General features: G+C 71.3%; 52 protein-coding genes and 2 tRNA genes (2 of these 54 running past the window's edge). 35 read left to right on the forward strand and 19 right to left on the reverse strand.

Going from position 1 to position 56,631, the window contains the following annotated elements; genetic code table 11:
* Positions 1-34, reverse strand: the 5' portion of a protein-coding gene (locus DEJ49_RS24280; RefSeq protein WP_411757193.1) for a lysylphosphatidylglycerol synthase domain-containing protein. Its footprint begins 2,735 nt before the window's first position; only the first 34 of its 2,769 coding nucleotides appear in the window; its start codon is at positions 32-34; the stop codon falls past the left edge of the window.
* Positions 35-237: 203 nt separating this feature from the next.
* On the opposite strand from DEJ49_RS24280, the gene DEJ49_RS24285 reads away from it, so the two are divergent.
* From DEJ49_RS24285 to nudC, 6 genes are all read left to right on the forward strand, one after another.
* Positions 238-648, forward strand: a complete 411-nt coding sequence (locus DEJ49_RS24285; protein ID WP_150186094.1) for an MGMT family protein — start codon at positions 238-240, stop codon at positions 646-648.
* Between the two features lie 167 nt (positions 649-815).
* Positions 816-4,250, forward strand: coding sequence for an ATP-dependent helicase (locus tag DEJ49_RS24290; protein ID WP_150186095.1), 3,435 nt, complete (start codon positions 816-818; stop codon positions 4,248-4,250).
* A gap of 160 nt (positions 4,251-4,410) precedes the next feature.
* On the forward strand, positions 4,411-5,103 hold the full coding sequence (locus DEJ49_RS24295; RefSeq protein WP_150186096.1) for a hypothetical protein: 693 nt from the start codon (positions 4,411-4,413) through the stop codon (positions 5,101-5,103).
* Positions 5,104-5,186: 83 nt separating this feature from the next.
* A complete protein-coding gene (locus tag DEJ49_RS24300) occupies positions 5,187-8,744 on the forward strand; it encodes an ATP-dependent DNA helicase (RefSeq protein ID WP_190329434.1) in 3,558 nt (1,185 codons plus the stop codon).
* Positions 8,745-8,754: 10 nt separating this feature from the next.
* Positions 8,755-10,158, forward strand: coding sequence for a dipeptidase (locus tag DEJ49_RS24305; RefSeq protein ID WP_150186098.1), 1,404 nt, complete (start codon positions 8,755-8,757; stop codon positions 10,156-10,158).
* Positions 10,159-10,236: 78 nt separating this feature from the next.
* Positions 10,237-11,184, forward strand: a complete 948-nt coding sequence (nudC, locus tag DEJ49_RS24310) for an NAD(+) diphosphatase (protein WP_190329435.1) — start codon at positions 10,237-10,239, stop codon at positions 11,182-11,184.
* A gap of 42 nt (positions 11,185-11,226) precedes the next feature.
* On the opposite strand, the gene DEJ49_RS24315 is transcribed toward nudC, so the two are convergent.
* A complete protein-coding gene (locus DEJ49_RS24315) occupies positions 11,227-11,466 on the reverse strand; it encodes a mycoredoxin (protein ID WP_150172002.1) in 240 nt (79 codons plus the stop codon).
* 69 nt (positions 11,467-11,535) lie between these two features.
* On the opposite strand from DEJ49_RS24315, the gene DEJ49_RS24320 reads away from it, so the two are divergent.
* The 5 genes from DEJ49_RS24320 (at position 11,536) to DEJ49_RS24340 (ending at position 15,529) form a co-directional block, all read left to right on the forward strand.
* The gene (locus tag DEJ49_RS24320) at positions 11,536-13,824 is read left to right on the forward strand and encodes an ATP-dependent DNA helicase UvrD2 (protein WP_150188436.1); all 2,289 of its coding nucleotides are present in this window, start codon (positions 11,536-11,538) and stop codon (positions 13,822-13,824) included.
* A gap of 163 nt (positions 13,825-13,987) precedes the next feature.
* Complete coding sequence (locus DEJ49_RS24325) at positions 13,988-14,329, forward strand: hypothetical protein (RefSeq protein ID WP_150172004.1); 342 nt, start codon at positions 13,988-13,990, stop codon at positions 14,327-14,329.
* A gap of 170 nt (positions 14,330-14,499) precedes the next feature.
* Positions 14,500-14,868 (forward strand): WhiB family transcriptional regulator, encoded by a 369-nt coding sequence (locus DEJ49_RS24330; RefSeq protein ID WP_055565619.1) that lies wholly within the window; start codon positions 14,500-14,502, stop codon positions 14,866-14,868.
* Positions 14,865-15,188: a hypothetical protein gene (locus DEJ49_RS24335; protein ID WP_150186099.1), complete on the forward strand. Its 324-nt coding sequence runs from the start codon at positions 14,865-14,867 to the stop codon at positions 15,186-15,188. Before DEJ49_RS24330 ends, DEJ49_RS24335 begins: the two co-directional genes overlap by 4 nt.
* Positions 15,189-15,304: 116 nt before the next feature.
* Positions 15,305-15,529 carry a hypothetical protein gene (locus tag DEJ49_RS24340; RefSeq protein ID WP_150186100.1) on the forward strand — a complete coding sequence of 75 codons (225 nt, stop codon included), beginning with the start codon at positions 15,305-15,307 and terminating at the stop codon, positions 15,527-15,529.
* A gap of 27 nt (positions 15,530-15,556) precedes the next feature.
* Here the strand turns inward: DEJ49_RS24340 and DEJ49_RS24345 are convergent, their stop codons facing one another.
* Positions 15,557-16,966 carry an ABC1 kinase family protein gene (locus tag DEJ49_RS24345; RefSeq protein ID WP_150186101.1) on the reverse strand — a complete coding sequence of 470 codons (1,410 nt, stop codon included), beginning with the start codon at positions 16,964-16,966 and terminating at the stop codon, positions 15,557-15,559.
* Positions 16,967-17,007: 41 nt separating this feature from the next.
* A complete protein-coding gene (locus DEJ49_RS24350; RefSeq protein WP_150186102.1) occupies positions 17,008-18,156 on the reverse strand; it encodes a TOMM precursor leader peptide-binding protein in 1,149 nt (382 codons plus the stop codon).
* 203 nt (positions 18,157-18,359) lie between these two features.
* Between DEJ49_RS24350 and DEJ49_RS24355 the strand changes: the two genes are divergently transcribed.
* From DEJ49_RS24355 to DEJ49_RS24370, 4 genes are all read left to right on the forward strand, one after another.
* Complete coding sequence (locus DEJ49_RS24355) at positions 18,360-18,983, forward strand: M48 family metallopeptidase (RefSeq protein WP_150186103.1); 624 nt, start codon at positions 18,360-18,362, stop codon at positions 18,981-18,983.
* Between the two features lie 117 nt (positions 18,984-19,100).
* Entirely contained in the window at positions 19,101-20,774 is a 1,674-nt protein-coding gene (locus DEJ49_RS24360) for a TerD family protein (protein WP_150186104.1), read from the forward strand.
* 11 nt (positions 20,775-20,785) lie between these two features.
* Positions 20,786-21,466 carry an AIM24 family protein gene (locus DEJ49_RS24365; RefSeq protein WP_150172018.1) on the forward strand — a complete coding sequence of 227 codons (681 nt, stop codon included), beginning with the start codon at positions 20,786-20,788 and terminating at the stop codon, positions 21,464-21,466.
* Positions 21,467-21,482: 16 nt separating this feature from the next.
* Complete coding sequence (locus DEJ49_RS24370) at positions 21,483-22,238, forward strand: AIM24 family protein (protein ID WP_150186105.1); 756 nt, start codon at positions 21,483-21,485, stop codon at positions 22,236-22,238.
* Between the two features lie 96 nt (positions 22,239-22,334).
* On the opposite strand, the gene DEJ49_RS24375 is transcribed toward DEJ49_RS24370, so the two are convergent.
* Both DEJ49_RS24375 and DEJ49_RS24380 read right to left on the reverse strand, forming a co-directional pair.
* Positions 22,335-22,859 carry an NUDIX hydrolase gene (locus DEJ49_RS24375; protein ID WP_150186106.1) on the reverse strand — a complete coding sequence of 175 codons (525 nt, stop codon included), beginning with the start codon at positions 22,857-22,859 and terminating at the stop codon, positions 22,335-22,337.
* Positions 22,856-24,325: a zinc-dependent metalloprotease gene (locus DEJ49_RS24380; protein ID WP_150186107.1), complete on the reverse strand. Its 1,470-nt coding sequence runs from the start codon at positions 24,323-24,325 to the stop codon at positions 22,856-22,858. Before DEJ49_RS24380 ends, DEJ49_RS24375 begins: the two co-directional genes overlap by 4 nt.
* Before the next feature lie 191 nt (positions 24,326-24,516).
* Here DEJ49_RS24380 and DEJ49_RS24385 point away from each other — a divergent pair, with 191 nt between their 5' ends.
* The 4 genes from DEJ49_RS24385 (at position 24,517) to DEJ49_RS24395 (ending at position 27,697) form a co-directional block, all read left to right on the forward strand.
* The gene (locus DEJ49_RS24385) at positions 24,517-25,629 is read left to right on the forward strand and encodes an SDR family oxidoreductase (protein ID WP_150186108.1); all 1,113 of its coding nucleotides are present in this window, start codon (positions 24,517-24,519) and stop codon (positions 25,627-25,629) included.
* 117 nt (positions 25,630-25,746) lie between these two features.
* Positions 25,747-26,211 (forward strand): molybdenum cofactor biosynthesis protein MoaE, encoded by a 465-nt coding sequence (locus DEJ49_RS24390; protein ID WP_150186109.1) that lies wholly within the window; start codon positions 25,747-25,749, stop codon positions 26,209-26,211.
* Between the two features lie 140 nt (positions 26,212-26,351).
* Positions 26,352-26,522, forward strand: a complete 171-nt coding sequence (locus DEJ49_RS36030) for a hypothetical protein (RefSeq protein WP_190329437.1) — start codon at positions 26,352-26,354, stop codon at positions 26,520-26,522.
* A gap of 83 nt (positions 26,523-26,605) precedes the next feature.
* A complete protein-coding gene (locus DEJ49_RS24395) occupies positions 26,606-27,697 on the forward strand; it encodes a PDZ domain-containing protein (RefSeq protein ID WP_150186110.1) in 1,092 nt (363 codons plus the stop codon).
* 28 nt (positions 27,698-27,725) lie between these two features.
* On the opposite strand, the gene DEJ49_RS24400 is transcribed toward DEJ49_RS24395, so the two are convergent.
* On the reverse strand, positions 27,726-28,265 hold the full coding sequence (locus tag DEJ49_RS24400) for a PPA1309 family protein (RefSeq protein WP_150186111.1): 540 nt from the start codon (positions 28,263-28,265) through the stop codon (positions 27,726-27,728).
* A 148-nt stretch (positions 28,266-28,413) separates the two neighbouring features.
* Here DEJ49_RS24400 and DEJ49_RS24405 point away from each other — a divergent pair, with 148 nt between their 5' ends.
* The 4 genes from DEJ49_RS24405 to DEJ49_RS24420 all read left to right on the forward strand — a co-directional run bounded on the left by DEJ49_RS24405 (position 28,414) and on the right by DEJ49_RS24420 (position 33,770).
* Complete coding sequence (locus DEJ49_RS24405) at positions 28,414-31,335, forward strand: UPF0182 family protein (RefSeq protein WP_150188437.1); 2,922 nt, start codon at positions 28,414-28,416, stop codon at positions 31,333-31,335.
* Positions 31,336-31,385: 50 nt separating this feature from the next.
* Positions 31,386-31,459, forward strand: a tRNA-Met gene (locus DEJ49_RS24410).
* 245 nt (positions 31,460-31,704) lie between these two features.
* The gene (locus tag DEJ49_RS24415) at positions 31,705-33,597 is read left to right on the forward strand and encodes an SEL1-like repeat protein (RefSeq protein WP_150186112.1); all 1,893 of its coding nucleotides are present in this window, start codon (positions 31,705-31,707) and stop codon (positions 33,595-33,597) included.
* Between the two features lie 99 nt (positions 33,598-33,696).
* Positions 33,697-33,770: transfer RNA gene (locus DEJ49_RS24420), tRNA-Met, on the forward strand.
* Between the two features lie 45 nt (positions 33,771-33,815).
* Here the strand turns inward: DEJ49_RS24420 and DEJ49_RS24425 are convergent.
* The 4 genes from DEJ49_RS24425 to DEJ49_RS24440 all read right to left on the reverse strand — a co-directional run bounded on the left by DEJ49_RS24425 (position 33,816) and on the right by DEJ49_RS24440 (position 37,213).
* Positions 33,816-34,976, reverse strand: coding sequence for an ABC transporter substrate-binding protein (locus DEJ49_RS24425; protein WP_150186113.1), 1,161 nt, complete (start codon positions 34,974-34,976; stop codon positions 33,816-33,818).
* Positions 34,977-34,999: 23 nt separating this feature from the next.
* Positions 35,000-35,869 (reverse strand): ABC transporter permease, encoded by an 870-nt coding sequence (locus tag DEJ49_RS24430; RefSeq protein WP_150186114.1) that lies wholly within the window; start codon positions 35,867-35,869, stop codon positions 35,000-35,002.
* Positions 35,866-36,660, reverse strand: coding sequence for an ABC transporter ATP-binding protein (locus DEJ49_RS24435; protein ID WP_150186115.1), 795 nt, complete (start codon positions 36,658-36,660; stop codon positions 35,866-35,868). Before DEJ49_RS24435 ends, DEJ49_RS24430 begins: the two co-directional genes overlap by 4 nt.
* 136 nt (positions 36,661-36,796) lie before the next feature.
* A complete protein-coding gene (locus tag DEJ49_RS24440) occupies positions 36,797-37,213 on the reverse strand; it encodes a Fur family transcriptional regulator (protein ID WP_150186116.1) in 417 nt (138 codons plus the stop codon).
* 148 nt (positions 37,214-37,361) lie between these two features.
* Here DEJ49_RS24440 and DEJ49_RS24445 point away from each other — a divergent pair, with 148 nt between their 5' ends.
* The gene (locus DEJ49_RS24445; RefSeq protein WP_150186117.1) at positions 37,362-38,831 is read left to right on the forward strand and encodes a catalase; all 1,470 of its coding nucleotides are present in this window, start codon (positions 37,362-37,364) and stop codon (positions 38,829-38,831) included.
* Positions 38,832-38,898: 67 nt separating this feature from the next.
* Here the strand turns inward: DEJ49_RS24445 and DEJ49_RS24450 are convergent, their stop codons facing one another.
* Both DEJ49_RS24450 and hisN read right to left on the reverse strand, forming a co-directional pair.
* Positions 38,899-39,300 carry a cyclic nucleotide-binding/CBS domain-containing protein gene (locus tag DEJ49_RS24450; RefSeq protein ID WP_150186118.1) on the reverse strand — a complete coding sequence of 134 codons (402 nt, stop codon included), beginning with the start codon at positions 39,298-39,300 and terminating at the stop codon, positions 38,899-38,901.
* Positions 39,301-39,480: 180 nt separating this feature from the next.
* Complete coding sequence (gene hisN / locus DEJ49_RS24455) at positions 39,481-40,281, reverse strand: histidinol-phosphatase (protein WP_150186119.1); 801 nt, start codon at positions 40,279-40,281, stop codon at positions 39,481-39,483.
* A 149-nt stretch (positions 40,282-40,430) separates the two neighbouring features.
* Here hisN and DEJ49_RS24460 point away from each other — a divergent pair, with 149 nt between their 5' ends.
* Positions 40,431-41,036 (forward strand): TetR/AcrR family transcriptional regulator, encoded by a 606-nt coding sequence (locus tag DEJ49_RS24460; protein WP_150186120.1) that lies wholly within the window; start codon positions 40,431-40,433, stop codon positions 41,034-41,036.
* Positions 41,037-41,053: 17 nt separating this feature from the next.
* On the opposite strand, the gene DEJ49_RS24465 is transcribed toward DEJ49_RS24460, so the two are convergent.
* From DEJ49_RS24465 to DEJ49_RS24480, 4 genes are all read right to left on the reverse strand, one after another.
* On the reverse strand, positions 41,054-41,377 hold the full coding sequence (locus tag DEJ49_RS24465; RefSeq protein WP_150186121.1) for a DMT family transporter: 324 nt from the start codon (positions 41,375-41,377) through the stop codon (positions 41,054-41,056).
* Positions 41,378-41,514: 137 nt separating this feature from the next.
* The gene (rsgA, locus tag DEJ49_RS24470) at positions 41,515-42,525 is read right to left on the reverse strand and encodes a ribosome small subunit-dependent GTPase A (protein ID WP_150186122.1); all 1,011 of its coding nucleotides are present in this window, start codon (positions 42,523-42,525) and stop codon (positions 41,515-41,517) included.
* 17 nt (positions 42,526-42,542) lie between these two features.
* The gene (gene aroA / locus DEJ49_RS24475) at positions 42,543-43,889 is read right to left on the reverse strand and encodes a 3-phosphoshikimate 1-carboxyvinyltransferase (RefSeq protein WP_150186123.1); all 1,347 of its coding nucleotides are present in this window, start codon (positions 43,887-43,889) and stop codon (positions 42,543-42,545) included.
* A 32-nt stretch (positions 43,890-43,921) separates the two neighbouring features.
* Complete coding sequence (locus DEJ49_RS24480; RefSeq protein ID WP_150188438.1) at positions 43,922-44,644, reverse strand: M50 family metallopeptidase; 723 nt, start codon at positions 44,642-44,644, stop codon at positions 43,922-43,924.
* A gap of 61 nt (positions 44,645-44,705) precedes the next feature.
* Here DEJ49_RS24480 and DEJ49_RS24485 point away from each other — a divergent pair, with 61 nt between their 5' ends.
* The 10 genes from DEJ49_RS24485 (at position 44,706) to DEJ49_RS24530 (ending at position 54,859) form a co-directional block, all read left to right on the forward strand.
* On the forward strand, positions 44,706-45,521 hold the full coding sequence (locus DEJ49_RS24485) for an SOS response-associated peptidase (RefSeq protein WP_150186124.1): 816 nt from the start codon (positions 44,706-44,708) through the stop codon (positions 45,519-45,521).
* A gap of 1 nt (position 45,522) precedes the next feature.
* Positions 45,523-46,185, forward strand: a complete 663-nt coding sequence (locus DEJ49_RS24490; RefSeq protein ID WP_223832973.1) for an alpha/beta family hydrolase — start codon at positions 45,523-45,525, stop codon at positions 46,183-46,185.
* A gap of 230 nt (positions 46,186-46,415) precedes the next feature.
* Entirely contained in the window at positions 46,416-47,099 is a 684-nt protein-coding gene (locus tag DEJ49_RS24495; RefSeq protein ID WP_055563701.1) for a sigma-70 family RNA polymerase sigma factor, read from the forward strand.
* Entirely contained in the window at positions 47,096-47,407 is a 312-nt protein-coding gene (gene rsrA, locus DEJ49_RS24500; RefSeq protein WP_150186125.1) for a mycothiol system anti-sigma-R factor, read from the forward strand. The genes DEJ49_RS24495 and rsrA overlap by 4 nt, the downstream gene beginning before the upstream one ends.
* A 149-nt stretch (positions 47,408-47,556) precedes the next feature.
* On the forward strand, positions 47,557-48,942 hold the full coding sequence (locus tag DEJ49_RS24505; RefSeq protein WP_150186126.1) for an HD-GYP domain-containing protein: 1,386 nt from the start codon (positions 47,557-47,559) through the stop codon (positions 48,940-48,942).
* A complete protein-coding gene (locus tag DEJ49_RS24510) occupies positions 48,939-50,210 on the forward strand; it encodes an HD-GYP domain-containing protein (protein WP_223832974.1) in 1,272 nt (423 codons plus the stop codon). Before DEJ49_RS24505 ends, DEJ49_RS24510 begins: the two co-directional genes overlap by 4 nt.
* 148 nt (positions 50,211-50,358) lie before the next feature.
* Positions 50,359-51,339 carry a tetratricopeptide repeat protein gene (locus tag DEJ49_RS24515; RefSeq protein ID WP_055563704.1) on the forward strand — a complete coding sequence of 327 codons (981 nt, stop codon included), beginning with the start codon at positions 50,359-50,361 and terminating at the stop codon, positions 51,337-51,339.
* A gap of 63 nt (positions 51,340-51,402) precedes the next feature.
* Positions 51,403-52,059, forward strand: a complete 657-nt coding sequence (gene def / locus DEJ49_RS24520) for a peptide deformylase (protein ID WP_150186127.1) — start codon at positions 51,403-51,405, stop codon at positions 52,057-52,059.
* A gap of 302 nt (positions 52,060-52,361) precedes the next feature.
* Positions 52,362-53,486, forward strand: a complete 1,125-nt coding sequence (locus tag DEJ49_RS24525) for a terpene synthase family protein (protein ID WP_411757194.1) — start codon at positions 52,362-52,364, stop codon at positions 53,484-53,486.
* Positions 53,483-54,859 (forward strand): cytochrome P450, encoded by a 1,377-nt coding sequence (locus tag DEJ49_RS24530; RefSeq protein ID WP_150186128.1) that lies wholly within the window; start codon positions 53,483-53,485, stop codon positions 54,857-54,859. The genes DEJ49_RS24525 and DEJ49_RS24530 overlap by 4 nt, the downstream gene beginning before the upstream one ends.
* Positions 54,860-54,916: 57 nt before the next feature.
* Here the strand turns inward: DEJ49_RS24530 and DEJ49_RS24535 are convergent, their stop codons facing one another.
* Both DEJ49_RS24535 and DEJ49_RS24540 read right to left on the reverse strand, forming a co-directional pair.
* Positions 54,917-55,873, reverse strand: coding sequence for a ribonucleotide-diphosphate reductase subunit beta (locus DEJ49_RS24535; protein ID WP_190329640.1), 957 nt, complete (start codon positions 55,871-55,873; stop codon positions 54,917-54,919).
* Between the two features lie 116 nt (positions 55,874-55,989).
* A protein-coding gene (locus tag DEJ49_RS24540; RefSeq protein WP_150186129.1) for a ribonucleoside-diphosphate reductase subunit alpha crosses the window boundary here: on the reverse strand, positions 55,990-56,631 show its 3' end. 1,755 nt of this gene lie beyond the right edge of the window; only the last 642 of its 2,397 coding nucleotides appear in the window; its start codon lies beyond the right edge, outside the window; the stop codon is at positions 55,990-55,992.

Raw genomic sequence — 56,631 nt, forward strand, 5'->3', positions numbered from 1 at the left:
ACGCAGAGGTGCCCGCCTTCTCATCGGGATGCACGCCCTGCCGCTCCGTGGTCTCTTCTTGATCTCGTATCACCAGTCACCGCCCGCACGATGGTGGCATGTCCGGCCCGCGAAGGGGGGCAGCAGGGGGCAACGCAAGGCTGCGAAGTGGTCACGAAACGACACTTTGCGCCTTGTCGGAGGGGTCGCGGCACGCTGTGTGGCGGGCCTGTCACCGTGTCGGTGGGGTACGGCAGGATGGTCCGGATGAGCGAGTTGCCGGAGTACGCGGAGCGGGTCCTGGAGGTCGCGGAACTGATCCCTCCGGGTCGGGTGATGACCTACGGGGATGTTGCCGAGTGGCTTGAGGAGGGCGGTCCGCGGCAGGTCGGACGCGTGATGGCCCTCTACGGAGGGGGCGTTCCGTGGTGGCGTGTCGTCCGCTCCGACGGCGTGCTCCTTCCCGGCCACGAACTGCGGGCCCTGGAGAGGTACCGGGAGGAGGGGACCCCACTGCGACAGGCCTCGCGCACCGCCCAGGGACACGTCCCGAAGCTCGACATGCGACGGGCGCGGTGGGACGGCGCGGCTCCGGGAAGCGTGCCTCCGGAGGGCCCGGCCGACGAGGGCCCGGCTCCGGTCGGCGCGGCTCCAGAGGATCACACCTGACAGCTTCCGGCATCCGGCCGCCCGACGGGGGACCGGTGGCCCGTACGGGGGAAGGCACGCGTTCTCCGCGCCCACTGGCGTAGCGTCGACAGCACGCATCCCCCTCACCCCGCGGCCACCGTGCGGCCGCTCACAGACCAGCACACCCACCAGGACCGGCGACCCACGTGAGTTCCCCTTCTTCCACTCGGCACATCCGGCACCCGTCGCACCAGCAGGTACGACAGGGGACCCGGGATGGCTACCGACTGGTGCGTACGCCGCCGGCCCAGACGGATCCCCCTCGCATGGACGCAGGTCAGCGCCGTGTGGTTGACCACAAGGAGGGACCGCTCCTGGTCCTCGCGGGGCCGGGCACGGGCAAGACCACCACGCTCGTGGAGAGCGTCGCCGCGCGCGTGGCCCGGGGCGTGGACCCCGCGCGGATCCTGGTGCTCACCTTCAGCCGCAAGGCGGCGGTCGAGCTGCGGGACCGCATGGCGCTGCGCGTGGGCGCGGCGCGCGCCCCGCAGGCCACGACGTTCCACTCCTTCTGCTACGCCCTGGTCCGCGCCCACCAGGACACCGAACTGTTCGTGGAGCCGCTGCGGCTCCTGTCAGGGCCCGAGCAGGACGTGGCGGTACGTGAACTGCTCGCGGGACAGATCGACCTCGCCCAGGAGGGGCGCGGGCACATCCGCTGGCCGGACGAGCTCCGCGCCTGCCTCACCACCCGGGGCTTCGCGGACGAGGTCCGCGCGGTGCTCGCCCGCAGCCGTGAGCTCGGCCTCGGCCCGGACGCCCTGGACGCGTTCGCGCGCCGCAGCGGCCGGCCCGACTGGGGCGCGGCGGCGGCGTTCCTCGCCGAGTACCTGGACGTGCTCGACCTCCAGGGAGTGCTCGACTACGCGGAACTGGTCCACCGCGCGGTGCTGCTCGCGCGCCGCCCCGAGGTGGCGCGGGCGCTCGGCGCGCAGTACGACGCGGTCTTCGTGGACGAGTACCAGGACACCGACCCGGCGCAGGTGCGGCTGCTGCACGCGCTCGCCGGGGGCGGCCGGACCTTGGTCGCGTTCGGCGACCCCGACCAGTCGATCTACACCTTCCGCGGTGCCGACGTGAACGGCATCCTGGAGTTCCCGGACGCCTTCACGCGCGTGGACGGGTCCCCGGCGCCGGTCGAGGTCCTCACGACCTCCCGCCGCTCGGGCGCGCGGCTCCTCGCCGCCACGCGGCTCCTCACCCGGCGCATGCCGCTCACCCGGCTCCCCGCCGAGAAGGTGCGGGTCCACCGGGAGCCGACGCCGGTCAGGGACGGCGGGCGCGTCGAGGTGTACACGTATCCGACGGCCGGCACGGAGCTCGACAACGTCGCGGACATCCTGCGCCGCGCCCACCTGGAGGATGGCGTCCCCTGGGGCGAGATGGCGGTCCTCGTCCGCGCGGGCGCCCGCACGATCCCCGCGGTCCGCCGCAGCCTCAGCGCGGCGGGCGTCCCCCTGGAGATCGACGGCGACGACATCGCCCTGCGCCACGAACCGGCGGTGACGCCGTTGCTGACGGCGTTGCGGGTGGTGGCCATGGCGGTGGATTCAGAACCTTCGGAGCCGGGGCCGGAGCTGGAGCCGGAGCCGGAGATTGAGTCGGACTCCAAGCCGCAGCCCGAGCCCGAGTTCGAACCGCAGCCCGAGCCCGAGTCCGAGCTCGGCGCCGAGGAGCCCGGAGCACAGCGCGAAGCCACCGCCCCCTCCTGGCTCGACACCGAGACCGCCCTCGCCCTCCTGACGTCCCCCCTCGCCGGCATGGACGCCGCCGACCTGCGCCGCCTGGGCCGCGCCCTGCGCGAGGAGGAGCGCGCCGCGGGCAACCACGTGCCGCCGCCCTCCGACGAACTCCTCGCCCGCGCCCTCGCCGAGCCGGAGCGGCTCGTCGCGCACGACCCGACGTACGCCCGCGGCGCCCAGCGGCTCGGCGCGCTGCTCCGCAAGGCCCGTGAGCGCCTCGCGGGCGGCGGAACGGCCGAGGAGGCGCTGTGGGAGCTGTGGGACGGCACGCCCTGGCCCAGGCGCCTGGAACGCACCGCGCGGCGCGGCGGCGCGGCCGGCCGCAACGCCGACCGTGACCTCGACGCCGTGTGCGCCCTGTTCGCGGCCGCGGCCCGCGCGGAGGAGCGCACGGGCGGCCGCGGCGCCCTCAACTTCCTGGAGGAGACCGAGGCGCAGGACATCGCCGCGGACACCCTCACGCGCCGGGCGGCCCGTTCCGACGCCGTACGCCTGATGACGGCGCACCGAGCCAAGGGGCTCGAGTGGCGGCTCGTCGTGGTCGCGGGCGTGCAGGAGGGACTCTGGCCCGACCTGCGCCGCCGCGGTTCCCTCCTGGAGGCCGACCGCATCGGACGCGACGGCCTCGCCGAACCCCTCACCCCCGGAGCGCTCCTCTCCGAAGAGCGCCGCTTGTTCTACGTCGCCGCCACGCGCGCGCGGGAACGCCTCGTCGTGACCGCGGTGAAGGCGCCCGCGGAGGACGGCGACCAGCCGTCCCGGTTCCTGACGGAACTCGGCGTCGAGCCCAAGGACATAACGGGCCGCCCGCGCCGTCCCCTGTCCGTCGCCGCGCTCGTCGCCGAGCTGCGCGCCACCACCGTCGACCCGCGGGTCTCGGAGACCCTGCGCGAGGCGGCGGCCCAGCGCCTGGCCCGCCTCGCCGCGCTCGCCGACAGCGAGGGCCGCCCCCTCGTGCCGGCCGCGCACCCCTACCGCTGGTGGGGGATGTACGAGCCGACGGCGAGCGAGGTGCCGCTGCGGGACCGCGACAAGCCCGTCGTGCTCTCCGGAAGCGCACTCGACCAGCTCGCCAACACGTGCGCCCTGCAGTGGTTCCTGGGCCGCGAGGTGAAGGCGGACGCGCCCGCGACCGCGGCCCAGGGCTTCGGGAACGTCGTGCACGTCCTGGCCGACGAGGTGGCCTCGGGGCGTACCCCCGCCGACCTCGCCGTCCTCATGGAGCGCCTCGACTCCGTATGGGACGCGCTCGCGTTCGACGCGCCCTGGAAGTCGGCACAGGAGAAGGAGCACGCGCGCGTGGCACTGGAACGCTTCCTCCAGTGGCATGTGATGGACCGCACGAGCCGCACCCCCGTCGCCAGCGAGCACGGCTTCGACGTGACGCTGGAAGCGGGTCCCTACGAAGTACGCGTACGCGGCTCCATGGACCGCGTCGAACAGGACGCCGAAGGCCGTGCCTACGTAGTCGACTTCAAGACCGGCAAGCAGTCCCCGAGCGCCGCCGAGGTCGCCCGCCATCCGCAGCTCGCGGTCTACCAGCTGGCGGTCCGCGAGGGCGCCGCGGACGACCTCTTCGAAGGCGTACGCCCCGAGCCGGGCGGCGCCGAACTGGTGCAGCTGCGCCAGGGTGCCGCCAAGAAAAACGGCGGAGAAGCACTCCCCAAGGTGCAGGCCCAGGAGGCCCTCTCCGGGGAGTGGATCGGCGACCTGCTCGCCACGGCGGCGGGCAAGGTCCTCGACGAACGCTTCGCCCCCACCGCGGGACAGCACTGCACCCACTGCGCCTTCCGCGCCTCGTGCAGTGCGCGACCTGAGGGACGGCATGTGGTGGAGTGACGGTCGAGTGATGGGTGAGGCCCCGCGGGGACGCCTCACCCGTGGCGATTGTCACGTCGCACCACCCGGGGACACAGCACCCCCCGGAGCAATCTAAAGTCTCCGTAAAGACACCCTGTGCACTGGCTGAAAGTGCACCTTTTCGAGGAGATGCGCGTATATGGCAGCCAACCGGAAGCTCCTGGCAGTGGCCGTCGCCTGTGCCGCCGCCGTCATCGGCGTGACGGGCTGCAGCAGCGACGGGGACAAGGACCCCTTCGACGGCATGAGCGCCGACAAGATCGCCGACAAGGCCTCCAAGGCTTCCAAGGACGCCGGTTCCTTCACGATGAAGGGCAAGATGGAGCAGAAGGGCGAGGCGAGCAACATCGAGTTCTCCGTCGCCGAGTCCGGCGACTGCAAGGGCACGATGGGCTCGCCGAAGAAGGGGACCGCCGAGTTCCGCTCCGTCGGCAAGACCTCGTACGTCAAGGGTGACGACAAGTTCTGGGAGGGCAGCGGCGGTGCCGCCGCGGCCGAGCTCGTCAAGGGCCGCTGGGTGAAGTCCGCCAAGCAGGACAGCGTCTGCAACCAGGACGACATGTTCAAGTCCGACAAGCTCAAGGACCTGAAGCGCGAGGACGACGCCGATGTCGACGGCCAGAAGGCCGCCGTCCTCACCAAGAAGAAGGGCTCCGAGACCACCACGTTCTACGTGGCGATGGAGGGCAAGCCCTACTTCCTGAAGGTCGTCAACAAGGGCAGCGACGAGCCCGGCTCGGTGACCTTCAGCGACTACGGCAAGACCGTCGACGTCAAGGCTCCGCCGGCCGGCGAGGTCGTCGACCCGGCGAAGATCGCCGCCGGTTCCTGACCCCACGCGTCCCATGAGCGGGCGGTGGCCGCCCGCGTCCGGATCCGCCCCGGATGTCAGTGGCCACCGCTAGCCTCTCTCACGTGTCACCTCGCATCACCGATCCCGAGCAGCTCAAGGAGCTCGTCGGGATCCCGTTCACCCCGGAGCAGACGGCGTGCATCATCGCGCCGCCCGCCCCGCAGGTGATCGTGGCCGGAGCCGGCTCGGGCAAGACGACGGTCATGGCCGCACGCGTGGTGTGGCTCGTCGGCACCGGCCAGGTCGCCCCCGAGCAGGTCCTCGGCCTGACGTTCACGAACAAGGCGGCGGGCGAGCTCGCCGAGCGCGTGCGCCAGGCGCTCGTCAAGGCGGGCGTCACCGATCCCGACGCGGCCGACCCCGACAACCCGCCGGGCGAGCCCGTCATCTCCACGTACCACGCCTTCGCGGGCCGCCTCCTGACCGACCACGGCCTGCGCATCGGCCTGGAGCCCACCTCCCGCCTCCTCGCCGACGCCACCCGCTTCCAGCTCGCCGCACGCGTGCTCCGCGAGGCCCCCGGGCCCTACCCCGCGCTGACCCGCTCCTTCCCCGACCTCGTCAGCGACCTCCTCGCCCTCGACAGCGAGCTCGCCGAGCACCTGGTGCGGCCCGAGCGACTCCGCGCGTACGACACCGAGCTCCTGCGCGCCCTCGACGGCGTGAAGCTCTCCAACGCCGACCTGCGCAAGGTCCCCGAAGCGGCGGCGGCCCGGCTCGAACTGGCCGAGCTCGTCGGGCGCTACCGCGCGGCGAAGCGCTCCCGCGACCTCCTCGACTTCGGCGACCAGATCGCCCTCTCCGCGACGCTCGCCGACACCCGCGCGGAGGTCGGCCAGATCCTCCGCGAGGAGTTCCGCGTCGTCCTCCTCGACGAGTACCAGGACACGTCGGTCGCCCAGCGCATCCTCCTCTCCGGACTCTTCGGCGGCGGCACGGGACACCCGGTGACCGCGGTCGGCGACCCCTGCCAGGCCATCTACGGCTGGCGCGGCGCCTCGGTCGCGAACCTCGACGACTTCCCCGACCACTTCGCGCACGCCGACGGCCGCCCCGCCGCCCGCCACGCGCTCAGCGAGAACCGCCGCAGCGGCGGCCGCCTCCTGGACCTCGCCAACGGCCTCGCGGAGCCCCTGCGCGCCATGCACGCGGGCGTGGAGGCCCTCCGGCCCGCCCCCGGCGCCGAGCGGGACGGCGTCGTGCGCTGCGCCCTGCTGCGCACGCACGCCGAGGAGATCGACTGGCTCGGCGACTCGATCGCCCACCTCGTCCGCACCGGCAAGGCACCCGGCGAGATCGCGGTCCTGTGCCGCACGGCCACGGACTTCGCCGAGATCCAGGCCGCCCTCGTCGCCCGCGACATCCCCGTGGAGGTCGTCGGCCTCTCCGGACTGCTGCACCTCCCGGAGGTCGCCGACCTCGTCGCCGTCTGCGAGGTCCTCCAGGACCCCGGTGCCAACGCCTCCCTGGTGCGGCTCCTCACCGGCCCCCGCTGGCGGATCGGCCCCCGCGACCTCGCCCTCCTGGGCCGCCGCGCCCGCCTCCTCGTACGCCCGGGGCACGCCGCGCCCGACGACCCGGACCGCCGCCTCGCCGAAGCCGTCGAAGGGGTCGACCCGGCCGAGGTGATATCGCTCGCGGACGCCCTGGACACCTTCCTGGAGTCACCGCTGGACCCGGACGACGCCTCAGGAGGGGACGACGGACTGCCCTTCTCGGCGGACGCCAGGGTGCGCTTCGCCCGACTCACCGCCGAGCTGCGCGAACTGCGCCGGTCCCTGGCCGATCCGCTCATGGACGTGCTGCACCGGGTGATCGCCGTCACCGGCCTGGAGGTCGAGCTCTCCGCGTCCCCGGGCGCCCTCGCGGCCCGCCGCCGCGAGACGCTCTCCAACTTCCTGGACGTCGCCGCCTCCTTCGCCGCGAACGACAGCGGCGCGACACTCCTCGCCTTCCTCGGCTTCCTGCGCACCGCGGCCCAGTACGAGAAGGGCCTCGACAACGCCCTGCCGGGCGGAGAGAACACCGTCAAGGTGCTCACCGCCCACCGGTCCAAGGGCCTGGAGTGGGACGTCGTCGCCGTCCCCGGCCTCGTCAACGGCACCTTCCCCAGCGCGCAGGGGCGCGAGAAGTGGACCGCACAGGCCAAGGTCGTCCCGCACGGGCTGCGCGGCGACAGGGCCACGCTCCCCGACGTCGACACGTGGGACGCCAAGGGCATGAAGGCCTTCCACGAAGCGATGAAGGACCACCAGCGCACCGAGGAGCTCCGCCTCGGGTACGTGACGTTCACCCGGCCCCGCTCCCTGCTTCTCGGCTCCGGCCACTGGTGGGGCCCCACCCAGAAGAAGCCGCGCGGCCCCTCCGACTTCCTCCAGGCCCTGTACGACCACTGCGCGGCCGGCCACGGCGAGATCGAGGCCTGGGCCGACGCACCCGCCGAGGACGAGGAGAACCCCGCCCTTCAGGAAGCGACCGCCGACCAGGCGTGGCCCCTCCCGCTGGACGACGCCTCCCTGGCCCGCCGCAGGAGCGCCGCACAGACGGTCCTCGCCCACCTGGACCGCCTGACGGGCGAGGGCACGACGGAGCCCGCCCGCTCCCACGAAGAGGCCCATCCGTCGGCACACGACGACGTGCCCCCGGCCGACGACCCCGAATGGCCACCCCCTCCGGAGGACGAAGAGGGTCTCTACGAAGAGGGTCTCCAGGAAGAGGCCTGGGACTCCCTGGCGACGGAGCGCCCCGCGGTTCCGCACCCCACGGAGGGCCCGGACCCCGCGCCCGCGCACGTGAGACTCCCCGCGCCCCGCCCCGACGCCCGCCCCCACCCCGTCGCGGAGGAACCCCGGCAGGCCCCCGGCACCTCGCTCACCCCGGAGGAAGCCCGCACCCTCGCCTCCTGGGACCGCGACCTGGACGCCCTGACCGGGGAGCTCCTGCGCGCCCGCGAGGCCGTCAGGGACGTCCCCGTGCCGCCCTCGCTCACCGCGTCCGAGCTGATGCGGCTGGCCGCCGACCCGGACGGCTTCGCGCGGGACCTCGCCCGGCCCATGCCGCGTCCGCCGCAGCCCGCGGCCCGCCGCGGTACCCGCTTCCACGCCTGGATCGAGTCGCGCTTCGAAGAGCTCCCGCTGCCGATGCTCTCCCCGGAGGACCTGCCGGGCGGCGCCCCCGACGAGGCCGAGATCGCCGACGAACGCGACCTCGAAGCCCTCAAGGAGGCCTTCGAACGCACCGAGTACGCCCACCGCGCGCCCCACCGCGTCGAAGTGCCCTTCCAGTTCGTGATCGCCGGCCGCGTCATCAGGGGCCGCATCGACGCCGTCTACAAGGACGGTGACGGCGCCGACGCGACGTACGAGATCGTCGACTGGAAGACGAGCCGCACCCGCACCGCCGACCCCCTCCAGCTCGCCGTCTACCGGCTCGCCTGGGCCGAGCAGCAGGGCGTCCCCCTGGAGTCGGTCAAGGCCGCCTTCCTCTACGTACGCAGCGGCGAGACGGCACGCCCCAGGAACCTGCCGGGCCGCGCCGAGCTCGAACGCCTCCTTCTGGAGGAACCGGCCGGGGCGCCGGCCGACGAGCCGCGGGACGAGCCCGCCCCGGATGGCGGATAGGCTCGTGACCATGAGCGAGACACCGGACAGCGCCGTCCGCACGTACATCGAGAAGCACCGCGCCGCCTTCCTCGACCACCTCTCCGAGTGGCTGCGCATCCCGTCCGTGTCGGCTCAGCCCGACCACGCCGGGGACGTGCGCCGCAGCGCTGACTGGCTCGCCGCGGCACTCAAGGAGACCGGCTTCCCGGTCACGGAGGTCTGGGAGACCGCCGGAGCACCCGCCGTCTTCGCCGAGTGGCCCTCCGACGACCCGGACGCCCCCACCGTCCTCGTCTACGGGCACCACGACGTGCAGCCCGCCGCCCGCGAGGACGGCTGGGACACCGACCCCTTCGAGCCCGTCGTCCGCGGAAACCGCCTCCACGCGCGTGGCGCGGCCGACGACAAGGGCCAGGTGTTCTTCCATACCCTCGGCGTCCGCGCCCACCTCGCCGCCACCGGCCGCACGGCGCCCGCGGTCCACCTCAAGCTGCTCGTCGAGGGTGAGGAGGAGTCCGGCTCACCGAACTTCCGCGCGCTCATCGAGGCTCATAAGGACCGCATCGCCGCCGACGCGGTGATCGTCTCCGACACCGGCATGTGGTCGGAGGACACCCCGACCGTCTGCACGGGCATGCGGGGCCTCGCCGAGTGCGAGATCGTGCTGCACGGCCCTGACCAGGACATCCACTCGGGCTCCTTCGGCGGCGCCGTGCCGAACCCCGCCACCGAGGTCGCCCGCCTCGTCGCCGCCCTCCACGACGAGCACGGGCGCGTGGCGATCCCCGGGTTCTACGAAGGCATCACGGAACTCACCGACCGCGAGCGCGCCCTCTTCGCCGAGCTGCCCTTCGACGAGGGCCGCTGGCTGCACACGGCCAAGTCGCACGCGACCCACGGCGAGGCCGGACACACCACCCTGGAGCGGATATGGGCCCGCCCCACCGCCGAGGTCAACGGCATCGGCGGCGGCTACCAGGGCGTGGGCAGCAAGACGATCATCCCGTCGTCCGCGCTGGTGAAGCTCTCCTTCCGGCTGGTCGCGGGACAGGACCCGGCCCACGTCGAGCAGACGGTCCGCACCTGGGCCGCCGACCGCATACCCGCCGGAATCCGCCACACGGTCACCTTCGGGGGAGCCACGCGCCCGTGCCTGACCCCGCTCGACCACCCGGCCCTGCAGTCCGTCGTCCGCGCGATGGGCCGTGCCTTCGAGCAGAAAATCCGCTTCACGCGCGAGGGCGGCTCCGGGCCCGCCGCCGACCTCCAGGACGTCCTCGGGGCGCCCGTGCTCTTCCTGGGCATCTCGGTCCCCTCCGACGGCTGGCACGCGCCGAACGAGAAGGTCGAGATCGATCTGCTGCTCAAGGGCGTCGAGACGACCGCGCACCTCTGGGGCGACCTCGCGGAGAACTGGCGCGACGCACGCTGAGATCCACCGGGCCGCCGAGCACGCCCCGCCCCATGCCCTGCTGAACCACCCATTCCATCGGGGGAGTTGGAAGCACCTGTGACCACCTGGACCGACCGCACCGCAGACCGGCCCGTCTCGCTGACCGCGCCGAGCGGCATCGACCGCGCCGCGCACCACCGCATGGACGAGGCGTGGCTCGCCGCCGCCTGGAGCCACCCCACCACCCGGGTCTTCGTGGTCTCCGGCGGTCAGGTGCTCATCGACGAGACGCCCGAGGGGCACACCGAACTGGTGATGACGCCGTCCTTCGAGGCGCCGCTCACCGAGGAGCACCGCTACTTCCTCGGCACGGACGACGACGGCGTCAGCTACTTCGCGCTGCAGAAGGACACCCTGCCGGGCCGCATGGACCAGTCGGCACGCCCCGCGGGACTGCGGGAAGCCGGACTGCTGCTGTCGGCCCGCGACGCGGGCCTGATGGTGCACGCCGTCGCCCTGGAGAACTGGCAGCGCCTGCACCGCTTCTGCTCGCGCTGCGGCGAGCGCACCGTCATCGCGGCGGCCGGCCACATCCGCCGCTGCCAGGCCTGCGGCGCCGAGCACTACCCCCGCACGGACCCCGCCGTGATCATGGCAGTCAGGGACAGCGAGGACCGCATCCTGCTCGGCCGCCAGGTGCACTGGCCCGAGGGCCGCTTCTCGACGCTCGCGGGCTTCGTCGAGCCGGGGGAGTCCATCGAGCAGTCGGTGCGGCGCGAGGTCTTCGAGGAGGCGGGCGTCACGGTCGGCGACGTCGAGTACGTCGCCAGCCAGCCCTGGCCGTTCCCCTCGAGCCTCATGCTGGGCTTCATGGCCGACGCGACCTCCTCGGAGATCAACGTGGACGGCGAGGAGATCCACGAGGCCCGCTGGTTCTCCCGGGAAGACCTGCGGGCCGCATTCGAGTCCGGGGAGGTCCTGCCTCCGTACGGCATCTCGATTGCGGCCCGACTGATCGAGCTCTGGTACGGGAAGCCCCTGCCGAAGCCGGGGACCGTGGGCTGAGAATCTGGCTCCCGGCCCCGCCCGCACCGGGTGCGCCGTGCCTCAGGCCAGCTTCTGCTTGACCTGGGCCAGCGAGGGGTTCGTGAGGGTCGAGCCGTCCGGGAAGAGAACGGTGGGGACCGTCTGGTTTCCGCCGTTCGCCTTCTCGACGAAGGCCGCCGAGTCCGGGTCCTGCTCGATGTTGATCTCGGTGTAGGCGATGCCCTCACGGTCCATCTGACCCTTGAGGCGGCGGCAGTAGCCGCACCACGTGGTGCTGTACATCGTCACAGTGCCCGGCATGTCTCTCGTGCTCCTTAGTTGCTCGGGGTGCGTCATCGCATTGGGTCGAACGTACGCGACCCGGCCACCATTCCCGTATTAGTACGACCGGCTCCGCCTCCCTGTGGACAACGGGCTCACCCGCCTCCTGAGACCTGGCAAGCTGGCTGGGTGACATCAGCAACGCACTCCACCCTCTTCCCGCAGGTCCCGGACTCCCCCGACGCGGTGCTCGACGGGCTCGACCCGGAGCAGCGCGAGGTCGCCACCGCCCTGCACGGGCCGGTGTGCGTCCTGGCCGGTGCCGGCACCGGCAAGACCCGGGCGATCACCCACCGGATCGCCTATGGGGTCCGGGCCGGGATGCTGCAGCCCGCCAGCGTGCTGGCCGTCACCTTCACCAACCGCGCCGCCGGAGAGATGCGCGGCCGCCTCCGTCAGCTCGGCGCCTCCGGCGTCCAGGCCCGCACCTTCCACTCCGCGGCCCTGCGCCAGCTCCAGTTCTTCTGGCCGAAAGCAGTCGGTGGTCCGCTGCCCCGGATCGTCGACCGCAAGATCAAACTCGTCGCCGACGCGGCCGCGGCCTGCCGCATCCGTCTGGACCGGAACGAGCTGCGCGACCTGACCAGCGAGATCGAGTGGTCCAAGGTCACCCAGACCGTCCCCGCCGACTACGCGGCCGCCGCCGCGAAGGCCGGCCGCGACGTCCCCCGCGACCCCGCCGAGATCGCCCAGCTCTACGCGGCGTACGAAGACCTGAAGCGCGACCGCGCCGTCATCGACTTCGAGGACGTGCTGCTGCTCGCCGTCGGCATCCTCCAGGACCGGCACGACATCGCCGAGCAGATCCGCGCCCAGTACCAGCACTTCGTGGTGGACGAATACCAGGACGTGAGCCCCCTGCAGCAGCGCCTCCTGGAGCTCTGGCTCGGCGACCGGGACAGCCTCTGCGTCGTCGGCGACGCCAGCCAGACGATCTACTCGTTCACCGGCGCGACCCCCGACCACCTGCTGAACTTCCGCACCCGCCACCCGGGGGCCACGGTCGTCAAACTGGTCCGGGACTACCGCTCCACCCCCCAGGTCGTCCACCTCGCCAACGGCCTCCTCTCCCAGGCCCGCGGCCGCGCCGCCGACCACCGTCTGGAGCTCGTCTCGCAGAGAGACGCCGGACCCGAACCGGTCTATACGGAGTACGTGGACGAGCCGGCCGAGGCGGAAGGCGCCGCCCGCCGCATCCGCGCCCTCCTCGCCGACGGCGTCCCCGCCAGCGAGATCGCGGTCCTGTTCCGTACGAACTCGCAGTCGGAGATCTACGAACAGGCCCTCGCCGACGCGAACGTCCCCTACCAGCTGCGGGGCGCCGAGCGGTTCTTCGAGCGCACGGAGGTGCGCGAGGCGGGGGCGGCCCTGCGCGGCGCCGCCCGCTTCGGGGGCAACGACGCGCTCCTCGACGACGTGGTCGACCTCCCCTCCCAGGTGCGGGCCGTGCTCTCCACCAAGGGGTGGACGACCGAGCCCCCCGCGGGGTCGGGAGCGGTGCGCGACCGCTGGGAGTCCCTGGCGGCGCTGGTGCGGCTCGCCGAGGACTTCGCGCGGGCCCGGCCGGAGGCGACCCTCGCCGACCTCGTGGCGGAGCTCGACGAGCGGGCGAACGCCCAGCACGCGCCGACCGTCGAGGGCGTCACGCTGGCCTCGCTGCACGCGGCCAAGGGCCTGGAGTGGGACGCCGTGTTCCTGGTGGGCCTCGCCGAGGGCATGATGCCGATCACCTACGCCAAGACGGACGAGCAGATCGAGGAGGAGCGCCGTCTCCTCTACGTGGGAGTGACCCGCGCCCGCGCCCACCTCTCCCTCTCGTGGGCCCTCTCCCGCTCTCCGGGCGGCCGTCCCACCCGACGCCCCACCCGCTTCCTCGACGGACTGCGGCCGGGCTCCGGAGCGGGCGCGGCGGCACGGGCCGCGAGCGGCGGCCCCGGCGGCATCGAGCGGGGCAGCGGCGGGGCCGCGGGCCCGACGGAGGGCCGACGGCAGCGCAAGAGCCGTACGCCCGCCCGCTGCCGGGTCTGCGGACGGACGCTGACCGAGGCGGGCGAGATGAAGCTCATGCGGTGCGAGGACTGCCCGTCCGACATGGACGAAGGGCTCTACGAACGGTTGCGGGAGTGGCGATCCGGCCAGGCGAGGCAGCTGGGACAACCCGCGTACTGCGTCTTCACGGACAAAACCTTGATCGCCATCGCGGAGGCGGTGCCCGAGGACGAGGGCGAGCTGGCACGCATCCCCGGCGTCGGCGTCCGCAAGTTCCACCGTTTCGGCGCCGAGGTGCTCGCCATCTGTGCAGGTCAGGACCGTGTAAGGGGCGCCGACGGCGAGTGATTCAAACTCGTCGAAAAAATAGTTTGCGCATGCGCAAGGAAGACCCATAGGTTCTTAACACGGAAACGGCGGCTTCTCCGAAGCCGAGGTTCCGTGCTGTACTTGATAGTCCGCAGGATCGGTTCCGGCCGATCCCCTAGACGCCGAGAGGAGGCGAATTCCAGTGATCAGCATCAACGAGAGCTTCATCAGCACCGCGAAAATGACCGATCGCTCGGTCGTCGCTTCCTGCCTGCTCGGCTTCTCGAACCAGGGCACCGGTCTGTCCGGCGGCATCCCCGCCGTCCGTCCGATGTCTCCCTCCCTGCCTCTCGCCGGTCTTCCCGTCCGCGAGGCCAATGAGGGCAATGAGCGACCGACCAAGGCACCGGAAGCAGCAGTAGCGGAGGCGCAGGCCCAGGCCTATGCCTTTGCGGCAGCCGGTGCCGGATTCCGGAAGCAGACGACGCAGCACCACACGATGTGGGCCTTCCGTGGGCTCGAACCCTGGAGTGATCCAGTCTGATCGACGATCAGACCGGCGCCTTCAGGGCCGCGGAACCCCACCCGGGATCCGCGGCCCTTCTGTTTTCCCCAGAACAGGGAGAACAGAGCGAAGGGGCCGACAGCAAGACCCGGTACCAGCCGCCAACCGGCCGACCCAGGCCGGCACGACCAGACGAGGAAAACACCACCGTGCAACTCGAAGCGCACGCCCCGTCCGTACCGCCTTCACAGACGCTCCCCCCGCCCGCACCCACGGAGGACCCGACCTTGACTCCCCTCACCGCGCTCACCGCGCTCGACGACGCCATCGAGAACCTCGGTGTACCCGTCCCCTGCCGTGCCTACGACCCGGAGGTCTTCTTCGCGGAGTCGCCGGCCGACGTCGAGTACGCCAAGTCCCTCTGCCGTACCTGCCCGCTGATGGAGGCCTGTCTCGCGGGTGCCAAGGAGCGGCGTGAGCCGTGGGGCGTCTGGGGCGGCGAGCTGTTCGTCCAGGGCGTCGTCGTTGCCCGCAAGCGGCCCCGTGGTCGCCCGCGCAAGAACCCGGTCGTCGCATGAACACCGCCGGAACCATCGACCGTCCCCTCACGCACGACCCCAAGAAGCAGGCCCCGATGAAGGCAGCCACCAGCGAGTCGGCAGGCACCGCCACCCCAGACTTCACCACCACCGGCGCGTACGTTCCGTGCCAGAACAGGATCCGAGAGATGCAACTCAGCCCCGAAGCCATGGCTCGTGCGCATATGCACGAACGCCTGCGCGAAGCCGAGGCTCAACGCCCGGCCGAGCGCCTGATGGCGGCCCGCCGCATGCAGCGCCGCGCGGAGCGCGCCTCGCTGCGTGCCCGGCGCGCGCTCGCCATAGCGGTCATGCAGTAACAGCCGCACAGGCGCTCGGCACGACGACATACAACCGCGGGGGACGGTCCGAACGGACCGTCCCCCGCAGTGCGTTGTGCTCACCGATCTTTCCCCCGCGGCGATATGGTCGCCCGGTGGCAGAGCAGGAACAGCAGGACCAGCAGGAACAGCAGAGCCCCGAATCCCCGGAGCCTGAGCCGGAGCAGCTCGTGTGCTCACGCTGCGGCACGGTCGCCGAGGGCACGCCGCCGACCTGGACCTGCTCCGTCGAGAACGGCGCCCGCCACTACTTCTGCGACGCCTGCGCCCGCGCCAACATCAGAGCCATCGAAGGGCGCCTCGACTCCGACTGGTGGTGAGCCGCCCGTGCGCCGACCGCCCCGCCGTCAGGCCTCCACCGCCGCGCTGCCGTCCTCGACCGCGTCGATCGCCTCGGCGGCTTCGGTCTCCTCGGTCTCGTCTGCCTCCTCCGGCTCCTCCACGAAGCCGGGCAACCACTCCTCCAGCTCGTCCCGCATCCGCACCGTCGCACCCAGCTGGCACAGCACCCCGATCGTGCTGACCGTCACGCGGTGTATCAGCAGATAGGCGGGCGGCAGGTTCAGATACCGGCCCAACTGGTAGGCGGGCGAGCGGACATCGGCCAGCCGGGCCGCGTGCTTGCGCATCCACGCCCGGGTGAACGTGTACTCCTCGACCGCCATGGGCTCGATGATCGGCAGCAGATAGTCGAGCACCGCCTGCGGTTCCAGATCGACGGACTCCTTGACGAAGCCCTCCGCGCACAGCATGTCGTAGACCGCGTCGGCCTCGCCCTCCAGCGTCATCCGCAGGGACGTCCCGATCGTCGGGGGCAGTCCGTCGGGCAGCCGGTCGACCGTGCCGAAGTCCAGGACCCCCAGGCGATACCCCGCCTTCTCGTCGAACAGCAGCCGGAAGTTGCCGGGGTGCGGGTCGGCGTGCAGCAGACCCGTGCGCGCGGGACCGGAGAAGAGGAAGCGGGCCAGGAGCTGACCCGCCCGGTCGCGCTGTTCCTCCGTGCCCTCCGCGATCACCTCGGAGAGAGGTGTCCCCTCCATCCACTCGGTCACCAGGACCTGATCGCTCTGGTGCACCACCTGCGGCACCACCACGTCGGGGTCGTCCGCGAACTCGTCGGCGTGCGCCTGCTGGGCCTGGGCCTCCAAGCCGTAGTCCAGCTCCTCCGACACACGGTCCCGCAGCTCGGCGATGAGCGGCTTGATGTCCATCCCCGGGATCAGCGGTCCCAGCAGACGGGCGAACCGGCTGAGCTGATTGAGATCGGACAGCAGTGCCTCGCCAGCTCCCGGGTACTGCACCTTGACCGCGACCTCGCGGCCGTCCGTCCACACGGCTCGGTGCACCTGCCCGATCGACGCGGCGGCGGCGGGCTTGTCCTCGAACTCCAGGAACAGCTCGCGCCAGTCCTCGCCCAGCCGCTCCTGCAGCACGGAGTGCACGGTCCGGGTGGGCATCGGTGGCGCCGCTTCCTGCAGCTTCGTCAGCGCCGCACGGTACGGTCCCGCGATCTCCTCGGGCAGCGCGGACTCGAAGACGGACAGTGCCTGCCCGAACTTCATGGCGCCGCCCTTCAGCTCGCCGAGGACCTTGAACAGCTGCTCGGCCGTGCGCTGCTGCAGCTCGCGCCCGACGATCTCCGCCGACTTGCCCCCGATCCGCTTGCCCAGACCCCAGGTCGCGCGCCCCGCGAAGCCGAGTGGCAGCGCGGCCAGTTTGGCGGTTCGGGTGACCGCCTTCCGGGGAAGATCAGACATGCGCCCCTCCAAGTCCCAGACAGCCGCGCCTTGTCAGGCGGTTACCCGGCCATTGTTGCGTGCGGCTTCTCGGCAGCGGTGAGCCGATCCCCCTTAACGGACACGCCCGCCCCACAAGAGCATGATGGATGCGGCCAAATCGGGCTCGAGTGCCACTCGAATCCGGGCACGGAGGCCGTGTGGCGGACGCCCGCGCAGGCCGAGGGACCGCCGTCCAGGAAGGTCAGGGCATGCCCCGCCGCGAGACCTGCGACCGAGGTCGACAGCGCCAGGTCGCACGCGGGCACGTGACGCGACTGACCCGAGCGCCACTGCGCCAGCATCCGCGGCCAGGTGGGATCACGGTCCGCGCGCTGCCGGAACAGACACTCCGCGCACGCGGTCGTCCCCGGCAGGACCAAGGGGCCGACCACCCCCGTCCCCTCGATCACGCCCGCGTAGAGATGAGGCGTGCCCGAGGCGAGCAGTTCCTCGGCCGCCACCGGGGACGGCGCATAGGCATCCAGGCCGTCCCGCGGGGCGATGATCACGAGGGACAGGTCCGCTCCGTCCCCCTCCGCCTCCGCGGACGATCGCCGGGACTGCCGGGGAAGCCGACCCGGGGCGGCCTGACGCACCACGCGGCGCGCGGCCGTGTCCCTGCGCTCACCGACGGACTCGGCGGGCAGCCCGCCCGGCGCGACATCCCACGGTCGCACCTGTCCGCCGTCCCGCACTTCGACACGTCCGACCCCCGCGCCCGCCAGCAACGAGGCCACCACGGCGCCCACGCGGCCTGCGCCCTGGACCCGCACCCGCACGGCCCGGCGCGCCGCCACCTTCGCAATCGCATCGCCCGGCCCCGGCGACAGGAGCGACAGCGAGGCCACGTCGCCCCGCAGCCGATCCAAGGTCTCCCCGTGCCCGCGCAGCGCGTCGGCCGCCGGGCCGCCCCCGGTGGAGTCGTCGAGCAGACCGGCCCGCGACAGCTCTCCCAGCAGCCGGTCCACGTGCCCGTCCGGCAGTCCCATCCGTCGGCCCTCCTCCCGCAGCAGAGGCACCCCACGGGTGCCGTCCAGCAAGGTCAGAAAGCTGCCCGTCGCCGTGTCCATCGGCCCGAGCACCAAGGCGTGCGCGGGCGCCACCCCGAACTGCACGGTGCTCAGGTCCCGCCAGCCGCGCCGCAGCGCGGGCTTCACGATCGGATGCATGGTCGTCCCCCGTCGGCCGGTCGGCGCGGACTCGTCCGCCGCGCTCGATCGAATGCCAGAATGCCCGCCTCACCGAACCCCCGCGTCGCGTTGTCCACAGGCGGTGGGTATTCGTCGTACTAATCAAACGGACGGGGAGCGGAACAGCGCCGAACCGTCCCGGAGGCGGGACTTCCCCCATGCCCACCGGGTAACGTCGGGGCGTGCCCGCCGACCCGTCCCCTCGCGTCGCTGGGGAGACCTCAGCGCGTCGCGCCGGAGCTCCGCAGCGCAGCACGACCAGCCCGTCGCCGTCCGGCGCGGGGGCCAGCGCGGTCGAGGTCAGACGGAGCGCGCGTCGCCGCAGAACGGTCTCCGCGTACCGGGAGGGGGACCGCACCGTCGTCCTCATCCCCGCCCGCATGTCCGAGGCGGAGGAGCAGCGCTGGGTCAACGTGATGCTGGACAAGCTCGCCGCCCAGGAGAGCAAGCGGCTCCTCGGCGACGCGGAGCTCGCCGAGCGCGCGGGACAGCTCTCCGACCAGTACTTCGCGGGCCGAGCCAGGCCCGAGTCGGTCCGCTGGGTCACGAACCAGAACACCCGGTGGGGTTCCTGCACCCCGGCCGAGGGCAGCATCCGCCTTTCGCACCGGCTGCAGGGCATGCCCGAGTACGTCGTGGACTACGTCCTCGTCCACGAGCTCGCCCACCTCCTCGTCCCGGGCCACGGCCCCCGCTTCTGGCGTCTCCTGGAGGCCTATCCCCGCACGGAGCGCGCCAGGGGATACCTCGAAGGGGTGGTCGCGGCCGGGCGTCTGCCTCATCTGCCCGCAGCCCGCGAGGAGTGAAAGTCCGCCGGATCCCGCGGTTGTGTAGCGGGTCTGTACCGGCTTGGCCCGCCGTCGGACTTTGCGGTTAGCCTGACGCGACGTATTCACATTCGGGATGGGGGACGGTCGTTACGTATGGCCAGGGAATTCCAACGCGGCCACAAGGCCAAGGTCAGTGACCTCACCGCCGGAACGGATCTGTACGTCGGCGTACAGATCTCGGCGCCGGGACTGACGTTCGACATCAGTTGCTTCGGCCTGGACGCGAGCGAGCGGCTCTCGGACGACCGTTACTTCATCTTCTTCAACCAGCCGAAGTCGCCCGAGGAGTCGATCCAGCTCCTGGGTGCCCAGGCCGGCGACTCCGAGTCCTTCCGGGTCACCCTCGACCGCATTCCGCAGCAGATCCAGCGCCTCTCGTTCACGGCGACGATCGACGGCGCCGGGCAGATGTCGCAGGTCGCCTCCGGGTACATCCGCATCGTCGCGGGCGGCGAGGAAGTGGTGCGCTACGCCTTCACCGGCGCGGAGTTCTCCACCGAGCGCGCCGTCATGCTGGGCGACTTCTACTTGAAGGACGTCTGGCGCTTCGCCGCCATCGGGCAGGGCTTCGACGGCGGTCTCGACGCGCTCCTGCGGAACTTCGGCGGCGAGGTCGCCGAGGAGGAGCCCGCCGCCCCGCAGCAGCAGGCCGCCGCGCCCTCCTTCGCGCCGCCCGCCCAGGCCGCGGCGCCGCCCGCGTTCGCCGCCCCGGCCGCCGCCGCGCCCCCGCAGGCGCCCGCCCCGGCCCCCGCACCCGCCCCGGCCCCCGCGCAGCACTTCGCACCGCCGCAGGGCGCCACGCCGCCCCCGGCGCCCGCCCCCATGGACCCGTCGGTGCACGCGGCGCAGACCGTCGTGGCACCGCTGAACCAGCCGCCGGGAGGGGCCGTGCCGCCCCCGCCGGCCCCCTCGCCGTACGGCCAGCCGGGGCAGCCCCCGCAGCAGCCGCAGTTCGGCCAGGTCCCCGGCCAGCAGCAGACTCCGCCGCCGCCCCCGGGGTACGGCCAGCAGCCCACCGCCCCGCCGCCGCCCGGCTACGGCCAGCAGCCCCCGGTCGGTCAGTTCCCCGGCCAGCCCCCCGCCCCGCAGGGCGCGGCACCTCAGGGCGCCGGTGTGTCCGCGGCTCTCCAGAAGTACCGCGAGGCCCCCACCGGCCAGCGCTGGACGCAGCAGAACGAGAAGCTGATCCGCGTCGATCTCGGCGTCGCCGACCAGCCGATCCTGGCCCGCCAGGGCAGCATGGTGCTCTACCAGGGCAAGGTCGAGTTCAGCTACAAGGGCGCGGGCTTCGCCGGCCGCATCGTGGGCAACGCCACCGGTCAGGAGATGCAGCTGATGCGCTGCTCGGGCCGCGGTCAGGTCTTCCTCGCCGAGGAGGCCACCCACCTGCACCCCATCGAACTCCAGGGTGACGCGATCTGCGTCTCCGCGGAGAACGTCCTCGCCTTCGACGAGACCCTCCAGCACGAGGTGCGCAGGATCGAGGGCCACGGGATTCCCGGCGGCGCACTGTTCGTCATGCAGTTCCAGGGCACCGGCACGGTCGTCGTGAAGACCCACGGCGTACCCGTCGTGCTGCCCGTCACGCCGACGACGTTCGCGGACTGCCACGCCGTCGTCGCCTGGTCGGCCGCCGCCCAGGCGATCGTCTCCAGCCAGGTCAGGCTGCGCAGCAACGCCTACGCGGGCTCCACGGGGGAGAGCGTGAACCTCCAGTTCCGTGGCGCGCCCGGCAATTTCATCGTCGTCCAGCCGTACGAGGTCTGAGGGAGCCCGTCATGAATCAGCAACTCGCGGGCTTCGCTCCCGCACCCGTCGCCGCCCGCATGGAGAACCACGGGCACCACATGGTCAAGGTGGCCATGCAGACCGGCAACGACCTCTTCGCGCGCGTGGGCTCGATGGTCGCCTACGAAGGGTTCGTGCAGTACGAGCCGAATCCGCCCGCCGTCCGTCAGGTCGCGCGCGAGTGGATGACCGGCGAGGGCGCGCCCCTGATGAAGTGCTCCGGAGACGGCCTGCTCTACCTCGCCGACTACGGAGCGGATGTCGTCCTCATCAACCTGGCGGGTGACTCCCTCTCGGTGAACGGCACCAACCTGCTCGCCTTCGACGCGTCCCTCCAGTGGGGCGTCGAGCGGGTCAAGGGCATGGCCAAGTTCGCCGGACAGGGCCTGTGGAACATCAAGATCTCCGGCCAGGGCTGGGTCGCGCTGACCTCCCGCGGCACGCCGATCGTCGTCGACTGCGGCCGCGGCGAGGACGAGACGTACGTCGACCCGGACGCCCTGATCGCCTGGTCCCCGAACCTCAAGGTGAAGGGCAAGCGCAGCTTCAAGGCCGGCTCCCTCATCGGGCGCGGCAGCGGCGAGGCCTACCAGATGGGCTTCTCCGGAGAGGGCATCGTCGTCGTACAGCCCAGCGAGGACAGCACCGACCGCCTCCGAGCACGGGGCTGAGGGGGAGCAACACACCATGCAGAGCCCACTTTTCGCGCACGCCGAACAGCAGACCCAGGAGCGCTACTCCGTCCAGAACCCGCAGCTGCTGCGGGTCGCCCTGGAGGGGCACGACGACGTCCTGGCCCGCAAGGGCGCGATGGTCGCCTACCAGGGGATGATCGAGTTCGACGCGGAGTACCAGAGCCAGGGCAACCAGCGGGCCCGCGCGCACACCGGCGAGGGCCTCGACCTGATGCGCTGCCACGGCCAGGGCACGGTCTACTTCGCCAACCTCGCCCAGTACATCCACGTAGTGGATGTCGACCAGGACGGGCTGACCGTGGACAGCAGCTACGTCCTCGCGATGGACTCGTCGCTGACCCACCAGGTCATCGCCGTCGACAGCCAGTACGGCATCTCCGGCTCCGGCAAGTACCAGCTCAACATCACCGGCCGCGGCAAGGTCGCCCTGATGACGTCGGGCCAGCCGCTGATGCTCCAGGTCACGCCGGAGCGGTACGTCAACGCGGACGCCGACGCGATCGTCGCGTGGTCCAACGGCCTCCGCGTCCAGATGCAGGCCCAGACCCATTCCTCGGGCGTCTGGCGGCGCCGCGGCAACACGGGTGAGGGCTGGGAGCTCAGCTTCATGGGCCAGGGCTACGCGCTCGTCCAGCCGAGCGAGCTGCTGCCGCCCCAGAACGCGGTCATCGGGCGGGGCGCCCAGGCGCAGTTCGGGATGGGCCAGCAAGGGGCCCGGGGGCAGAACCAAGGCAACGTCTGGAGCTAGGCCCTGTCCGGGCAGGAGTGACCGAGGGCGCGGGGTTTTCTGCGGGCCGTATGTGGCTGGTCGCGCAGTTCCCCGCGCCCCTTACGGGGCGCCCCGCTACAGGCGTGTCCTCGTCGCCTCGACCAGGCGTACCACCGACTCGTCGGCGACGTCCGCCACCTCGTCGTACGCGAACCAGCGCAGGTCCAGTGACTCGTCGCTGATCGCCTCGACCGCGTCGGGCGGGGCCAGCGCGGCGTACTGCACGTCCAGGTGCTGCGTGCACGGCCCCGGGATCGGGTGCCGGTCCAGGCGGACGGGGCCGCCCGCGAGCAGCGTCAGGCCGGGCACGCCGGACTCCTCCGCGGCCTCGCGCAGCGCCGCCGCGGCGAGCGTCGGATCGCCCGGCTCGCAGTGGCCGCCCATCTGAAGCCACATCCGCAGCTTCTTGTGCAGGGTCAGCAGGACGCGCCCGCGGGACGGGTCGACCACCAGGGCGCTCGCCGTCACATGGCCGTCCGTGCAGGACTTCCACATGCCCGCGTCGCCGTGCGCGGCCAGGTGGTCCAGATAGGCCTGGCGCAGCTCGGGCTGGTCCTCGTACGCCTTGAGCACGAGGACCGTGTCGTCGTACAGACTCACTTGTCCCCGTCGTCCTTGCCGTCGCCCTCGGTGTCGTCCCCGGAGTCCTTCTTCAGGTCCGGCTTCGAAGCGCCGCCGCCCGCCGCCTCGCCGAGCATCTTGTCCAGCTCGGAGAAGTCCAGCTGCTCGTGGTGCACGAAACCGTCCGGGTCGTCCAAGTCGGAGGCGGTCGGCAGCATGTCCGGGTGCTCCCACAGGCCGTCGCGGCCGTCGACACCGCGCGCGTCCGTGAGCGAGGCCCACAGGCGCGAGGCGTCCCGCAGGCGGCGCGGGCGCAGCTCGAGGCCGATCAGCGTCGCAAAGGTCTGCTCCGCGGGGCCGCCCGTCGCACGGCGGCGGCGCAGCGTCTCCCGAAGGGCGTCGGCGGACGCCAGACGCGGCTTCGCGGCGGCGTGGACCACCGCGTCCACCCATCCCTCCACGAGCGCCAGAGCGGTCTCCAGGCGGGCCAGAGCGGCCTTCTGGGCCGGCGTGTCCTCCGGCTGGAACATGCCCTGCTGGAGCGCCTCCTGCAGCTGCTCGGGGTTCTGCGGGTCGAGCTGGCCGACGACGTCCTCCAGCTTGGCCGTGTCGACCTTGATCCCGCGCGCGTACCCCTCGACCGCGCCGAACAGGTGCGAGCGGAGCCACGGGACGTGGGCGAAGAGCCGCTGGTGGGCGGCCTCGCGCAGCGCCAGGTACAGCCTGACCTCGTTCTTGTCGATACCGAGGTCCTTGCCGAAGGTCTCGATGTTGACCGGCAGCAGCGCCGCCTTGCCCGAGGGGCCGAGCGGCAGGCCGATGTCGGTGGAGCCGACGACCTCGCCCGCGAGGACGCCCACGGCCTGGCCGATCTGCTGGCCGAACATGGCGCCGCCCATGGAGCGCATCATGCCGATCAGCGGGCCCGCCATGGCCTGCATCTCCTCGGGCAGCACATCGCCCATGGCCAGGCCGACGCGCTCGGCGACCGGGTCGACGAGCTCCTTCCAGACCGGCAGGGTCGCCTCGACCCACTCGGCCCTGCTCCAGGCCACGGCCGTGCCGGACCCGGACGGCAGTGACGTCGCGTCGTCCAGCCACAGGTCGGCCAGGCGCACGGCCTCCTCGACGGCGGAGCGCTCGGCCGGGCCGACGCTGGCGTCCTTGACGCCGTCCGCCGTGCCCTGGGACACGGTCTGGCGGGCGATGTCCTTGGCCATGTCCCAGTTCACCGGGCCGCCCTCGTACGAGAGCATCTGGCCGAGCTGCTGGAACGCGGCACCCAGATCGTTCGGGTTCATCGAACCGAACATCGCGGCGAACGGGTTGTCACCGCCTCCGGGGCCGCCGGCTCCGGGGAAGCCCCCGAAACCGAACGGGTTTGCGGGTCCACCTGCGCCCTGGCCCCCGCGCTGTCCCTCTCCAGGGGATTCCTTCTTCTTGCCCTCGTCGCCGTCTTCCGGCTCCTCCGGCGGAAGGCCGAATCCGAATGGGGTGTCACTCACGGGATTCCTCGGCTCGTCAGGCCGCCGGTTTCGTTCCGGCGGCGGCTGCCCTACAACACCACCCAGCGTAGACACCGTGACGGGATCGGGCCTCGGTGCTTCGCCGACTCATGGCCTGCGGCAGGATGGATGCCACCTGGTACGTACGCGTCATTCGCGTACGTACTGAAGACAACCGCTGGAGACGCCCGGTGAGTTCCCCAGATCCACAGGTTCGCGCAGCGCGAAACCCGTCAACCCCGGCGCCCGTCCGGGGGCCCGTAGTCGCCGTCACCGGCGCCGCCTCCGGTGTGGGAGCGCTGCTGACCGAGCGCCTCGCCACGTCGGAGGCGATCAAGCAGGTCATCGCGATCGACGAGCGCAGGGGCGACTGCACGCAGGCCCAGTGGCACATCCTGGACGTGCGCGATCCGGCCATCGCGGAGAAGCTGCGCGGCTCGGACGTCGTCGTGCACCTGGCGCTCGATCTCGACCTGGAGACCGACGCCGCGGCCCGCACCGCGTACAACGTGCGGGGCACCCAGACCGTCCTGACCGCCGCGGCCGCCGCGGGCGTCCACCGTGTCGTCCTGTGCACCTCGGCGATGGTCTATGGAGCGCTGCCCGACAACGAACTGCCCCTCTCCGAAGACGCCGAACTGCGGGCCACCGCCGAGGCCACCGGTGTCGGCGACCTCCTGGAGGTCGAGCGGCTCGCCCGCCGGGCGCCCCGCGCGCACCCCGGCCTCAACGTCACCGTCGTACGTCCCGCGACGCTGGTCGGCGGCACGGACACGGCCCTCACGCGCTACTTCGAGTCGCCCCGCCTCCTGGTCGTCGCCGGTTCGCGGCCGGCCTGGCAGTTCTGCCACGTCGAGGACCTGTGCAGCGCTCTGGAGTACGCCGTCCTGGAGAAGGTCGACGGCGAGCTCGCCGTCGGCTGCGAGGGCTGGCTGGAGCAGGAGGAGGTCGAGGAGCTCAGCGGGATCCGGCGCATGGAGCTGCCCTCGGCGGTCGCGCTCGGCGCCGCCGCCCGGCTGCACCGCATCGGCCTCACCCCGTCCCCGGCCGGTGACCTCGCGTACACGATGTACCCCTGGGTGGTCAGCGTCAGCAGGCTGCACGACGCCGGGTGGCGCCCCCAGTGGACCAACGAGGAAGTCCTCACGGAACTTCTCGACGAGGTCTCCGGGCGGCGCACCGTGGCCGGCCGGCGGCTCGGTCGCAAGGACGCCACGGCCGCGGGTGCGGCGGGCGCGACGGTCGCCCTGCTGGGCGCGGCGGCGGTCGTGCGCAGGGCACGGAAGGCCCGCAGGAGGATCTGAGAGGCGATCGCGGGGGGCGGGCCTGCGGCCCCCTGTAGGGAGCTCCAAGGCGGGACACGCGCGTGCCGGGCGAAAGGTCTATTCCGTGATGCGCGTGCCGTGCGGCACCATGGCCGCATGGCACGCACCACGATGGACCACCCCGGCGAGCAGGGCGCGCAGGACCCGATCCGCCTCCTCGCGATCCGCGACACCCCGCTCTCCCTGGACGAGGTCTTCCGGGCCGTCGGCGACGACGCGGCGGGCGGCACGGCGCTCTTCGTGGGGACCGTGCGCAACCACGACGGCGGCGCCGACGTCGACGAGCTGGGGTACTCGACCCACCCCACCGCCGAGGCCGAGATGCGCCGGGTGGCCGAGAAGGTCGTCGCCGAGTACCCCGTGCGCGCCCTGGCCGCCGTGCACCGCGTCGGGGACCTCGCCGTCGGGGACCTCGCGGTGGTCGTCGCCGTCTCCTGCCCGCACCGCGCGGAGGCCTTCGACGCCTGCCGCAAGCTGATCGACGACCTCAAGCACGAGGTGCCGATCTGGAAGCACCAGCGCTTCTCCGACGGCAAGGAGGAGTGGGTCGGGGCCTGTTGAGGCGAGGCCCGCGCCCTGGGGCGCGATGGGCCCGTGCGGCTCCGGTTGCGTAACCCGACCCCTGCCGTGAGCGTTGACCATGCGGATGGTTAATCTGCTGATCAGTCAGTTGAGATGGCTCATGGGGTCGGGAGGTCGACATGGCATCACTCGCGTGGTTGCTGATTCCGCTCCTGGCAGCCGTCGGTGCGGGTCTGTGGGCGAGCTGGGCGGCGCGCAACCGCAAGTCCGGCCGGACGGGCGACGTCACCGAACTCAACGGCTACGCCGCGTTCCGTGAGGCGATGGAGAAGTCCCACACAGGGACGTGACCGTGTCCCGCACAGGGATGTGACCTCCCCGTACGGCCCGGCCCCGGGAGTGCTCTCACAGGCAGGTCCCGTACTGTCGTTCCATGCCACGCCGCACCGCGACGATGCTCGCCTCCACCTTGATGCTGATCGCGCTGCTCTGCGCCGGAGTGCTCATCAAAGTGCCGTATTCGGAGATGTCCCCCGGCCCCACGGTGAACACCCTCGGCGACCACGACGGCGAGCCGGTGCTGCAGATCTCCGGACGCAAGACCTACCCGACGACCGGTCACCTCAACATGACGACGGTCAGGGTCACCAGCGCCGACTACAACATGAACCTCGCGGAGGCCGTCTACGGCTGGCTGGCGCACGACAACATCGTGGTGCCGCACGACACGCTGTACCCGAACGGCAAGACCGAACAGCAGTCCTCCCAGGAGAACGCCGAGGAATTCAGCGAGTCCCAGGAGAGCGCCAAGGTCGCGGCCCTGCGGCAGCTGAAGATCCCGGTGAAGTCCCAGGTCATCGTCTCCACCGTCTTCAAGGGCGACCCGGCGGAGGGCAAGCTGCACGCCGGCGACGTCATCAAGAAGGTGGACGGCAAGCCCGTCAAGGAGATGACGGACGTCGCGAAACTCGTCACGGAGCACAAGCCCGGCGAGCCCGTCACGTTCACCGTCGTGCCGGTCAAGGTCGCGGCAGCCGCCGAGAAGGCCGGCAAGGAGCCGACCCAGACCGAGGAGATCAAGATCACGACGAAGGCCGCGGAGGGCGACCCCGACCACGCCGTCGTCGGCATCAAGGCGGGCACCGACCACACGTACCCGTTCACGATCGACATCAAGCTGGCCGACGTGGGCGGCCCCAGCGCCGGCCTGATGTTCGCCCTCGGCATCGTCGACAAGCTCACCCCCGAGGACCTCACCGGCGGCAACTTCGTGGCCGGCACCGGCACCATCGAGGTCGACGGCAAGGTCGGCCCCATCGGAGGCATCGAGATGAAGACCGTCGGCGCGCGCGAGAAGGGCGCCGAGTACTTCCTCACGCCCAAGGGCAACTGCGCGGCCGCGGCGAGCGACGTCCCCGACGGCCTGAAGCTCGTCAAGGTGGACACCATCGCCGACGCCGTGAAGTCCCTGGAGAAGATCCGCAAGGGCGACACGGCCGACCTGCCGAAGTGCACCACGAGCTGAGGCGCACCCCGGCAGCCGGCCGGTACGGCTAGGCGAACGTCGCCGAAAGCGCCTCGGCCAGGCCGGGCACCAGGTCCGAGCCGGTGAGGACCTCGGTCGGCGAGTCCTTCTCGCGCAGCCGCAGCGCGGACTCGCGCGCACCGTCACGGAGCACCGCGACCGTCATGCGGACCTCCTGACGGTCGGGGTGCTCGGCCACCCACTTCGCGAGCTGGGCATCGCCGAGACCGTCGGGGACCGACGCCTCCGCGGACGGCGGCAGCATCATGCGCTCCACCGTGAGGGCGCAGCCCGCCACCGCGTCCGGCCAGGCGATGGTGCCGAGGAATTCGTCCAGCGGCTTGTCCGCGGGAATCTCCTCCTGCTCGATGGGGGTGTAGCCGGCGTGCTCCACGCCGTCGTCGAGGCCGAGCTGGGAGGCGAGGCCGGGTTCCTGGGTGCGCAGTCGCGCCGTGTCGACCAGCGCGAAGAGGCGGGCGGGCCGGTCCCAGCCGAGGCCGGATACGTACTCGTCGATCTCGAGGACCGCCCGAGTGAGGGGGCTCGCTGCCATGGGAGTGTTGGACATGGTCACAATCCTGCCTCGTTAGTCCCGAGAAACGGGAACCGAGTAAAGCGTAGGTAAGTTGCATAGGTGTGGGTCCGCGATCTCGGGGGCCTGACGGACCAACAGCGAATCAACAGCGAACTTCGAGGTGCGCACCTTGGCTTTCCAGATGCCGGACCGCGGCGGAGGCCCGACGGGGCCACGGATCAGAGTGGGCCGACCCTCCCGGCGCGTCCGGACCCTGCTCATGACACTGGGGGTCCTTGCCGTTCTGGCCATGGCCTTCGTCATGTTCTCCGGGTTCTGGACGGACTGGCTGTGGTATCGATCGGTCAACTATTCGTCGGTCTTCACGACGACCCTGTGGACCAAGATCGGCCTGTTCTTCGTCTTCGGCCTGCTCATGGCGGCCGCAGTCGGCGTGAACATCTGGCTGGCGCACCGGCTGCGCCCGCCGCTGAGCGCCATGTCGATGGAGCAGCAGAGCCTCGACCGGTACCGCATGGGAATCGCCCCCTACAAGAAGTGGCTCCTCATCGGGGTCACCGCTCTGGTGGGGCTGATCGCGGGCGCGTCCGCCGCCGGACAGTGGCGCACGTGGCTCCTGTGGGTCAATGGCGTGTCCTTCGGCCAGAAGGACCCGCAGTTCCACATGGACGTGTCGTTCTTCGCGTTCGACCTGCCCTGGTACCGCTTCCTGCTCGGCTTCGGCTTCGCGGCGACGGTGCTCTCCCTGGTCGCCGCCGCCCTGACGCACTACCTGTACGGCGGGCTGCGGATCACCAGCCCCGGCGCGCGCGCGACCGCGGCGGCCACCGGTCACCTGTCGGTGCTGCTCGGCGTCTTCGTGTCGCTGAAGGCCATCGCGTACTGGCTCGACCGGTACGGCCTCGCGGTGAAGTCCAGCGACTTCAAGGCGACCGGTAACTGGACGGGCCTGCGGTACGTCGACGCGAACGCGTACCTGCCGGCGAAGACGATCCTGTTCTGCATCGCCGTCATCTGCGCGATCCTCTTCTTCGCGACGCTCTGGCGGCGCACCTGGCAGCTGCCCGTGATCGGCTTCGGCCTCATGGTGCTCTCGGCGATCCTCATCGGCGGGCTCTACCCCGCGATCGTCCAGAAGTTCCAGGTCCAGCCGAACGAGCAGGCCAAGGAAGCCCCGTACATCGAGAAGAACATCGAGGCCACCCGCGACGCCTACGGCATCAACGGTGTGAAGCCCGAGGAGTACAAGGGCGCGGGCAAGGTCGACGAGGACCCGAAGAAGAAGCGCGAGAACGCGGACACGGCGGCCAACTACCGCCTGAACGACCCGAACATCGTCTCGCCGACCTTCCAGCAGCTGGAGCAGGAGCGCAGCTACTACCAGTTCCCGAAGACGCTGGACGTGGACCGCTACAACGGCCAGGACACCATCGTCGGCCTGCGCGAGATCGACGTGAACAAGCTCGACAAGCGCAACTGGATCAACGACCACTTCGCCTACACGCACGGCTACGGAATGGTCGCCGCCAAGGGCACGGAGACGAAGAAGGGCTCCAAGGGCGCCCCGGCGTTCACCGAGTCCGGTCTGCCGACCAACGGCGAGCTCGGTGAGTACGAGCAGCGGATCTACTACGGCGAGAAGACCACGCAGTACTCGATCGTGGGCGGGCCCCAGAAGGAGCTCGACTACGAGGAGAACGGCGGCGGTCAGAAAACGTACAGCTACAAGGGCGACAGCGGCGTCAACCTCTCCAACCCGATCAACCGCGCGGCGTACGCGGTGTCGTTCGGAGAGCCGCAGATCCTCTACTCCGGAGCCATCGGCGACGGTTCGCGGATCCTGTACAACCGCACGCCCAAGGAGCGCGTCGAGGCGGTCGCCCCGTGGCTGACCATCGACGGCGACGTCTACCCGACGGTGGTCGACGGCCGCATCCAGTGGGTGGTCGACGCCTACACCACGAGCAACGGCTATCCGTACGCCTCGCGGACGACGCTCGGCGACACCACGGCGGACTCCCTGTCGCAGGCCGACAGCCAGCGCACGGTGATCGCCCAGCAGAACCAGGTCAACTACATCCGGAACTCGGTGAAGGCGACCGTCGACGCGTACACCGGTGACGTCAAGCTCTACACCTGGGACGAGAAGGACCCGGTCCTGAAGACCTGGAAGAAGGCGTTCCCGGGGACCGTCAAGGACAAGAGCGAGATCCCGCCGAAGCTCATGGACCACCTGCGCTACCCGCAGGACATGTTCAAGGTGCAGCGCGAACTGCTGACGAAGTACCACGTCACGGACCCCGGCCAGTTCTACAACGCGAGTGACGCCTGGCAGGTGCCGAACGACCCGACGAAGAAGGACGACAGCGCGGTCCCGCCGTACTACCTGTCCATGAAGTCGCCGGGCCAGACGCAGCAGCAGTTCTCCCTGACGACGACGTTCACGCCGAGCGAGCGGCCCAACCTACGGGCGTTCATGACGGTCGACGCCGACGCCAGAAGCAAGAACTACGGCAAGATGCAGCTGCTCAGAGTCCAGGGCGACGTCGACGGCCCGGAACAGGTGCAGAACAAGCTGAACTCCATGACGGAGGTCGGCAACTTCGTCCGTGACATGAAGGGCGCCGACTCCGACGTCCTCTACGGCAATCTGCTGACCGTGCCACTGGACGACGGCTTCCTGTACGTCGAACCCGTCTACGTACAGGGACGCAAGTCGGCGTATCCCCTTCTGAAGAAGGTCGCCGTGTCGTACGGCACGGAGACCGCCTTCGCGGACACCCTCGGTGAGGGCCTGAACCAGGTCTTCAGTACGGAGGGGGCCACCAAGCCACCGGCCGACCAGGACGGCGACGAGCCGACCAAGCCACCGAAGACGAACGATCCGACGGTGCAGGCGGCCCTCGACGACGCGCAGACGGCGTTCGAGGACGGCGAGAAGGCCATGAAGGAAGGCGACTGGAAGAAGTACGGCGAGGCGCAGGACCGCCTTCAGGAGGCCCTGGAGAGGGCCGAGGAGGCCTCGCAGAAGGCCGCCGACAAGAAGGATGCGGACAAAGGCGCGGACAAGGACGCAGGTCAGAAGGGGGACCGCACCGGCTAGCGAGCGGTGAAGCAGCCACCTCGTGCCGTGGTACGGTTTGAACACAACGGCGCGGGGTGGAGCAGCTCGGTAGCTCGCTGGGCTCATAACCCAGAGGTCGCAGGTTCAAATCCTGTCCCCGCTACTGCAAGGTGAAGGCCCGGATCCTTACGGATCCGGGCCTTCGTCGTGTGTACCGGTGCCCGTCGTGCGTGGGCGTCCTGTGCGTGTGCGGATGTCCTATGCCAAGAAATGTGAACGGTGCTCGGTCGGGGGAGAGTTGGGGGATCTGTGTTTGACTTATCTCTCTGTGGGCATGTCGACAAAACGCTGAAGTGACCTCACTGGCTGCGGTATACCAGATGTACCCAGGTTGCAGGTGGTGCGACGATGGACGTTATGGGGGACAAGGCAACTCTGTTGGAGACAGGGCGGTTTGTGCAGCCGGCCGACCGGGAGGATCCCGGGGCGGCCGCCGAGGAGATGCGCCACCGGCTGGCCGCCGAGGCCGGCGACGTGGATGCCATGAGCGTTCTCGGAAGCCTTCTGCTGCGTCGCGGTGATCTCGACGGCGCCGAATCTCTGCTGCGCGCGGCGACCGCCGAGGGCGACCGCGCCGCCGCCAACAACCTCGGAGTCCTCCTGCACCAGCGCGGGTACGCCGACGAGGCCGCAGGCTGGTGGCGGGTCGCCGCCGTCGCCGGATCCGCCGCGGCCGCCCACGCGCTCGGCCGGCACCACCGCGAGCGCGGCGACGAACCCGCCGCCGAGTACTGGCTGCGCCAGTCCGCCGAGCAGGGCCACACCCTCGGGGCGTACGCGCTTGCCGACCTCCTGGAGCACCGCGGCGACGTCGGCGCCGAGCGCTGGCTGCGCGCCGCCGCCGAGCGCGGCCACCGCGAGGCCGCCTACCGCCTCGCCCGCGCGCTCGACCGGCGTGCCGCCAAGGAGCGCCCCGAGCGCTCGGAGCGCCTGGACCGCGCCGAGCGCCCCACGGCCGCGCCCCGACGCCGCACGGACCGAGCCGACCGCGGTGACCGGGCCGCCCGTGCCGACGACGCGGCGGTGCGCACGCCCGCCGACGAGGCCGAGCAGTGGTACCGCCAGGCGGCCGCCCGCGGCCACCGCAGGGCCGCGCTGCACCTCGGCGCGATCCTGGAGCGGCGCGGCGAGCTGAAGGAGGCGGGACGCTGGTACCTCAACTCCGCCAAGGACGGCGAGGCCCGCGCGGCCTGCGCCCTCGGGTTCCTCCTGCGGGACGCGGGCGACGAGGAGAGCGCCGCCGTGTGGTGGCTCAAGGCCGCCCAGGACGGCGACGGCAACGCCGCCAACGCGCTGGGCGCCCTGCACGCCGAGCGCGGCGAGACGCAGACCGCCGAGCGCTGGTACCGCGCCGCCATGGACGCGGGCGACGTGAACGGCGCGTACAACCTCGGGCTGCTCTGCGCCGAGCAGGGCCGCACCGCGCACGCCGACCAGTGGTACCGCCGCGCCGCGTACGCGGGACACCGCGAGGCGGCCAACGCGCTCGCCGTGCTGCTGCTCCAGGGCGGCGACGCGGCAGGCGCCGAGCCGTGGTTCTCCAAGGCCGCGGAGGCGGGCAGTGTCGACGCCGCCTTCAACCTGGGGATCCTCCACGCGAGCCGTGGCGACGAGGCCGCGGCCCTGCGGTGGTACGAGCGTGCGGCGGCCGCCGGGCACACCGACGCCGCCCTCCAGGTCGGCACCGCGCGGCTGCGCGAGGGCGACGAACAGGAGGCCGAGCGGCATCTGCGGTGCGCGGCGGGCGGCGGCAGCGCCGAAGCGGCGTACCGCCTCGGGACGCTGCTCGACGCACGGCGCCCCCCTGCCGAGGCGCCGGTCCTCGGCGAGCCCGCGGCGGCGAAGACCGAGTGCGAGGAGTGGTACGAGCGGGCGGCCGAGATGGGCCACCGCCGCGCCCAGGTCCGGGTCGGCATGCTCGCGTCGGCCCGCGGCGACGTCGTCGAGGCCGCGCGGTGGTACCGCAAGGCCGCCGAGGCAGGCAGCAGCAACGGCGCGTTCAACCTCGGGTTGCTCCTCGCCCGCGAGGGCAGCGAGCCGGAGGCCGCGCTGTGGTGGACCAGGGCCGCCGACGCGGGGCACGGGCGGGCGGCGCTCCGCCTCGCCCTGCTCTACGCCCGGCGCGGGCAGCTGGCGCAGGGACAGCGGTGGGCCTCGCGCGCGGTCGATCTCGGTCCCGCCGAGGTCGCCGAGCGAGCGGGACGCCTGCGCGAGGCGCTGCGACAGGAGCTCACCGCGTAGGCCGCGGCGCCCGTGGGGTCCCGGCGCCCATAGGTCCCGGCGCCCGTGGGGAACGGATTTGCGCTGGTCGTAGCCCTGACGTAGAGTTGCATTCAACGGCGCGGGGTGGAGCAGCTCGGTAGCTCGCTGGGCTCATAACCCAGAGGTCGCAGGTTCAAATCCTGTCCCCGCTACTGAAGATCGAGGGCCGGAAATCCATTGGGTTTCCGGCCCTCGATTCATTTATGGCCCACCGCCTCCTCGTACAGCTCGCGGTCCACCGCCTTCCTCTCCGGCACCTTGTCGCCCTTCGAGACGCCCGCCGCGCGGTACGCGTCCTGCAGACGGTCCGTCGTCCCCGCGCGGATCTCCCAGTCCATGCGGAGCGACGGCGTGGCGAGCAGGACCTCCTTGTCCGTGCTGAGCAGCTTGGCGAGCTCCGTGGCGAAGGCCTTGTCGGCCTTGTAGTCGCCCGCGAAGTACGTGTTCACCGTCCGGATGTACGCGCGCAGCAGCGCCACCCCCGCGTCCGGGTCCTTCTTCAGGAGGTTGGGTCCGAAGAGGAGGCCGCCGAGCGGTTCGGCCTGCGGCTGGCCGCCCAGGAACGCGAACCGTTCGTCGCCGTCGACCTTGCGCCATACGGGGTCGAGGAGCCAGGCGGCGTCGGTGCCGCCGTTCTGGAGCGCGGTGAGGACGTCCGCCGAGCCGAGCTGCTGGAACTTGATCTCGTCGAGCCCGCCGCCGTGCTTGTCGAGCGCCTTGCCCATGGGATACGCGATGACGGACCCCTTGCCGATCATCGTGCCGAGGGTGCGGCCCGCCATGGGGACGTGATCCGCGGTCTCGTCCTCCTTCAGGCGTACCCAGAGGCCGCTCTTGGAGCGGGGGTCGGGGGAGAAGTTGCCGGCCGTCCACTTGATGTCGAACCCGCTGGTGATGCCGTTCATGACGGCCGCTTCCGGGGCGGCCCACTGGGCGTCGATGTCGCCCTTCGCGAGGAGGGGGAGCGCGTCGGGGGTGGGCAGGACCTTCAGGGCGACGTTGAGGCCCTCCTTCTTGAACTCCCCCTTTTCGACGGCCATCTGGAGGGGTGCCACGTACTCGGCGCTCAGGGTGCCGGTGGCGATCGTGATGTCCCGCTTCTTGGGGAGCGGTTTCGGGGCGGGGGCGCCGGAGGCGCAGCGGGCCGGTCTGCGGTCAGGGGCGAGATCGGCGGGGTCGGTCCAGCTGCCCTTGCCGCAGCCCGCCACCGGGCCGACGGCGCGGGGCTTCGCGGGCCCGGCGGGCGGTGGCGCGTCGTCCTCCTTCGCGCAGGCCGCCGCCGCGAGCAGCGAGCCCGCCACGAGGAGCGCGAGGGCGGTGGTACGGGTAGGGGCGCTGGTACACGTACGGGTACGCATGGAGCCTCCCGGGGGCAGCTTGGTCACGACTGGCTCCGGCCCCGGTCGCGCGGGGCCCACGGTGTGAGCAGCCGGCCCGCGATCCGCACCAGCTCGGAGAAGACGACGCCGAGGGCGGCGACACAGACGATGCCGACGAACATCACGTCGTTCTGGAAGAGCGCCCGCGAGTCGAAGATGAGGTGCCCGAGGCCGTCGGCCGCCGCGATCTGCTCCGAGGCGACGATCACGAGGACCGCGACCCCTGCGGCGATCCGCGCGCCGACCAGCACCGCGGGCAGGGACGCGGGCAGCAGGACATGGCGGAACATCTGCCAGGGCGAGGCGCCGAAGACCTGCCCGGCGTCGCGGTGCCCGGACGGGACGGCCAGGACCGCCGCCATCGTCGAGATCCAGACGAAGAAGAAGACGGTCGCGGCGACGAGCGCGATCTGCGGGCCCTCGCCGAGGCCGAACATGTTGAGGAAGACGGGCAGCAGAGCCAGCTTGGGCACGACGTACAGCGCGTCGAGCGTGGGTTCCAGAGCGGCCCGTACGACGGACAGGGAGCCCATCAGGAGGCCGAGCGCGTACCCGGCGGCCGTCCCGATCGCGTACCCCGCGAGGACGCGCTTGAGCGTGGCCCAGACGTCCGGCCACAGCTCACCGTCGGCGGCGCGGTGCCAGCCGTCCTCCAGGATCGTCTGCGGCGCGGGGTAGACGCGGTCGTCGATCCAGCCGCGGACGGCGGCCAGCTGCCACAGCAGGATCAGGGCGGCGGGCACGCCCACGGCGAGGGACAGCTCCAGGGCGCGGCGGCGGCGATGGGTGCGGACTGGGTGCAGCTCCTGGGGGCCGGGACGCCGCACCAGGAGGCTTTCGTCCCCGGGCGCCTTCTCCGTGACGGCGCTCATGCGGCCGCCCTGACGCCGACCTCGCCCCGCAACAGCTCCCACAGCTCGCTCTTGAGCGCGGTGAACTCCGGCGCGGAGCGCACCGCGCCCGTGCGGGGGCGGGCGAAGGGAGGGCGTCGCTCGGCGATGACGCGTCCCGGCCTGGCCGACATCACCAGGACACGGTCGCCGAGAACGATCGCCTCTTCGAGGCTGTGGGTGATGAAAAGAGTGGTGGTTTCCGTGGTCTGCGTGAGGGCCAGCAGCTCATCCTGAAGGATGGTGCGGAGCTGGGCGTCGAGGGCCGCGAAGGGCTCATCCATGAGGAGGATCTCGGGCTCCACCGCCAGGGCGCGGGCGATGGCGACGCGCTGGCGCATGCCGCCGGAGAGGGCGGCGGGGTAGGCGTCGGCGAAGTCGGCGAGGCCCATGCGGGTCAGCCACCGGGTGGCGCGGGCGTTCGCCTCGCGGCGCGGGACCTTCTGGATGTCGAGGCCGAAACGTACGTTGGCCCGCACCGTCTTCCAGTCGTAGATGCCGTAGTCCTGGAAGATCATGGCGACCGGCCGCCGGGCGGACGTGCGGATGCTCAGCTCGCCGGAGCTGGGCCGCAGCAGCCCCGCGGCGATGCGCAGCAGGGTCGACTTGCCGCACCCCGAGGGGCCGACGACACAGGTGAACTCGCCGGGGGCGATGTCCAGGTCGACGGGGCCGAGCGCGTGCACCGCTCGGGCGGCCCGGCCGAAGGTTCTGGTCACCGCGCGGGCGCGCAGTTTGGGTGGTGAGGGAGGTGACGGGTGCGGATCTTCCACGGCTTCTCCTTGCGGAGGGCAGGCGGATGTCGGGCGCCGCAGAGAATATGACGGGCCGTCAGATCTTGGAAGGGGTACGCCGAAGGGCCCGGCGCCGAGGACGGTGCCGGGCCCTTACAGGCGTACGGAAAACGGGTTACGCGCCCGAGCAGTTGGGGCAGACCCCGCGGTACGTGACCTCGACGTCCTCGATCGTGAAGCCGAAGCGCTCCGAGTCGGGGAGGCTGGTCAGGGGGTTGCCCGTCGGGTGCACGTCACGGATCGCGCCGCAGCGGGCGCAGACCAGGTGCTGGTGGGGGCGGTGCGCGTTCGGGTCGTACCGCTTCGCGCGGCGGTCCGTCGAGACCTCGAGGATCTCGCCGAGGGTCACCAGCTCGCCCAGCGTGTTGTAGACGGTCGCCCGGGAGATCTCGGGCAGCTTGTCCGCGGCGCGGGCATGCACTTCGTCCGCCGTGAGGTGGACGTGGTCCCCGTCGAGGACCTCGGCCACGACGCGCCGCTGCGCCGTCATGCGCCAACCGCGTCCGCGCAGTCGTTCCAACAGGTCACTCATGAAGCCAGCCTAACAGGCAGGGGACCTAAATCCCGAACGGGTGTGACTTTGGATTCTCGCTTGACTTAGACAAAGTCTATCGTAGGATCGAGTACGGCGAGGCCGACGGCACGCCATGGGCAGCACGCCAAGGACAGGACTTGCAGGTATGACGCAGGAGGCGCACGTGACGCAGGGACCGCTCACCACGGAGGCCGGCGCGCCGGTCGCCGACAACCAGAACAGTGAGACCGCGGGTCTCGGCGGCCCGGTCCTCGTGCAGGACCAGCTGCTGCTCGAGAAGCTCGCGCACTTCAACCGCGAGCGGATCCCGGAGCGTGTGGTGCACGCCCGCGGCGCCGGTGCGTACGGCACCTTCACGCTCACCCGTGACGTCTCGCAGTGGACGCGCGCCAAGTTCCTCTCCGAGGTCGGCAAGCAGACCGAGACGTTCCTGCGCTTCTCCACCGTGGCCGGCAACCTCGGCGCGGCCGACGCGGTGCGTGACCCGCGTGGCTGGGCGCTGAAGTTCTACACGGAAGAGGGCAACTACGACCTCGTCGGCAACAACACCCCGGTCTTCTTCATCCGGGACGCCATCAAGTTCCCCGACTTCATCCACACCCAGAAGCGCGACCCCTACACGGGCTCGCAGGAGGCGGACAACGTCTGGGACTTCTGGGGCCTCAGCCCGGAGAGCACCCACCAGGTGACCTGGCTCTTCGGCGACCGCGGCATCCCCGCCTCGTACCGCCACATGGACGGCTTCGGCTCGCACACGTTCCAGTGGAACAACGAGGCCGGCGAGGTCTTCTGGGTCAAGTACCACTTCAAGACCGACCAGGGCATCAAGAACCTCACCCAGGACGAGGCCAACAAGCTCGCAGGTGAGGACCCCGACTCCCACCAGCGCGACCTGCGCGAGGCCATCGAGCGCGGCGAGTTCCCGACCTGGTCCGTGCAGGTGCAGATCATGCCGGCGGCGGAGGCGGCCACCTACCGCTTCAACCCGTTCGACCTCACCAAGGTGTGGCCGCACGCGGACTACCCGCCGATCGAGATCGGCAAGCTGGAGCTCAACCGCAACCCGGAGAACGTCTTCGCCGAGGTCGAGCAGTCCATCTTCAGCCCCGCCCACTTCGTGCCGGGCATCGGTCCGTCCCCGGACAAGATGCTCCAGGGCCGTCTCTTCGCGTACGGCGACGCCCACCGCTACCGCGTCGGCATCAACGCCGACCACCTGCCGGTGAACCGTCCGCACGCCACCGAGGCGCGCACCCACTCCCGTGACGGCTTCCTGTACGACGGCCGCCACAAGGGCGCGAAGAACTACGAGCCGAACAGCTTCGGCGGCCCGTTCCAGACGGACCGCGCGCTGTGGCAGCCCGTGCCCGTCACCGGCGCCACCGGCAACCACGAGACGCCGCGGCACGCCGAGGACAACGACTTCGTGCAGGCGGGCAATCTCTACCGCCTGATGTCCGAGGACGAGAAGGGCCGCCTGATCGACAACCTGTCGGGCTTCCTGGCCAAGGTCTCGCGCGAGGACATCGTCGACCGCGCGGTCAACAACTTCCGTCAGGCCGACGGAGACTTCGGCAAGCGGCTGGAGGCCGCGGTCCAGGCCCTGCGCGGCTGACCAGTACCACTTGTCGTGGAAAGACGGCGGGCCGGTTCCCTTCGGGGGCCGGCCCGCCGCCGTGTTATCAGCCCGTCAACTGCGCCGACGCGCGCCGGTCGGGCGCCCAGCAGCGGATGATGTCGCGCACCGAGACGATGCCCGTGGGCTCGTTCCCGTCCATGACGATGAGATGCCGGAAGCCGCCGTGCGCCATCGCGTCCGCCGCTTCCTCCAGGGTCCACGCCGGGGTGGCGAAGACGACTTCGGTCGTGGTGTGGGTGCCGGCGATCTCGCTGTCCGGGCTCTGGCCGAGGGCGAGCGAGTTGAGGACGTCGCGCTCGGTCAGGATGCCGAGTCCGTAGGTGTCGGGGTCCAGGACGACAGCCGCTCCGACGTGGCGCGCTGACATCAGCCTGGCCGCCTGGCGCAGGGTGTGGGTGGGGCCGATGGTCAGGACCACCGTGCTCATGGCGTCGCGGACGAGCATGGGCGTGAGCCACCTCCTTGGTGGAACCGAGGCCTCCTGGTGGGCGAAGGATTGCCTCCGCTACCTGCTGGAGAACGGTTTCACAAGTTCACAAGTGGGGGGACTCATAGAGTCGCAGCCCGGTGGGAGGGCAGCAAGGGGCCGGACGGGGTGAGTTGGCGGAGCCGGTCGCGGGGCGGTTCAGTACCGCTGGTTGAGATAGCCGAGCAGCTCGTCGTGGAGCAGGCCGTTCGACGCCGCCGCGTTGCCGCTGTGGGGGCCCGGCCTGCCGTCGAGACCGGTGAAGGTGCCGCCCGCCTCCGTCACCACGATCGCGGTCGCCGCCATGTCCCAGAGCGAGAGCTCCGGCTCCGCGCAGAGGTCGACCGAGCCCTCGGCGACCATCATGTACGGCCAGAAGTCGCCGTATCCGCGCGTGCGCCACACCGACCTCGTGAGGTCCAGGAAGCCGTCGAGGCGGCCCTGCTCCTCCCAGCCGGACAGCGAGGAGTACGCCAGCGAGGCATCCCCGAGCTGCGCGACCTTGGAGACCTGCAGCCGCGTCGCCGAGGTGAGGGACCGGCCCGTGTAGGCGCCGCCGCCCTTCGCGGCCCACCAGCGGCGGCCGAGCGCGGGCGCCGAGACGACCCCGACCACCGGCTGGTAGCCGCCCTCGCCGGCTTCCGTCAGGGCGATCAGGGTGGCCCACACCGGGACGCCGCGCACGTAGTTCTTGGTGCCGTCGATCGGGTCGACCACCCAGCGGCGCGGCCCGGTGCCCTCGACGCCGTACTCCTCGCCGAGGATCGCGTCGCGCGGCCTGGCCCGCTGGAGATGGCCACGGATCAGCTCCTCGGCGGCCTTGTCGGCCTCGCTCACCGGCGTCATGTCCGGCTTGGTCTCGACCTTCAGGTCGAGGGCCTTGAACCGGTCCATGGTCGCGGCGTCGGCGGCGTCCGCGAGGACGTGGGCGAGACGCAGGTCATCGTGGTAGTCGGGCATGGGTGAACAGTATCGATCTCGATCGGCACGATCCACAGGGCCGTGTCGCGGACGCCGTGCACCCGCTGCCGAGCTGTTGCCGGGACTATTGACAGTGCCGCCGAGCGCGTCAACTCTGGCACGGGAGCCGCTCTGACCCGGAGGCGACGATGCCTGCAGCACGGGAATCCTTACTGGACGCGGCGTACACAGCGCTCGCGCGACGGCCGTGGCCCGGTGTCCGCATGGTCGATGTGGCGGCCGCCGCCGGGGTGTCCCGGCAGACCCTCTACAACGAGTTCGGCAGCAAGGACGGCCTCGCCCGTGCCCTGTTGCGGCGCGAGACGGACGGCTATCTGCACGGCGTCGAACGCGCACTCGCCGAGGAGCGCGAACCCGCCGACCGCCTCGCCGCCGTCGCCGCGTGGACCGTGGGCGCCGCCCGCACCAACGTGCTCGTCCGCGCCGCCCTCACCGGCTGCTGGAGCGAGCGCCTTCCCGCGCCGAGCCGCGCCGCCGGATCGACCTCGTCCGTGCCCGCGCAGCGCCGCGCGGACGCCGGAGTGCCCTCGTCCGGAGAGCTGCTCGCCCTCGTACGGGACCGCACGGTCCTCGCGCTCGGCGGCCGCGGCCGCGTCAGGGACCCCGACCTCGCCCGCGCCTGTGAGAGCGCCGTCCGCCTCGCCCTGTCCTACGTCGTCGCGCCCGCCGGAAACGACGACGACCCCGCGGAAGTGGTCCGCGGGGCCATCGGGCGCTGGGTGGCGGCCAAGTAGGCGCGAGGCGTACGCGCTCAGTGCGCCGAGCCCGACAGCTGCAGGCCGATCACGCCGATGATGACGAAGGAGATCGAGACGATCTTCAGCGTGGAGACCAGGTCGCCGAGGAAGATCATCCCGTAGATGGCCGTGCCCGCGGCGCCGATGCCCGTCCAGACCGCGTACGCCGGACCCACGTCCAGCTTCCGCAGCGCGAGCGTCAGCAGACCGAAACTGCCCAGGGCGAAGCAGGCGAACGCGATCGTGGGCCAGAGCCGGGTGAAGCCGTGCGACAGCTTGAGACAGACCGCGAAGCCGGTCTCGAGGATCCCCGCGACGATGACCAGCAGCCACGCCATGTCCTTGCCTCCCGTACTCGTCCGTGTCCCGAGGCCGCTTCGTCTGGCTTGAATCCGGCTTGGTGCGATTATGCATTTACCTTTGCCGTCCGCGGCGCAAACCCGACGAGCCGCCGAGCCGCCGAGACGCGGGGAGGTCAGTCGCCCTCGCGCCGCTCCCGCGTGGCGAGCAGCCTGCGCAGGGAGTAGAGGCGGGCCGGATCCGCGTGCCCGTCGGCCACCCATGCGTCCAGGGCGCAGTCCTTCTCGTCGTGGCTGCAGCCGCGCGGGCACTCCGCCGTCCCCGGCTCCAGATCGGGGAAGGCGAGGATGACGCGCGACGGGTCGACGTGGTTGAGGCCGAACGATCGCACTCCGGGAGTGTCGATCACCCAGCCGTCGGAGCCCTCGAGGGGGAGCGCGAGGGCGGAGGTGGTCGTGTGCCTGCCGCGGCCCGTGACCGCGTTGACGTGCCCCGTCGTGCGCCGCCGCTCCTGCGGGACCAGCGCGTTGACGAGCGTCGTCTTGCCGACCCCGGAGTGCCCGACGAAGGCGGTGACCTTGCCGTCGAGCAGTTCGTGGACGCGCGCGAGCTCCGCGCCGTCGGTGAACTCCTCGCGGCTGGTGACGACATAGGGGATGTCGAGGGAGGCGTACGTCTCCAGGATCTTGTCGGCGGGGGCCAGGTCCGACTTGGTGAGCACGAGGATCGGCTCAAGACCGCCGTCGTACGCCGCCACCACGCACCGGTCGATCAGGCGCGGCCGCGGCTCGGGGTCGGCGAGTGCCGTGACGATAGCCAGCTGGTCGGCGTTGGCGACGACCACCCGCTCGTACGGGTCGTCGTCGTCCGCGGTGCGCCGCAGGACGGAGGTGCGCTCCGCGATCCGCACGATCCGCGCGAGCGTGTCCTTCTTGCCGGAGAGATCCCCGACGACCGCGACCCTGTCACCCACCACGGCGGCCTTGCGGCCCAGCTCGCGGGCCTTCATCGCCATCACGATGCGATCGTCGACCAGGACGGTGAGCCGGCCGCGGTCGACGGTGAGGACCATGCCCTCGGCCGCGTCCTCGTGCTTGGGCCTGATGTGGGTGCGGGGGCGGTTGCCCTTGCGGTTGGGGCGGACGCGGATGTCGTCCTCGTCGGGGTTCTTGCCGTAGCGGCGCATGGTTCTCGATCCGCCCGTCAGTTCCCCAGCATCCCGGTCCAGAGGTCGGGGAAGTCCGGGAGCGTCTTCGCCGTCGTCGCGACGTTCTCGATCTGCACGCCGTCCACCGCGAGGCCGATGATCGCGCCCGCGGTCGCCATGCGGTGGTCGTCGTACGTGTGGAAGATGCCGCCGTGCAGCCTGCGCGGCTTGATGTGCAGGCCGTCCGCGGTCTCCGTGACGTCACCGCCCAGCTCGTTGATCTCCTTGGTGAGCGCGGCCAGGCGGTCCGTCTCGTGCAGCCGCAGGTGCGCGACGCCGCGCAGCGTCGAGGGGGAGTCCGCGAGGGCCGCGACCGCCGCGATACCGGGGGTCAGCTCGCCGACCTCGCTGAGGTCCACGTCGATGCCGCGGATCGACCCGGAGCCGGTGAAGACCAGACCCTGCTCGGTCAGTTCGCAGGAACCGCCCATCTCGGTGAAGATCTCGCGCAGCGCGTCACCGGGCTGCGTGGTGTGCGCGGGCCAGTCGGGGATCGTGACCGTGCCGCCGGTGACCAGGGCCGCGGCGAGGAACGGCTGCGCGTTCGACAGGTCGGGCTCGACGGTCAGGTCGCGGCCGAGCAGGGCGCCGGGGGTGACCCGCCACACGTTCGGCTCGCCGCCCGCCTCGGGGGTGTCGACCTGGGCGCCGACCGAGCGCAGCATGTCGACGGTCATCCGGATGTGCGGCACCGACGGCAGCGCGCCGCCCACGTGCCGGACCTCCACACCCTGGTTGAAGCCCGGGCCCGACAGCAGCAGGGCGCTCACGAACTGCGAGGACGACGACGCGTCGATCTCCACCCGGCCGCCCTCCAGGGCGCCGCAGCCGTGCACGGTCAGCGGCAGCGCGCCGGGCGTGCCGCGCGTGTCGTCGATGCGGGCGCCGAGCACGCGCAGCGCGTCGATCACGCCGTGCAGGGGGCGCTCGTACGAACGGGGGTCGCCGTCGAAGTGGATGGGCCCGTCGGCGAGGGCGGCGACCGGCGGCAGGAAGCGCATGACCGTGCCGGCGTTGCCGACGTCGACCGTGGCCGGGCCGTGCAGGCCCGACGGGATCACGCGCCACGCCTCGCCGGTGCCGTCCTGACCGCCCGCCACGGACGAGCTCGACGACACGGTCTCCTCGATGCCGACGCCCATCGCGCGCAGCGCGCCCGCCATCAGCAGCGTGTCCCGCGAGCGCAGCGGGCGGCGCAGCCACCCCGGCTCGGCGGCCAGCGCGGCCAGGACCAACGCACGGTTGGTGACCGATTTCGAGCCGGGGACGTGGACCGTCGCGGTGACGGCTCCGCTTGCGTGCGGGGCGGGCCAGAGGGCGGTGTGCGCCGGGGTTTCGGTCATGCCCTCACTTTAGTGGCTGGCAGTGACGTCGCTCAGACGTCGAGGAGCCAGCGGGCGCCGCCCATCAGGGAGCAGAGCGACACGGCGTGGAAGAGGAAGAGCCACAGACCCGCGGGGACGTGCGTCAGCCGCGACAGCTGGTCCGCGTCCGAGTCGCCCGCGCCCCCGCGCCTGCGCTTGGACTGCAGCTCGAAGGCGGGACGCACACCGCCAAGGAGCAGGAACCACACCACCGCGTACGCGAACGCCGCCTGCACGTCCGTGTTCGCCAGCCAGGAGACGACCAGGAACGTGCCGCCGGTGAGGACCACCGTCAGGGCGCCGTACGCGTTGCGGATCATCACCAGCATCACGACGAGCAGGGCCGTGGCGATCCACAGGAACGCCGTGATGCGTCCCGAGTCGAGCAGCGCGGCGCCGCCGAGGCCGAGCAGCGGGGGAGCGGTGTACCCGGCGGCCGCGGTGAGGATCATGCCGAGGCCGGTGGGCTTGCCGCGCGAGACGGTGAGGCCCGAGGTGTCCGAGTGCAGCCGGATGCCGTCGAGGCGTCGCCCGGTGAGCAGCGCGACCAGGCCGTGGCCGCCCTCGTGCGCGATGGTGATCGCGTTGCGGGCGAGGCGCCATATGTTGTGCGGGACGACGACCGCGAGGGCGACGACGCCCGCCGCGATCACCAGCCACTGCTCGGGCGCGGCCTGTGTGCCGAAGACGCGGTCCCAGAGGTCGGTCAGGCCGGCGTTCGCGGTGCTTTCCATTTCCTGGGCCATTGGCTGGACCGGCTCCTCTGGTCGTACGGGGTCTGGCAGTCTGGCACGTATGTGCGGACGGTTTGCATCCAGTCGTGGGCCCGAGGATCTCGCGGGAATCTTCGAGATCGAGAAGTGGGAGCCGGAGGAGGCGCTCGCCCCCGATTTCAACGTGGCTCCTACTAAGGAGGTCTACGCGGTTCTGGACCGTCCCCTGAAAGACGCCGACGACCCCACTCCGGTTCGCCAGCTGCGCACCCTGAAGTGGGGCCTCGTGCCGTCCTGGTCCAAGACGCCGGAGGGCGGCGCCCGGATGATCAACGCCCGCGCGGAGACCGTCCACGAAAAGCCCTCCTACAGGCGTGCCTTCACCTCGCGCCGGTGCGTCATCCCCGCCGACGGCTACTACGAGTGGGTGACCGCGCCCGAGGAGCGGCAGCTGGAGGTCGAGGGCAAGAAGAAGCGGCCGCGCAAGCAGCCCTACTTCGTGACGCCCGCCGACGGCTCGGTCTTCGCCATGGCGGGGCTCTACGAATTCTGGCGGGACAAGACCCTGCCCGACGAGCACCCCCTCGCCTGGTGGGTGACGTGCACCGTGATCACCACGGAGGCGGAGACCGCGCCCCTCGCCGTCGCCCCCGAAGAGGGCCCGCGCTCGCTCGCGGACATCCACCCGCGCATGCCGCTCATGCTGACGCCGGACCGCTGGGACGCCTGGCTCGACCCGTCCCGCACCGACGTCGAGGACCTGCGCACCCTCCTGGAGCCGCCGCCGCACGGACTGATGCGGGCCTTCCCGGTCTCCACCGCCGTCAGCAACGTACGCAACAACGGCCCGGAGCTGTTGAAGGAGCTGGACGGACCCGAAGAGGGCACACTCTTCTGACGTGACCGACGTGACCAAGGACGCACCCAAGAGCGAGATCATCCCGACCGACGCCGGTGAGGCGCGCATCACCTGGCACCCGGCTCCCGCGAAGAGCGCCCGCCTGCTGCTCGCGGTCAGCCACGGCGCGGGCGGCGGCATCGAGGCCCGCGACCTCCGGGCCCTCGCCGCCGAGCTCCCCGCGCACGGCGTGAGCGTCGCCCTCGTCGAGCAGCCCTGGCGCGTCGCGGGCAAGAAGCTCGCGCCCGCGCCGAAGACGCTGGACACGGGGTGGCGCGGCATCTGGCCCGCGCTGGAGAAGAAGGGACTCCCGGTGATCTCCGGCGGCCGCAGCGCCGGTGCCCGCGTCGCCTGCCGCACCGCCACCGAACTCGGCGCCGCCGCCGTGCTCGCCCTCAGCTTCCCGCTGCACCCCCCGGGCAAGCCCGAGAAGTCCCGCGCCGACGAACTGCTCGGCGCCGGAGTGCCCACCCTCGTCGTGCAGGGCGGCAACGACCCCTTCGGGAAGCCCGCCGAGTTCCCCGAAGGCACGTACGAACTGGTGGAGATCCCGTTCGGCGACCACGGATTCGCCGTGCCCAAGCGCGCCGACATCGGCCAGGACGAGGCCGTGAAGCGCATCACGGACGGAGTCACCCGCTGGGCGGGAATGTTGGACGCGTGACCTCTGTTGTGGCGGACAGACGGAAAACGCCGTCACAGCTGTTCGTACGAGAGGGAGTCCGCCGCATGGGTTCGACCATCTGCCCGAACCGCTCCAGCGCCGCTGACCTGGAGTGGACGGTGCTGAGCGCACCCAAAACCGCATCTATTCGGGCGGCGCGTGGTGCGGGTCGTCGTCTATCCTCCGATTCGAGTGGGGCTGCTTTCGGCCTCACCACGTCGTTGGAGGAGGTGGGTCCGGTCACTGGGACCGACGCAGGGACCGAGCACGGCCAGGCGGAGCAGCCCCGAGAGAGTTCGGAGAAGTCCGAGACGGCCGCGGAGCGCACGGCCCGCTTCGAGCGGGACGCGCTGACGTTCCTCGACCAGATGTACTCGGCGGCGCTGCGCATGACGCGCAACCCGGCGGACGCGGAGGACCTGGTGCAGGAGACGTACGCGAAGGCGTACGCGTCGTTCCACCAGTTCCGCGAGGGCACGAACCTCAAGGCATGGCTGTACCGCATCCTCACCAACACGTTCATCAACTCGTACCGCAAGAAGCAGCGCGAGCCCCAGCGCAGTGCCGCCGAGGAGATCGAGGACTGGCAGCTGGCACGCGCCGAGTCGCACATGTCCACCGGTCTGCGCTCGGCCGAGTCGCAGGCGCTGGACCACCTGCCCGACACGGACGTGAAGCGGGCGCTGCAGGCGATCCCCGAGGAATTCCGCATCGCCGTCTATCTGGCCGACGTAGAGGGCTTTGCGTACAAGGAGATCGCGGACATTATGGGGACACCCATCGGTACGGTGATGTCCCGACTGCACCGGGGCCGCCGCCAGCTGCGCGGCATGCTGGAGGACTACGCCCGTGAGCGCGGGCTCGTCCCGGCCGGTGCCGGGGAGTCGAACGGAACGAAAGGCTCGGGCTCATGAGCTGCGGAGAGCCGCACGAGACTGACTGCAGTGAAGTCCTGGACCATCTCTACGAGTTCCTCGACCACGAGATGCCGGACAGCGACTGCACCAAGTTCGAGACGCACTTCGAGGAGTGCTCTCCGTGCCTGGAGAAGTACGGCCTGGAGCAGGCCGTCAAGAAGCTGGTGAAGCGCTGCTGCGGCCAGGACGACGTCCCCGTCGACCTGCGGGCCAAGGTCATGGGCCGCATCGACCTCATCCGCTCCGGGCAGGCCGTGCCCGAGCAGGACATCACGCAGGACACCACGGCCCCCTCCGAGGCCTGAGAGCCTGGCTTCCAGCCCTCGGAACACCGCGCGGCCCGCTCTCCCCTCCCGCTCCCTTCCGTCACTCGAACGTGCTAATTAACGGCGGCCGGGCGCAGGCAGGGAGAGCGCCGTTCTAGTCTCCGGACCGGAACGGGGAGGAGAACTCCATGCGGTCGGTGCCGGTGCGGGCCCGCGTCTACATCCTGTGCGTCGCCCTCGCCGGCGTGGCCTGCGCCGCGCCCGCCCCCGGCGCACACCCCTCCTGGCCCGCCGTCGCGCTCCTGGCCGTCCTCTACGCCGGGTGCGAGCGGATCACCAGATGCCGCGTCGTCGGCGGCCGTGTCCCGCGCGGGCTCGGCACCTTCTTCCCCGTACTGCTCGCCGGGGTGTTCCTGCTGCCGCCGTCCGCCGCCGCGCTCGTCGCCGTGCCCGGCGCGCTGCTCGCCCGGGTCGACCGGGAGCCCCGCTGGGTGCGCCGGCTGTGGCGCGCCTCCCAACTCGCCCTCGCCGCCTGGGCGTCCGCGCGCGTGTACGCGGCGCTCGGCGGGCCCGCGGCCGGTGCGGGCCCCGACTTCCCGCACGTCCTCGGGCCCGCGGGCGCGGCCGTGCTCGTCTTCTCCGCCGTCCTCGCCGTGCTGGACGGCGGCGTCCTGCTGACCGCCGAACGCGTCCCCGCGCGGACCGCGTGGCGGGGCCTCTTCCTGCGCTCGCTCGCGCCCGTCGCCGTGCACGGCCTCGCGGGACTGATGATGGCGGTGCTCTGGACCAGTCCGTACGGCCCGGCGGCCGCGCTCCTCGTGCTCCTGCCGATGGGCGTCTCCTGCTGGGCCTTCGCGCAGTACCACCGCGAGCGCGCCGCCCACCAGGCCACCATCCGGGCGCTCGTGCAGGCCGTCGACCTCAAGGACAAGTACACCCGCGGGCACAGCGAGCGCGTCGGCCGCGCCTCCGTCCTGATCGCGCGCGAACTGGGCATGGACGACGACCGCGTCGAGGTTCTCCGGTTCGCCGGGATCCTGCACGACGTCGGCAAACTCGGCGTCCCCACCCGGCTGTTGCGCAAGGACGGACCGCTCACGCCCGAGGAACGGCGCATCATCGAGCTCCACCCCGAGTACGGCCACGAGATGGTCCGCGGCATCGGTTTCCTGGGCGAGGCGCGCGCCGCGATCCTCCACCACCACGAGCGCATGGACGGCGGCGGCTATCCGTACGGACTCACCGGCCCGCAGATCCCCGAGTGCGCGCGGGTGGTCGCCGTCGCCGACGCCTTCGACGCCATGACGTCCACCCGCTCCTACCGGCGGGCCAGGCCCGTCGAGGCGGCCGTGGCCGAGCTCAACCGGTGCGCGGGCGCCCACTTCGACCCCGTCATGGTCGGGGCGCTCACGCGCGCGCTCGACCGGTACGGATGGCACCCCGAGGTCACGGCGGACGTGCCGGAGCAGGGCGGAGGGGAGCAGAGCGGGGCGGAGCAGGGCGCGCCCGTGGCGTCGCACGTCCGGCCCGCGCCCGCGTCCGCTCCCGCCGCCGTGCGTCCGGGGGCCCGGTGAGGCCCCCCTCGCGGCTGCCCGGCGCGGTCGTCGGTCTGGCCGGAGTGCTGGCCTGCGCCTCCCTCGTCTGGACCCTCTGGCACGGCGTCGCCGAAGGCCGGGCCGCCCTCGCCTTCGGCGTCCTGATCGCCCTCGGCGAGCTGGCCCGGTGGGGGAGCGAAGGGGACAGGGAGCCCGCGCCTCTCGGTGCCGCGGGCGCCCTCTCGTACGCCCTGCTCGGCGAGAACGCGGGACACGCCACGCACCACGGGGTGCTGCAGGTGCTCGCCGTCGTCGTCGCGGCCGCCCTCGTCGGCGCGGTGCCGAACGTGGCGCTCGGCCGCGGCCCCACGCTCGACCAGATGGCGCGCCGCGTGCTCACCGTCGGGTTCGCCGCCGCGTGTTTCCAACCGCTCTACAACGCGGGCAAGTTCGGCGAGTGGGTGGGGCACGGGCCGTACTTCCCGTTCGTGATCGTCGCCCTGCTCGTCCTCACCGCGCTCTGCGACGCCGTACTCGCCGCCGTGACGGCGCACGCCCGCACCCGGTGGCCGTTCGGGCCGCTGCTGCGCGAGGAGCTGCGGGCGATGCTCGGCATCGGCTCCGCCGTCTGCGCGAGCGGCGCCGTGATGGCGCTCGCGGTGGCCGTGGCAGGGCTCTGGGCGCTGCCCGTGTTCAGCCTTCCGCTGCTGCTCACCCAGCTCTCCTTCCGGCGGTACGCGGCAGTGCGCGCGACCTACCGGCAGACCATCGCCTCCCTGGCCAGGGCCACCGAGATCGCCGGGTACACCCCGCAGGGCCACGCGCACCGCGTGGCCGGGCTCAGCCGGGCCGTCGGGCGTGACCTCGGTCTCTGTGAGTCGGACCTCACCGTCCTGGAGCACGCGGCGCTCATGCACGACATCGGACAGCTCTCCCTGGTCGACCCCGTCCCCGAGGGGGCCACCGCCGCCCTCTCCGAGGCGGAACAGCGCCGAATAGCCCTGCTCGGCGGCGCCGTCGTCCGCCAGACCGGGGTGGACGCCGCCGTCGCCGTCGTCGTGGAGCGGCAGGCCGACCCGTACCGCGAACAGCCGCTCACCGCACGTATTGTGCGGACGGCGAACGCGTACGACGAGATGGCGCGGGGAGAAGGACCCTCAGGGGCGCTGGACGGCCCGCTCAAGGCCCTGGAGCGGCTCCGTCTCGCCACGGGCCACGACTACCAGCCGGAGGTCGTGGAGTCCCTGGCGCGCGTCCTGTCGAGGGACGGCCTCACCCATGGCCTTACCTCGCGCCGGGCTGGGTAACCCATGGGTAATGAGCGGCCGTCCGACCGTCCGTGGTTGGATGCGAAGAAGACAGGAAATGGGGCGCACGGGGGTACGGCCCCCGACGCCGCGCCCCGACGACGAGCGACCTACGAAATACGTGGCAGGCGGGAATCAGGCGGGAATCGTGAGGATCTTCGGCAAGGGACGGCACCGGCCCTCCGCCTCATGGCGGCAGGCGACCGACCGCGCGTTCACGCTGATCGGCGACGGCCGGTACGAGGACGCGGGGGCGCTGCTCACGCGTGCGGCGGATCTCGAACCCTGGCTGTCGGAGTCCTGGTTCAACCTGGCGCTGCTGCACAAGTTCCGGCACGACTGGGAGCAGGCGCGGGCCGCGGGGCTGCGCGCCGTCGCGCTCCTGGACCGTTCGGCGGGCGCCCCCGACTGGTGGAACGTCGGCATCGCGGCGACCGCGCTCCAGGACTGGCCCCTGGCCCGCCGCGCCTGGCAGGCGTACGGCCTTCGGGTGCCCGGCGGTGTGGCCGCCTCCGGCGAGCCGACGGGCATGGAGCTGGGCAGCGCGGCCGTGCGGCTCTCCCCGGAGGGGGAGGCCGAGGTCGTGTGGGGCCGCCGTCTGGACCCGGCCCGCATGGAGGTCCTGTCCATTCCGCTGCCCTCTTCCGGGCGGCGCTGGGGCGAGGTCGTGCTGCACGACGGCGTTCCGCACGGCGAGCGGACGACGGGCGACGGGCACTCGTACCCCGTCTTCGACGAGATCGAGCTGTGGGCGCCCTCACCGGTGCCGACCTGGGTGGTCCTCCTGGAGGCCGCCACCGAGGACGACAGGGACGCCCTGGAGCGGCTCGCGGCCGACGCGGGCTTCGCCGCCGAGGACTGGTCGTCGTCCGTGCGGCTGCTGTGCCGGATGTGCTCCGAGTCCCGGATGCCGAGCGACGAGGGCGACGGCGAGCACCTGGACCCGCACGACCACAGCGAGCCGGGCCATCCGGGACCGCTCGGCCACCGCAGCCCGGGCGCGCTGTGGGTTCCGGAGCGCGAGTGCGGCCTGGCCGCGCCGGCGGCGCTGGTGCGCGGTCTGCTGGACGGCTGGGTGGCGGACAGCCCGGATTCCCGCGACTGGCGGGATCTCGAAGAGGTCTGCTGACACTTCGCCGTAGGCTGTACCGGCACAAACTCTTGAGGGTTTCAAGGAAGGCGTACGGCGGACATGGCGCAGGACACTGAGCAGCAGGCCATCGACGGGGACGGGGTGCTCCCCGTCGACGACGAGGGCTTCGTCATCGACACCGAGGACTGCGAGGAGCGGGAGACGGCCTACCGCGAGCGCGGCACGTCCCGGCCGATCACGGTCGTCGGCAACCCGGTGCTGCACAAGGAGTGCAAGGACGTCACGTCCTTCGACGACGAGCTCGCTCAGCTGATCGACGACATGTTCGCGACCCAGCGCGTCGCGCAGGGCGTGGGCGTGGCCGCCAACCAGGTCGGCGTCGACCTGAAGGTCTTCGTCTACGACTGCATGGACGACGACGGCGTGCGCCACGTCGGTGTCGTCTGCAACCCGGTGCTCCAGGAGCTGCCCGCCGAGAAGCGCCGTCTGGACGACTCGGGCGAGGGCTGCCTCTCGGTCCCGACCGCCTACGCGCCGCTGGCCCGCCCGGACTACGCCGAGGTGACGGGCCAGGACCAGAAGGGCAACCCGATCAAGGTGCGCGGCACCGGTTACTTCGCGCGCTGCCTGCAGCACGAGACGGACCACCTGTACGGGTACCTGTACATCGACCGCCTCTCCAAGCGGGAGCGCAAGGACGCGCTTCGCCAGATGGAGGAAGGCACCCCGCGCTACCCCGTGGTGGACAACGGCTGACTCCCGCGGCCCCCGGGAAGCGCGGGAACGGCGTGACGCGAACGGCCCCTGGTGCAGGAACTCTCTCCTGACCAGGGGCCGTTGGCGTAGCCGCTCGCGTGTGCGAGCAAATCAAGCTGCCGGTGATCCATATTCAGTCACGTAAGGGGATGTTCTCGGCACCCAGGGGTAGTGAATGGCGCAAATCTGTTCCCTGAACGGTCAGTTGTGGTGCTGAATGGAAAGCGCGGGGATACGCAACGGCGCGCGCCCGGTACGGCGGGAGGGGCGCGTGTCCTCAGGCGGCTGAAAGGGGTTTGTTCGTGCGTGCATATTCCGGGAGCACTTCACAGACACATCCGCACACACGGCCACGTTCACCCGCGGTATCGGTACCGCGGGCACTGGCCGTTCCGATGATCGAAGCAGCGTTCCCTCGCCGCCTGCATCCGTATTGGCCAAAGCTGCAGGAGAAGTCCAGGACCTGGCTGCGCGAAATGCGCCTCATGCCCCCGGACAAGGTCGAACGGTACGCGGACAGTCTCTGCTACACGGATCTGGTGGCGGGGTACTACATTGGCGCCCCCGACGAGTTGCTGACCGCGATAGCGGACCTCAGCAGCTGGTTCTTCGCGTGGGACGACCGGCACGACAGGGACTCCGTGCACGGCAGGACGGCCCAGTGGCAGCAGCTCTGCCGGGGCCTGCACGGCACGCTCGACGAGCCCCTCCGGTACCGGCACCACCGGGATCCGCTGGTCGCCGGCTTCGCGGACTGCGTGCTGCGTCTGTACTCGTCCCTCGGTCCCAGCTGGAACGCCAGGTTCGCCCGGCACTTCCACCCCGTGATCGACGCGTACGACCAGGAGTTCAGGAACCGGCGCTGCGGCACCGTGCCGACGGTCGAGGCGTACATAGAGCTGCGCCGCCTCACGTTCGCCCACTGGGCGTGGATCGACCTCCTGGAGCCCACCGCGCGGTATGAGCTGCCGGACCCGGTGCGCAAGCACCCCGCCTACCGGCGCGCGGCGCGGGCGACCCAGGATTTCTCGGCCTGGTACAACGACTTGTGCTCCCTCCCGAAAGAACTTGCGGGAGACGAACTGCACAATCTCGGGATCAGCCTCATCCAGCACGAAGGAATGACGCTGGAAGAAGCGGTCCGGGAAGTGCACAGGCGCGTCACCGAATGCGTCAGGGAATTCCTGGAAGCAGAACGGGAAGTCCTGCGATTCGCCGATGAGTTGGCGGAGGGCGGCGACGGCGGCAGGGAACTCGCGGACGCGGTGAAATCCTGCGTCTTCAACATGCGGAACTGGTTCTCGTCCGTCTACTGGTTCCATCACGAATCCGGTCGCTATCGGGTGGACAGCTGGGACGACAGGTCCATGCCCCCGTATGTGACGGAAGAAGCCCTGGCGGAAAACGAACTGGTAGGTGAGGAATGAGCGTCGAATCCGCGATACCCGCTCCCCCCGCGTCCGGCCCCGAGCCGCTGCGCACCCCGCCTCTCGTCCGCGGCGGCGCCCCGCTCCTCGGCCACGCATGGAACCTGGTGCGCGACCCACTCGGCTTCCTCTCCGCACTGCGCGACCACGGGGACCTCGTCAGGATCAGGCTGGGACCCAGGACCGCGTACGTGGTGTGCGACCCGGAACTGGTCGGCGCCATGCTCAAGAACCCCGAGTACATCGTCGGCGGCCCGCTCTGGGACACCCTGGAAGTGCTCCTCGGCAAGGGTGTGGCGACCAGCAACGGCAAGCTGCACCGGCGCCAGCGCCGCATGATGCAGCCCGCGTTCCGGCCCGAGCGGATCGCCGGCTACGCCAAGGTGATGGAGGAGGAGGCCCGCGCCACGGCTGCCCGCTGGCAGCCGGGCGCCACCGTCGACGTGAGCGCCGAGATGTTCCGCACGGCCGTGCGCATCGTCTCGCGCTCGCTCCTGGAGGTCGATTCGATACGGGACAAGGCGGACCGGATCGCCGACTCGCTGCACACCGTCTTCGAGGGGCTCTACCGCAGGATGGTGCTCTCGGTCGGCCCGCTCCACCGCGTGCCGACCCCCGCCAACCGGCGGTTCGAGAGCGCGCTCGCCGACCTGCACACCCTCGTCGACGAGATCATCGCGGAGCGCCGCGCGGCAGGACCAGGCGCGCCGGACGACCTGCTCGCCGAATTGCTGCGGGCCACGGACGAAACCGGGGCGCCCATCACCGACCAGGAGATCCACGACAACGTGGTTTCGCTCGTGGTGGCGGGAGCGGAGAATGTGGCGTCGACGCTGGCGTGGGCGTTCCATCTGCTGACCGAACACCCGGAGCAGGAAGAGCGGTTGGTTGAAGAGGTAAATGCCGTGGCCCCGGATCGCGCGATCACATTCGCCGATCTGGGTGACCTGCCGCACCTCCGCAATGTTGTCACCGAGGCAATGCGCATACGGCCGGCCGCCTGGATATTCACGCGCCGGTCCGTGGCCGAAACCGATCTGGGCGGCTATTCGATTCCGGCGGACGCCGACATCGTCTACAGCGTGTACGCGATGCAGCGCGACCCGCGTTCCTTCGAGCGGAACCTTGAGTTCGACCCCGACCGGTGGAATCCGGAACGGGCCGCCGCCGTGCCGGAGTTCGCGATGATGCCGTTCAGCGTCGGCAACAGGAAGTGCCCCGGCGACCACTTCAGCCTGGCGGAACTCGCCCTGATCCTCGGGACGGTGGCGCCGAAGTGGCGTCTTGGGCCCGTCAAGGAGACCGACGCCCGCACGCAGGTCGGCATCACCCTGCACCCCAAGCGGCTCGTCCTGCGGGCCACGCCGCGCTGACACAGCGGTGTGCCCGCCCCCGTCCATCGGAACAGGAGCGGGCACACCCGTACGCGTCTAGAACTCGTCGTCGAACGAGACCGAGCCCTCCACGGCGACCTGGTAGGCCGAGGGCCGCCGCTCGAAGAAGTTGGTCAGCTCCTGGACGCCCTGCAGCTCCATGAAGGAGAAGGGGTTCTCGGAGCCGTAGACCGGCGCGAAACCGAGGCGCTGCAGACGCTGGTCGGCGACGCACTGCAGGTACTCGCGCATCGAGTCGGTGTTCATGCCGGGCAGGCCGTCGCCGCACAGGTCGCGGGCGAACTGCAGCTCGGCCTCGACGGCCTCCTTCAGCATGTCCGTGACCTGCTGCTGAAGCGCGTCGTCGAAGAGCTCGGGCTCCTCCTTGCGGACCGTGTCGACCACGTCGAAGGCGAAGCTCATGTGCATCGTCTCGTCGCGGAACACCCAGTTGGTGCCGGTGGCCAGGCCGTGCAGCAGGCCGCGGCTGCGGAACCAGTACACGTACGCGAAGGCACCGTAGAAGAAGAGGCCCTCGATGCACGCGGCGAAGCAGATGAGGTTGAGCAGGAAGCGGCGCCGGTCGGCCTGCGTCTCCAGGCGGTCCAGCGTCTCGACCGAGTCCATCCACTTGAAGCAGAACTCGGCCTTCTCACGGATCGAGGGGATCTCCTCGACCGCATCGAAGGCCGCCGCGCGGTCCTCCGGGTCGGGCAGGTAGGTGTCGAGCAGCGTCAGATAGAACTGGACGTGCACGGCCTCCTCGAACAGCTGACGGCTCAGGTAGAGCCGTGCCTCGGGGGAGTTGATGTGCTTGTACAGCGTAAGCACCAGGTTGTTCGAGACGATCGAGTCGCCGGTCGCGAAGAACGCGACGAGGCGGCCGATCATGTGCTGCTCGCCGGGGCTGAGCTTGGCGAGGTCGGCGACGTCCGAGTGGAGGTCGACCTCCTCGACGGTCCAGGTGTTCTTGATCGCGTCCCGGTAGCGCTCGTAGAAGTCGGGGTAGCGCATGGGGCGCAGGGTCAGCTCGAAGCCCGGGTCGAGGAGGTTCTTCTCGCTGTTCGTGGGGGCGGCTTCCGGCGCGAAGCGCTGTCCATCAGGGGTGGTGGTCGGGCGACGGGAGGGCATTACTGGCAGGCCTCGCAGGACTCGGGGTTTTCCAGGGAGCAGGCGACGGCTTCTTCGGCCGTGGCCTGGGCGGGGACGGGGGCGGCGGCCGCGGCGTTCGAGCCGCCGGCGGCGCGGGCGATGCGCGTCGCGGGGCGCGAGCGCAGGTAGTACGTGGTCTTCAGGCCGCGCTGCCAGGCGTACGCGTACATCGAGGAGAGCTTGCCGATGGTCGGCGTCTCCAGGAAGAGGTTCAGCGACTGGGCCTGGTCGAGGAACGGGGTGCGGTCGGCGGCCATGTCGATCAGGCCGCGCTGCGGGATCTCCCACGCCGTGCGGTACAGCGCGCGGACCTCGTCGGGCACCCAGTCGAAGTCCTGCACCGAGCCGTTGGACTCGCGCAGCGCCTCACGGGTCTTCGCGTCCCACAGGCCGTGCCGCTTCAGCTCCTCCACCAGATAAGCGTTGACCTGGAGGAACTCGCCGGACAGCGTCTCGCGCTTGAAGAGGTTGGAGACCTGCGGCTCGATGCACTCGTACACACCGGCGATGGACGCGATGGTCGCGGTCGGCGCGATCGCGAGCAGCAGCGAGTTGCGCATGCCGGTCGCGGCGATCCGCTCCCGCAGCGCCGCCCAGCGCTCGGGCCACGTCAGCTCGAC

It is taken from the genome of Streptomyces venezuelae (genome assembly GCF_008642335.1).
Taxonomy (GTDB): domain Bacteria; phylum Actinomycetota; class Actinomycetes; order Streptomycetales; family Streptomycetaceae; genus Streptomyces; species Streptomyces venezuelae_F.

Excerpts from the sequence above, each read along its gene's own strand:
- DEJ49_RS24305 (WP_150186098.1), top strand. The coding sequence starts at position 8,755 with ATGAGCGAGACACCGGACAGCGCCGTCCGCACGTACATCGAGAAGCAC.
- hisN (WP_150186119.1), bottom strand. The coding sequence starts at position 40,281 with ATGCCCGACTACCACGATGACCTGCGTCTCGCCCACGTCCTCGCGGAC.
- DEJ49_RS24415 (WP_150186112.1), top strand. The coding sequence starts at position 31,705 with ATGGACGTTATGGGGGACAAGGCAACTCTGTTGGAGACAGGGCGGTTT.
- DEJ49_RS24450 (WP_150186118.1), bottom strand. The coding sequence starts at position 39,300 with ATGCTCGTCCGCGACGCCATGAGCACGGTGGTCCTGACCATCGGCCCC.
- DEJ49_RS24370 (WP_150186105.1), top strand. The coding sequence starts at position 21,483 with ATGCAGAGCCCACTTTTCGCGCACGCCGAACAGCAGACCCAGGAGCGC.
- DEJ49_RS24535 (WP_190329640.1), bottom strand. The coding sequence starts at position 55,873 with ATGCGCTACCCCGACTTCTACGAGCGCTACCGGGACGCGATCAAGAAC.
- DEJ49_RS24430 (WP_150186114.1), bottom strand. The coding sequence starts at position 35,869 with ATGAGCGCCGTCACGGAGAAGGCGCCCGGGGACGAAAGCCTCCTGGTG.
- DEJ49_RS24345 (WP_150186101.1), bottom strand. The coding sequence starts at position 16,966 with ATGTCTGATCTTCCCCGGAAGGCGGTCACCCGAACCGCCAAACTGGCC.
- DEJ49_RS24425 (WP_150186113.1), bottom strand. The coding sequence starts at position 34,976 with ATGCGTACCCGTACGTGTACCAGCGCCCCTACCCGTACCACCGCCCTC.
- DEJ49_RS24480 (WP_150188438.1), bottom strand. The coding sequence starts at position 44,644 with ATGGAAAGCACCGCGAACGCCGGCCTGACCGACCTCTGGGACCGCGTC.
- DEJ49_RS24485 (WP_150186124.1), top strand. The coding sequence starts at position 44,706 with ATGTGCGGACGGTTTGCATCCAGTCGTGGGCCCGAGGATCTCGCGGGA.
- DEJ49_RS24390 (WP_150186109.1), top strand. The coding sequence starts at position 25,747 with ATGGCACGCACCACGATGGACCACCCCGGCGAGCAGGGCGCGCAGGAC.
- DEJ49_RS24295 (WP_150186096.1), top strand. The coding sequence starts at position 4,411 with ATGGCAGCCAACCGGAAGCTCCTGGCAGTGGCCGTCGCCTGTGCCGCC.
- DEJ49_RS24530 (WP_150186128.1), top strand. The coding sequence starts at position 53,483 with ATGAGCGTCGAATCCGCGATACCCGCTCCCCCCGCGTCCGGCCCCGAG.
- DEJ49_RS24440 (WP_150186116.1), bottom strand. The coding sequence starts at position 37,213 with ATGAGTGACCTGTTGGAACGACTGCGCGGACGCGGTTGGCGCATGACG.
- DEJ49_RS24365 (WP_150172018.1), top strand. The coding sequence starts at position 20,786 with ATGAATCAGCAACTCGCGGGCTTCGCTCCCGCACCCGTCGCCGCCCGC.
- DEJ49_RS24335 (WP_150186099.1), top strand. The coding sequence starts at position 14,865 with ATGAACACCGCCGGAACCATCGACCGTCCCCTCACGCACGACCCCAAG.
- rsrA (WP_150186125.1), top strand. The coding sequence starts at position 47,096 with ATGAGCTGCGGAGAGCCGCACGAGACTGACTGCAGTGAAGTCCTGGAC.
- def (WP_150186127.1), top strand. The coding sequence starts at position 51,403 with ATGGCGCAGGACACTGAGCAGCAGGCCATCGACGGGGACGGGGTGCTC.
- DEJ49_RS36030 (WP_190329437.1), top strand. The coding sequence starts at position 26,352 with ATGGCATCACTCGCGTGGTTGCTGATTCCGCTCCTGGCAGCCGTCGGT.
- DEJ49_RS24285 (WP_150186094.1), top strand. The coding sequence starts at position 238 with ATGGTCCGGATGAGCGAGTTGCCGGAGTACGCGGAGCGGGTCCTGGAG.
- DEJ49_RS24405 (WP_150188437.1), top strand. The coding sequence starts at position 28,414 with ATGCCGGACCGCGGCGGAGGCCCGACGGGGCCACGGATCAGAGTGGGC.
- DEJ49_RS24505 (WP_150186126.1), top strand. The coding sequence starts at position 47,557 with ATGCGGTCGGTGCCGGTGCGGGCCCGCGTCTACATCCTGTGCGTCGCC.
- DEJ49_RS24465 (WP_150186121.1), bottom strand. The coding sequence starts at position 41,377 with ATGGCGTGGCTGCTGGTCATCGTCGCGGGGATCCTCGAGACCGGCTTC.
- DEJ49_RS24445 (WP_150186117.1), top strand. The coding sequence starts at position 37,362 with ATGACGCAGGAGGCGCACGTGACGCAGGGACCGCTCACCACGGAGGCC.
- DEJ49_RS24315 (WP_150172002.1), bottom strand. The coding sequence starts at position 11,466 with ATGCCGGGCACTGTGACGATGTACAGCACCACGTGGTGCGGCTACTGC.
- DEJ49_RS24400 (WP_150186111.1), bottom strand. The coding sequence starts at position 28,265 with ATGTCCAACACTCCCATGGCAGCGAGCCCCCTCACTCGGGCGGTCCTC.
- DEJ49_RS24395 (WP_150186110.1), top strand. The coding sequence starts at position 26,606 with ATGCCACGCCGCACCGCGACGATGCTCGCCTCCACCTTGATGCTGATC.
- DEJ49_RS24460 (WP_150186120.1), top strand. The coding sequence starts at position 40,431 with ATGCCTGCAGCACGGGAATCCTTACTGGACGCGGCGTACACAGCGCTC.
- DEJ49_RS24350 (WP_150186102.1), bottom strand. The coding sequence starts at position 18,156 with ATGCATCCGATCGTGAAGCCCGCGCTGCGGCGCGGCTGGCGGGACCTG.
- aroA (WP_150186123.1), bottom strand. The coding sequence starts at position 43,889 with ATGACCGAAACCCCGGCGCACACCGCCCTCTGGCCCGCCCCGCACGCA.
- rsgA (WP_150186122.1), bottom strand. The coding sequence starts at position 42,525 with ATGCGCCGCTACGGCAAGAACCCCGACGAGGACGACATCCGCGTCCGC.
- DEJ49_RS24360 (WP_150186104.1), top strand. The coding sequence starts at position 19,101 with ATGGCCAGGGAATTCCAACGCGGCCACAAGGCCAAGGTCAGTGACCTC.